Here is a 57007-nt window from a genome sequence, read left to right as displayed (position 1 = left end):
TAAAGAAAAACCCGAGGATGTAGCTCGTAACCATTTCCCGCCCGCGGGCGCGGTTCAGCACCGAACCGGCGACAATGCCGAGCAAGATGGATATCGGCATTCCGATACAGGCTGCGAACACCAATCCGTAGATACCGCCGATGCTCCAGTCCATTGCAAAAATAAGACCGATCTGCCCGGCCATCGCACCGAGCACCATCCCGAAGTTAATCCCCATCCCTGCCATAATCGGAAGGATGAGCGCAAACACCAAAAATGAGTTTCTGCCGATCCGCGTTAAAATTTCGGCGATAATATGGTGCGCCGATAAGCCTGACACGGGAATGGCAAGAAACGAAATAACCAAAAATATGATGGATACCAAATTATCCAGAATAAAATCAACCGCGGAAAATTTTTCCCACTTCTTTTTAAGCATATTAGACGATACCATAATCTACCTCGCCGCCTGCGTCTTCCGTGTCAGTGCATACAAAATCATACCGTTTGACAGGACAATACGGATAACCTCCGACATATCGGTTTGCAGCACACTGTTAATAACGGAGGGGGTCATTGTCAAAATACCTTGAAACAGAAATGTCCCCAGCATTACGTTTAAAATCGACGCCTTATTGACCGAGGCGCCGCCGATCAGAATAGCCGCTACGGCAGGGAAAGCCATAAAGAGCGGAGCTTGATACAGCTGGATAAAGCCGAAACTTTGCTGATACAGCAAAATCCCGACACCGCCGATAACGGTGGACAACACCGTACTGATAATCCGCGCTCGGTCGATATTCACACCGCTCGCCCGCGCAAATTCGGGATTTGAACCAACAGCCGTTAGTGCCGTTCCCGTCCGTGTCTTCATAAATACCTTCATAATAAAAAAGCAGACAAAGACAAAGAGAATAAGCCCGGTCGGAAACACGAAAGCGTCGATTTGAAACGCCCATAAATTGTTCAATATTTTCAGCCAGTATCCTTCGAGCGTGATGGTCGTACGCAAACCTTTTCCCGCATACCCCCACACCATCGTCGGATTGGTGTACGGCAACAGCAGCCACAAAATCGACATGAACATAACCGAAGCAAATCCGACATACAGAGCGATCGTCATTTCTTCGCCTTTAATCAGATTCAAGAGTTTGCCGTAAGCGTAGCCGATTACTGCGCAGATCAGTACCGTAAAAAACACAGCCGAGAAAAAGCCTGCCCATCCGACTAAGTTCAGCTCCATCGCAATTGTCGCGCCGAGCAACCCGCCGATAACGCCGAGTGATAACCCGAAGTTAAGACCGCAGCCTGCCTGCACCATCGGCACCATCGCAAGCACCAAGAGGGCATTCATCCCAAAGCGGTTTATCGTATCCGACAGGGAAGCGCCGATACTGACATTCACAAAGGGCGCTGCAATAAACAGCGATAATAGGAATAAGAAAATAATAATACGCGGCCAACCGAACACCGCAATTTGCTTTTTTAACTGTTCCATCTATTTTACTCCTGCCATATAAAGCGCAAACTCAGCCGGATCTTCGGACGGCTGCAGTATATGCGCAACCTTGCCCTGGAATACAACGGCAATACGGTCACACACAGAGCGCAGCTCTTCAAGTTCACTCGAAATCATCACAACGGTAACGCCTTTTTCTTTATTTAACGTGCGGATTGCGTCCAATACCAACGCCTTGGCGCCTACATCAATACCCCGCGTCGGCTCTGCGACAAAGAGTAAATCGGGTTCCAGACAGAAAGCCTTTGCCAAGCATATTTTTTGCTGATTGCCGCCGGAAAGCTCCCGCGCCTTTTGTTGGGAACCGGTACATTTAATTTGCAGCATCTTGATATACTCGTCGGCAAGCGCCTTCATCGCCTTTTCGTCGCGGACGGTGATTAACCCGCCGAGATATTTTTTTAAGTATTTATGCTTTGCCTGCATAGCGGTAAAGGCGATATTCCAGTCAAGGCTTTCGTCCAGCAAAAGACCGACGCCGCGCCGGTCTTCGGACACAAAGGCAAGCCCCTCCGAAAGTACTTTGGCGGTTTTGGTAATATCGAGCGGTTTCCCCTTAAAGATAACTTCACCACCCGCATGGAACAGCCCCATAATACCGTTGGGAATACCGATTTTTCCCTGCCCGGCCAAACCGCCGATGCCGAATATCTCTCCCTTTTTAACGGAGAAAGTCGCATCGTTAACCAGCTCGCCCGGCATATCTACCCACAGATGTTTTACCTCGAGGATGGTTTCGTCAAACTGGCGCACCGTCCTTTCGGCGGTCTGCCCCTCAACCTTTCTTCCGACCATCGCGGCTGCAATCGCCTGTATATTCGTCTTTGAGGTTTCCGTGTCTTGTATTGAAACGCCGTCGCGCAGCACGACAACCCGGTCGCAAATTTCCATAACCTCATGCAGACGGTGGGAAATAAAGATAACCGCGATGCCCTTCTCCGCTAATGCTTTGATAGATTTCAGCAGTACCTCCGCCTCCGATTCGGTGAGGACGGCGGTCGGTTCATCCAATACTAAAAGCCGCACATTATCGCGGTCTATTTCGCGGGCAATTTCGGTAAACTGCTTGTGCCCAACCGGCATTTCGGAGATGAGCGTTTGTGCGCTGATAGACACTCCAAGTTGATTAAGCGTACTCTGTGCCCGTTCGTGCATTGCTTTACGGTTTAATGTCGTAAGCCGCCGCCCGAAGAGGTCGGAAATAATACTTTCCTGCTCAAGCTCACGGTTCAGCATAATATTTTCACCGGAGGAAAAACCCGGAATCAGCGAAAACTCTTGATGCACCATTCCGACGCCTGCACCGAGGGCATCAAACGGCGTTTTGAAAACGACTTCTTTCCCCTGCAGCCGAATAGTTCCGCCGTAGCCGCCCGTTTCGGCAATCACCGGCATACCGAACAGAATACTCATCAATGTCGTTTTTCCGGCTCCGTTTTCTCCTACCAGCCCGATCACCTCTCCCGCATGGACATCAAAACTCACACCCTGCAAAACGGGCGTTCCTGAAAATTCCTTCGTAATATGATCGATGGATAAGATAACTTCATCATTATTCATAAATTCCTACAATCCTTCACCATTAGCAAAAATTCAGCAAAAAAAACGGGTACACTTCAAAACTTTCCATGTACCCGTTCTGCTGAGGAGGCTTTTTTTTAAATAGTTTCCATTCTCTACTATTTATTAAACTTCATATTTAAGTATTTTTGCGGTACCTCTTGCTCGGTTGTAGACAAGAAGCCTTTTCCGAGAATATAGGTATCCATAAATACTAATGCCTGGTTCTTTGCGCGAACACCGGTATTTGCATCCGTGTAGTAGGCGCTCTTCCATCGTGCGTTGGGAGTAAAGACACCCAGCGCTTTTGACAAATCACTGAGGCTTCCTTTCTCCGCTTCTCCGTCGATAATGCGACGAGCATATTCACCCAAACCTGCGCTGACCGTAAAGCCGTAGGAGTAAGCCCACGTACCGAAGCGACCCGCGCCGCCCTTGTCGATAACTGACTGTTCAACCTTCTTTAAGATAGCTGCAAAGTCCCCGGCCTGTTCGGTAAGGTCGATACCAAGTGCTCCCGGATATCCCATTAATGGGGAAGGAAGGTCTGCTTCAACAAAGATACCGCCGTACTGTAACAACTGCTTTAAGAGCGGCTCCGTATGGGCATCGTTCGTACAGAAGAATGCGGTTTCTTTGCCGTATTTTTCTACCCACTGCGGAACTTTTTCAAGGATAAACTGCTGCGCACCGGCAACACCGACATCACTGGTGGGGTCGGGAGCGGTTTCAAATACAAATTTTACCCCAAGGTCATTACAGGTAGCTTCCATAATCTGGCGGCGGAGACCGAGTGTTTCATAAGACATATGCCGCGGGAAAGAAATATGCACAAATGTCTTTGCGCCGAGTTCTTTTGCAGCCCAAATAATCGTATAGCCGCGGGACACAAAGTCATTGCTTATTGCCATATCGGCAGATGCTTGGATAACAAGCGGGTCTTCATGCGGTTCACCGGCAAAGAGCAATATGTCGGGGCGCTTTTCCCGAACGCGCTTAAACGCCTCCGCCGTACCCGGAATTCCCTGGTTTACGATAATGGCCTTCATCATCGGATCGTCCGCAAGAGCGGCAATCTGTGTGATGGTTGTTTCCTGCTGAGACATAAAGTCATCAGGATAGGTGATATGCTGAATCATGCCACCGGTTTTAGCGGAACCGTACATTTCGATCAATTTTTCTGCACCACGAAGGTCATCTTCCGATTGAGAAACGGTTCCCGTTGCAATACCGATATGGTACGAGGCGGTCTTTTTTCCGTTAGATGCCGATTCTGTTTGTTCCTGTTTTGTTTCCGCCTTTTTACTGCACCCTGTAACGAATACGCTCAAGAGCGCTGCAGCCAATAAAACAAATACGGCATGCATGTTTTTTTTCATGTTTAACTCCTTTTGATAGTGTAAGGATATCATAGCTTGATACCTCCTACATTCGGCAGCTTTTAAACTATATATTAAAAACAACCGTTAATTTGATACTAAAACCTTCTATAAAAAATGTCAAGCATAAATATGCATAAATATGCATAAAAAGAGAAAAAATATTAAAAAAACAGTATTTTTATGCATAAGCACTTATTTTGCTAACATATTCTCTTATTTTGAAGGAATATTAAAAAAGCTCTGATGCATTTTTCCTGTTCCCCTAATGCGTTTACCTCGCGTATTCATTTCTGCTATACTTTACCGGTATTATGAGTATTCGATTGACATCCGCACAAAAAGGGATCTTGTGCATCATTTGTTCGGCTTTCTTTTTTACTATAATGAATTTATGCGCAAAGCTTTCAGGCGATTTACCGTCTATCCAAAAAGCATTTTTTAGGAACAGTATTGCCTGTTGTACATCACTCTTTGTTTTGATAAAGAACCGTCAATTTGTACTACCGCAGAAAAAAAATATTCCCTTCCTTATATTGCGGGCGGTATTGGGCACTGCCGGTTTAGTTTCCAATTTTTATGCGGTCAGTCACTTAGCGCTTGCCGATGCTTCTATCTTGGCAAAGCTTGCACCGTTTTTTACCATTTTTTTCTCGTTTCTGTTTTTAAAAGAGCGCATACGTTTTACCCGGCTTCTTGCAGCCGTCTGTGCATTTGCCGCAAGCCTTTTAATTATCAAGCCTGCTTTTGCCGGATCGGGTCATATCTTTGCAGCCTCAGTGGCATGTTTCGGCGGCCTCTGTGCAGGCGGTGCATATACCTGTGTGCGCTATCTGTTAACGCATAAAGAATCCGGTACATTTGTAGTGTTCTTCTTTTCGGTTGCTTCCATGCTGATGCTATTGCCTTTTTTCCTCTACAGTTTTGCGCCGATGAGCTTACAGCAGCTTTTCTGGCTGATTGCAACCGGTGCAGCAGGCGCAGGAGGGCAATTTACCGTTACCGCGGCGTATTCTTATGCACCGGCAAAAAATATCGCGGTTTTCGACTACACTCAAATCCTCTTTGCCGCAGCGTTCGGTTTTTTACTATTCCATGAAGTTCCCGACCGTTACAGCATTGCCGGATATGTCATTATCTGCACGATTGCCCTTGTGCTATTTTTGAAAAAAGACTAATTACCGGATTGCGGTTACAAGCGGCAGCAGCTCCAACGGCTTTGCGATAATATGCATTGCACCGGCGCCTTCCAGTTCGGCACGGTCGCGGAAGCCCCACAGGACACCGACGGTTGTCAAGCCTGCGTTTTTTCCAGTGTTTATATCCACGGCAGTGTCCCCGATGTAGAGGCATTCCTGTTTTTGGCGGTGTAAAAGACCTAAAATCTCAAATACGCCGGCAGGATCCGGTTTGAGCGGAACCCCTTCCCGCTGTCCAAAAACAACAGAAAAAGTTCCCGCATCAAAAAAAGCTTTGATGATCTTTTGCGTAGTCGGCTGCGGTTTGTTCGAAAGAACCGCGAGTTGAATCCCCCTGCCATGCAGCTCTTGTATCATATCGGCGACGCCGTCGTACAAAGAGCAGAGGTGTAAAAAATCGGCATCATAGGCTGCGTTGTAATCCTGTAAAATACTGTTTTCTAGCGCAGCATCCGTAACGCCGTGATATGCCAAAACTCTATGAATAAGCGTCCGAGCCCCGTTTCCCGCAAAATACTTAAACTGTTCCACCGGCGCAGGCGGTAATCCGTGCTTTGCCGTTTCGGTATTGACAAAATAAGCGAGTGTCCGGACGGTATCGGTCAATGTTCCATCCAAATCAAAAATACATGCTTTAATCATACTATAGAGTATACAAAATCGAGCAGTAAAAATAAAGATTCCGATTGACATATCAGGATTTTTCCGGTATAGTGGCTTCATATTTTTTGCGGATGTCGTATAACGGCTATTACCCCAGCCTTCCAAGCTGGAGACGAGGGTTCGACTCCCTTCATCCGCTGTAGCACACAACAACAATTCTTTCCCGCTCATATTTCCATCTCAACTACTTTCTCTTTGATTAATATACCGGATACCGGTTGTCACATTGACACTATTCGTATAAAGTTCACATAATAGTCTTTCAAAGGAGACCACCACAGTATGATCAAAAACAACGCTCATTTTCAAAGACTGCATTTCAGTAAAAAACAGGTTCGGTCCATCGGTACGAAACTGCTCATTGTTACTATCATGCTGCTACTGCTTCAGTATGGGATTATTGCCTATAAGGATTGGCGGAGCATCACACAGTTTTCGGAAAATCAAATTAAAGCAACCGCAGATCTTAAATATTCTGCGTTTTATAACGAATTAAATAGTTATTCGCTTGTCGGCCGCATCCTTTTAGACGATATCGCTCGGGATCAAAATATTGTTCAAGCCTTTGCTTCACGGGACAGAGCAAAGCTGCTGGAGTTAACGCAGCCGATTTTTACCGATATAAAGCAAAAATATAGAGTGCAGCAATTCCATTTTCATACGCCGTCGGCAGTCTCTTTTCTTCGCGTTCAGAATCCTGCAAAATTCGGCGACAACCTTTCTTCTTTTAGAGCTACCATCGTAGCCGCCCAAACGCAGAAAAAAGAAATTTACGGCCTTGAAGTTGGGGTAAACGATCTGGGTTTTAGAGTCGTACGGCCGCTTTTCGATACGGCAAGACGAATGCTCGGAACCGTAGAATACGGCGGTGCGGTAAATACGGCATTTATCGACCAATTCGTTCTAACGACAACACCGGAAGTATTAAAAGACGGCTTAAAAGTAACGGTCGTTGCGCGGACATTGGATAATACCTATCAGCTCATCGGTTCCAATTTTGAAAGCAAAGTTGATTCGGATGCTGCACAAATCACGGAAACATTGCCCGATGACGGAATGATCCGCACTGAAAAAAACGATGCCTTTGCTTATTATCCGCTAAAAGACTTTTCCGGACAAAGAATCGGATATGCAAAATTCTGTTTTTCAATCGAACATACTTTAACAAGAAGAACGGATTTCTTCCTTAAAACAGCGATTATTCTCATTGTAATCCTTTGCCTTTTTGTAGTAACAATTACCGGATTTACCCGAAAATTTATTATAAAGCCGGTCAAAAAAGTTATCCATGCGCTCATGTCCATAGCGGAGGGCGATTTAACCGTTCATCTTTCGGTCGAAGGGAACGACGAAATAGCCGAACTCTCCCAATACTTTGAACAAACCATTGAAAGAATCGGTTCGGTTATAGAAGCGGTTTCACACAACGCCGGCACTATGCAAACGGTCGGCAAAAAACTTGCCGGAAATATGGCAGAAACTGAAACGGCGGCTCAAGAAATAGAAAAAAGCGTTGCCTTAGTACAAAATCAAACAGTAGACCAAAGCGCGAGCGTAACCGAAACGGCTGCAACAATTGAAGAGGTCATTAAAAGACTCAAGCAGCTGGATCAAAGTATAGAAAGACAAGCGGAAAGCGTTGCACAATCATCAGCTGCCATAGAAGAAATGGTCGCCAATATCGGTGCCGTTTCAGACCGCCTCGGAAAGAATAATACGGTTATCAAAACGGTTTATGATCAAACAAAGAACGGTAAACATCGAGTAAGGTATGCTAATGAGGTTGTCGGGCAAATCGCTGAAAAAACCGAAGCGCTTTTGGAGGCAAGCCAGGTTATCCAAAATATTGCCAGCCAAACAAACTTATTGGCTATGAATGCGGCAATCGAAGCGGCTCATGCGGGAGAAACAGGTAAAGGCTTTGCAGTTGTTGCCGACGAAATCCGCAAACTTGCGGAAGAATCAAATACACAAGGAAAACAGATCGGTACCGTTATAAAGGATGCAATACAAATAATCAGCAACTTAACCACCGCCGGAGCAGGAGCGGAAAAAAGCTTTGTTGAAGTATATGAATCGGTCAACCAAATTTCTCAACAAGAAGAACAAATTGTTACCGCAATGGCCGAACAGGAGAATACAAGCCGCGAAGTGTTGGCGGCAATTCGGAATATTAACGAAGTTACCGGCGGTGTCCGCGATGCTTCCGCCGAGATGCTGCGCGGCGGAGAGCAGGTCGCACAAGAAATGCAGCGGTTAAATCAAATAACACTGAGCATCAGCGAACATATGCACGGCATGGTTGCCGCTTCCGAACGGATCGGTGATGCTGTACAAGCAGTTAACGGTATTGCGCAAGAAAACACAGTAAGCATCGAAAATCTTGCCGCTGAGGTTAGAAAGTTTAAGATATAGGGGGCGTTTCTAAAAGCTGCGATATTTGGGGCTTCCCATAAAGGAATGCGAAAGATTTTTCACGGAGGGACTCAACAGACCGTTTCTTTTGCCGATAAGATAGAAGGAACACGCGATCGCATGGGGGATTAAAAATGAGTTATAACAGTCAAGCCTTAACGGCATATAAAGAGACACGTGTAAAAACGGCAAGTCCGGGATCTCTGATCATTATGCTGTATGATGAGGGTATTAAAAATATTACCCTTGCCATTGAAGGCATGCCTGATGGAAAAATTGAAGCGGAAAATATTGAACGCATTCACCAGTACATTTTAAAAGCGCAGGATGTTATTACCGAGCTGATGGCATCCTTAAATATGGATGAGGGAGGAGAAATTGCCGAAAATCTCTTATCGCTTTACTCCTTCTTTAACCAACAGCTTTTTCAAGCCAATATGCAAAAGGATCCGCAGCCGCTTATTACGGTACGCGGCATGATGGAAGAACTTCGCGAAGCATGGCATCATGTTGTCAATTCAACTGCCGCCGCTGCAACAGAAATAAAACCGGTTGCTTCCGGTGTAAACATAGCAGGATAAGGCCATGCATACAGCTACGCTTAATGATTCCGAAATTGCCGAACGGGTTGCAGTCCTCAAGCGGTTCAGGTCGCTGTTAGAGCAGCAGCGGCTTAAATTCCGCGAATACTTGACAGTATTGGAAAAGCAAGAAAAAAGTATTTCCGACGAAAACACCGATGCTGTCCTACAGCACACGGAATTGGAAGAGTCCATTATTGCCGAAATATTTACTATTCAAAAAGTAATCGATCCGCTGGAATATATGTATACCAATATCTGCAAGAATACGGATCATTCGGATATTCCTCATCTTAAAACGGATTTGGATGACTTACAAAAAAGGGTTTTGGCTCAAAATAAAAAGAATCGTGAGCTTCTGCAAACACATATTACCGGTTTACGGCAGCAAGTTGCATCGCTGAAGCGGCCTTATGCACACAAAGAAAGTATCTATGCCGGTACGGCGCGCACTGCGGCTCTCGTCGATCTCAGTTTATAATCGATAAGATTCGAACCTTATGCTCTGCATTTTTTACGCTGCACATACCGCATGAACCTCCCATTACCGCCGCAATATCAGGCGAAAGAAAAGGAACCGTCTGCATATACGCGAAAAATCGGCAGCTGCATGACCTACCGCTCCGATATTGTATGGATTGATATTACGGATAAGAGTCAGGATATTCTTACACTGATAAAGACGCACAAAAATTTTGACTATTTTCCGGTATGTGCAAGTAAAATCGATGCAGTTATCGGTATTGTCAGCGCACGGGATTATTTGCAAAGCAGGTTCGAAACGCCGCCGCCGAATCTGCAAAAAGTTTTAACAAAACCGCTGTTCATTCCCGAATCACAAACCATCAGACATACCCTTGAATTACTGAACGAGCATAACACACATAGCGCCTGCGTTATTGACGAATATGGCGGCATCGAAGGATTTATCACTAAAGACGGTCTATTGGAAAGCTTGTTTAATAGAAGCATTCAGTCTGCAAGCCGTACAGGCCAGCAACCCGCTCGGCAAGCGGACGGAAGTATTATTGTCAGTGCACAGATGAGCCTTGACGAAATACAGGCGATCGGGCTTTTAAATGATATTGAACGCCATCCAACCGAAGAATACTACACCCTTGCCGGCTACCTGCTTGCCCATCTTGATGCCATTCCCCGCCCCGGCGACAGCATCGATACCGGTTCTTATATCTGCACGGTACTCGGTATGCATGGACAGCGAATCGATCAGGTCGCAATAAAGAAAAAAGAAGCTTAACCGCCCCATACATTTAGGCCCCTCTTTATACTATCCCGCAATCTGTACAATTAAAATACAAAATACGCTATGGTCTTGCACAAAAATATGTTTATGAATATAATCGCATCTTGTTAAGTATCGATACAGACGATATTTATTCGAAGAAACCGATACTTTGACATTTTATAGGTGGGAGACCGACAAAACATGAAGGACACAATCAGTATTCGCAGCCCCCGAAAATATTTTTCAATTCAACGTAAGCTTATCTGTGTATTCGGGTTACTCATGCTGCTTGCAATTGCCGTTTTAGGAATTACGGCGATAACGATTTCAAAAAATGCAATGATAAAAAAAGTGCATCTTCAACTAACCGAAAAAGCGAAAGGCACCGCATCGCTGATAGATGAACGCATCAATACTTTTTTTGCCAGCCTTACCGCTATCGCACGCCAAGAAACTCTGAGAAAAGACATCCCGTATGAACAAAAAATTGCTATTCTTGCACATGAACTCGCATTCAGTAATTCAAAAATAAATGCATTCGGAATTTGCGATCGAGAAGGAAATGCATGGCTTACCGATGGGAGACAATCCAATGTTGCTGATCGGGAATATTATCAATCCGCGCTCAACGGAAAATCATTTGTAACGGAGCCGATGATTTCACGTGCAACTAATGAACTTTTCACATTTTTCTCGGTTCCGATTTATAACGACGAAAAGGACATCATCGGTGTCTTATATGCACGGGTAGACGCGTCCGGTCTTTCCCAAATGATATCCGATATTGTAATTGGGGAAACGGGGGACTGCTATGTTATAGGGCTCTCAGGCAATACCATCGGAGACCCTGATATTGAGGTGGTAAAATCCCAAGAAAACAGCATGGAAGAAGCAAAAAGAGATACCGCCTTTGTCGAAATAGCAGCATTTGAAAAAAGAGCATTGCAATCTACAGCGCCCGATACAGGATACTTTCATTGGCAAGGCGAAGAGCAAATAGCAGCCTTCGGAATAATTGCAAGTACCGGATGGCGAGTTATTCTTTCCGCCCCCATACATGAATTTCTAGGCAGTATAGCGGTTATGCAAAAATCGCTCTCTGTCATTACAGTCGTCATCTTGCTGGTTGCAATTATGGCTGTCTATATCACTGCGTATAAAATAGTAAAACCAATAAAGGCCGCGGTTGAGGCGTTAAAAGATATTGCACAAGGAGAAGGTGATTTAACGGTACGCTTACCGGTTGTAGGCAAAGATGAGATAACAGATCTTTCCAATTACTTTAATCAGACACTAGAGAAAATCGGCACATCGGTTAAAGCAGTCGGAGCCAGTTCGGACGTTATGCAGGGTGTCGGCGAAGAACTTGCAAGCAATATGACCGAAACTGCCAGCGCTATACACCAAATAAATGCAAATATCGAAAGCGTTAAGCAACAAGCGCTTACCCAAGCGGCAAGCGTTACCGAAACAGCGGCTACTATCGAAGAGATTGTACGCACTATTCGGCAACTTAACGGTAGTATCGAAATGCAAGCTGCAAGCGTTGCCCAATCTTCTTCATCAATAGAACAAATGGTTGCCAACATCACATCCATTGGCCAAACGCTCGGTAAAACCGATGAGGCGATTAGAAGCCTGACCGGTGCTACGGGAGACGGAAAAGATACATTGGTAACCTCCAATGCGGTTACCAAAAAGATTGCCGAAGAGTCGGGGTCTCTGATAGAAGCCTCAAGCGTTATTCAACATATTGCATCGCAAACGAACCTGCTGGCAATGAATGCTGCAATAGAAGCCGCACACGCAGGAGAAGCAGGCAAGGGCTTTGCCGTCGTCGCAGATGAAATCCGAAAACTTGCCGAAGATTCGGCCGCTCAAGGAAAAACGATAACAACGACGCTTAAAACGCTATCGGGTGAAATTGAAACGCTTGCAAATTCTTCCAGAATCGTCGAAGGAAAATTCAATACAATCTTTACCCTTGCCGAACAGGTTAAAGAGATGAGTAACAGCCTTACCGAGGCAATGCGCGAACAAGAACACGGCAGTAGAGAAGTGCTTACCGCGATCAAAAACATCAATATGGTAACATTGGAGGTACAAGCAGGTTCCGCTGAAATGTTGAAGGGCAGTGAAGGTGTTGCGGAAGAAATGCGAAAACTGGATAACCTCACCCGTGTTATTACCGACAGTATGAATGAAATGGCTTCCGGCGCCGTACAAATCAATAACGCAGTACAGGAAGTTAACGGTATTACGCAGCAGAATAAGCAGAGTATTGAGAATTTAGTTGTAGAAGTTTCTAAATTCAAAACCTAGACTTTTGAAAATATACGGCGCATCTACTTCGTTGCTGCGCACAAATTAATCCTCAACGTATCAAAGATACGCCTGCGGTTAATTTGTGCTCGCGCCTCGTATCTGCATCGTCTATTTTCAAAAGCATTAGAAATAGTTTTTCCGATAAAAAGAAAAATGCCCCCTACGACCCCTAAAAAGAAAAATAACGGCTTAGGGTTCTACCCTAAGAACCCGCCGTAATTCTAGGGGTTAGTTCTGGAACGGAAGTTTAGCAGGTATGATTTTTACGTACGCGCTATTTTAAGCATTGCGACGCTCAAGAGCGTGAAAATTAAAAGAGGGAGAAATGCACCGGCAAGCGGAGAAATATATTCCCATTTTGCAGAAACCATGGTCATCATCTCGGTAACATAATAGAGAACTGCAAGGGCTAAACTGAAGAGTAAACTCATCAGCAGGATATTTTTTTTAAACCGGCCGCCGATGGAAACCGAAAAAAATAAAACAATGAATGTCGTAAACGGAAATGAAAAGCGGCGATAATATTGAGAAAGATATTCATGATAGGGCAACCCCATCTTTTTTAGGTTATCGATAAAAACTTTTGCTTGTGCAACAGTCATTTCATCAATAGAGGTAATATTCCGCTGGAAGGTTTCGGGAGGTTCGGAAAAAAGAGTTTCATCGATGGTATCTTGATAGAGGACATCATTGTCGGCAGCAAAGGTGTAAATAGATTTATCAGACACTTCCCAGTGATCGGTTTGCCAATGAGCCGAACTTCCTTTTACAACGGAAGAAATATCTCCCGATTCGGTACGCATGACAATCAGTACATTGCTCAATTCTTTTTGATTATCATCGTAGTAATCGGCAAAATATACAATCTTTCCCGACTCGGATAAAATAACCACATCACTGCTGTTCAAATTCTGTTGAGGTTCCAAGATGGAATTTACCAGCGCAATTTTTTGCCGCTGAAAATGAATTAAGATATGGTCTTCAAAATAAAACATCCCAAGCGATAACAAAAATCCGCACAGTACAAGTGGAGCTACCAATACGGCGAGCGGCATACCGGAGGCAAAAATCGATGTCAGCTCATTTTTTGCATACATATTTCCCATTGTATACGAACTTGCAAACAATACCGAAAGCGGCATTGCAAATGATATACATTTTGGCAAATACAAATACATTACCCGAAGCAGCGTAACAAAGTGTACTTGATTTTGTAAATACTGCGCCAGATTAAGAAAGAGATCGCCGAGCTGCAACAGCAAAATAAAAAATAACAGTGTTAGCACAAAGACGGGGAAAAAAAGTTGCAGCAAATATCGTTGAAGAATTTTCATTTGAATAATTTTTTCCCCAACAGTGCAATAGAGGCGGCAAATACCATAATATTGGGTACCCACATAGCGATAGTCCCATTCCAATCAAGCCGTAAGCAGAGCGTCTGCCCACCCATAAACAGCGCCCAATAAGCGACGGCAATTAAAAGCCCCAACACAAAACCTACACCCTGATTATGTACCTTACCGGCGCTGCTGATGGCAAAGGCAAGCAGCACAAAAAAGAAGGCACCGAAAGGAATGGAAAACTTCTTATGAAATTCCATCCAATACAAATTGAGTATCCGGTTGTCTTCGTTTTGTATTTGTTTTTCCTTTATATCCTTATAGAGGTCAAATGAGGACATTTCGGACGGACCGATTGTATTAAAATAAGAGGACTTAATGCTCTTTGCAAGCACGTTGTAGGTTACTGCGTCGCCGTTTACTGCATCATATTTTTGTTTATCGGAAGGATCTAAAATAAGAAGATGTGGCAGAGCCATTTTAAGCGACATCACGATTGAAGGATCATCGGATTTTTCAATTTCCGCAGTCTGCGTACCGAGTATACGGAATGCTTTATCAGCATTTTTATCGACAATCAAAAGATTATGGATTTTTCCATCCTGTATTAATCCCGTTACAACAACCGCATTACGATTGCGCTTTATGGAATAAGAGGAAAGTTCCAGTGCAGGAGTTGAGGTTGCAATATCCCAATAGACTCGTCTAAAATTGACGGCACTGGCAGGCAGCAATACATCGTTGGTAAAAAAGGAAACTATCGAAACAACTAAACCGACCAGCAGTACCGGCAGCATCAGAAAACGAGGCGAAACGCCAAGCGCATTCATAGAAAGGAATTCCAAATCGCTGACAAACCGGCCAATCCCCATTAATATACCGATTAAGGCGGCAAAGGGAGCAGCATTTGCGATAACTGCAGGCAGCGAATACAGCATCAACAATGCGACATCCTTAAAGGGAGCCTGTTTTGATAAGACATCTTCTGCCAGCAGCAGAATATTATTAACAAAAAAGATAAAGAACAAAAACAAAAAACAGACAAAAAAGTACAGCAGCATTTCTTTTATAATATATAAAAAAAGCAGCCTTTGTCTTATGCCCATCATCTTCTTCTTTTAATCTCCGAAACGCAAAAATGCCGATAACTCCAAATACAGTAGCAGGGGTATTTTTCTTTTTATAACGGCTCCATTGCGTTCAGTTACGCGATTCCGGTGGAGCCGTAGCCGCCGGTGCCCCGTCCTGTTTTTGAAAGTGCATCAGTTTGTACAAAGCTCACCTGAACCGCCTGAGCAACCACGGCTTGTGCAATCCTATCGCCATTTTGTACGGTAAAAGGTTCGCTGCCGAAGTTTACCAACAGCACACACAGCTCTCCGCGGTAATCGGAATCAACCGTACCGGGAGTATTGAGCACCGTAATACCGTATTTTAGCGCAAGCCCCGACCGAGGGCGTACTTGCAGCTCATACCCCACAGGCAATTCAACAAAAAGCCCCGTTGGGATGAGCTTACGCTCCATCGGATTCAGCGTTATCGGTTCCGCCAGGTATGCATATAAGTCCGCTCCTGCGGAACCGGGTGTTTGATATTCAGGCAGCAAGGCTCCTTCCTTGAGTACGGAAAAAACCTTTACTGCCCCATCAGCAATACTCACCGTTTTTTTCCTCAATGAGCGGCTTAACGGTTTTTTTCCTGCTCTTCACAGGCATCGATATACGAAAGATTTAAGCGGCCGAGCTTATCGATTTCCAAAAGCTTGACGGGTACTTTTTGTCCTTCCTGCAGCACATCGGACACTTTTTCGATGCGGCTGCGTGAAAGCTTGGAAATATGACAGAGGCCTTCCTTGCCGGGCAGAATTTCGATAAAGGCGCCAAAATCCTTGATGCACTTAACGGTTCCTTCATAAATTCTGCCCACCTCAGGATCTTCTACGATGCCGATAACCGCAGCTTTGGCGCCGAGCGCGGACGAAGAATCCCGCCCGTAGATGGTAACCGTACCGTCGTTTTCGGTATTGATTGTTACATGGTATTGTTCGGACAGCGCCTTAATAATCTTTCCGCCCGGCCCGATGAGCGCTCCGATCTTATCAACCGGAATCTTGAGTGTTTCAATCCGCGGCGCATACTTAGACACCTGCTCGGAGGGTTTGGAAATAGTCTGATTCATAATGCCGAGAATATGGAGCCGGCCTTTTTTTGCCTGCTCGAGCGCTTTTTGCATAATCTCAGCGGAAACGCCGGCGATTTTAATATCCATCTGGAAGCCGGTAATACCTTCTGCGGTACCGGCAACTTTAAAGTCCATATCGCCGAGGTGGTCTTCTTCGCCCAGAATATCGGAGAGTACCGCAAAGCGGCTTCCGTCGGTAATAAGTCCCATCGCAATACCGGCTACCGGCTTTTTCATCGGAACGCCGGCGTGCAGCAGTGAAAGCGTACCGCCGCACACGGTTGCCATTGACGAAGAACCGTTGGATTCCAGAATTTCGGAAACCACGCGGATGGTATACGGGAACGCTTCTCTGGACGGAATCATTGGCATAAGCGAGCGGTGCGCAAGGTGCCCGTGCCCGATTTCGCGGCGTCCGGTTCCAAGCCGTCCTACTTCACCGACCGAATAGGGCGGGAAGTTATAATGCAGGATAAAATTCTCTCGGCGGTCGCCTTCGATATCATCATAAACTTGTTCGTCAAACACGGTACCGAGCGTAACAACGGCAAGCGACTGTGTTTCCCCGCGGGTAAACACCGCAGAACCGTGCGGACGCGGCAGCACTCCAATCTCGCAGGTGATGGGACGGATATCTTCCAAGCCGCGCCCGTCAACCCGCAAGCCTTTTTCCAGTATGTTTTCGCGCAAAATATGGTATTCCATATCGTCGAATAAAGCGGCAAAGAGCTTCGCCTGTGTTTCATCGGTAAGCTGCTCCGCATATTCTTCGGCGAGCGCCTTTCTGATAACATCGCAGGCTTCGCGGCGCTCTACCTTGCCCTTTGTATATAAGGCTTTAGAAAGTTCGGGGTAAGCCTTTGCGTAAATGGCATCTTTATTTGCAAGCGTTGCGTTAACCGGTGCAAGCGGCAGTTTTTCCTTGCCACACGCCGCGCGGAGCTCATTTTGCAACGCACAGATCGCTTTGATAAATTCATGCGCTTTTTCCAAGGCCTTGAGCATAACCTCTTCCGAAACCTCGTGAGCGCCGCCTTCTACCATCGTAATGCCTTCGGCAGTACCCGCAACAACGATTTCCATATCAGCCTTTTCAATCTGGCTGAAGGTCGGGTTTATTATAAACTCACCGTCGAGGTATGCCACGCGAGCGCCCGCAACCGGCCCGTTAAACGGAATGTCGGAAATAACAACCGCAGCCGAACTTGCAATAACCGCTAAAATATCCGGCGGATTGATCATATCCGAGGAAATACAAGTCGGTACAATTTGAATTTCCCGCCCGAATGCTTTTTCAAACAACGGCCGCATCGGACGATCGATCAGCCGCGAAACTAAAATCTCTTTATCCTTAGGACGGCCTTCACGCTTGATAAAACCGCCCGGTATCTTTCCTGCTGCATAGTATTTTTCATTATAATCGACGGTTACCGGTACATAATCGAGTCCCTCAACTGCCGTAGATGACGCACACACCGTCGCCAACACTGCGGTTCCGCCGAATTGCGCATAAATAGCGCCGTTTGCCTGTTTTGCCAGATGACCTGTCTCTAAAATTAACTCTTCATTTCCGATCTTATACGTTACTCTTTGTCTCATAAGCTTTCCTTCTATTAATTACAATTTCTCAAACTACTTATAAAAAACGGCTACCTACCTGTTCCCGATAGGTAACCGTTTTATGCCGCTTAAAACAATCTAAAGAAAATTACTAAAACGTTCGCTATTAGCAATTTCCGGTACATTAAGCAGCGTGTATCTTACTTGCGCAAGCCTAACTCTTTAATAAGGGCACGGTAGCCTTCGAGGTTGGTACGCTTGTAGTACTTCAGCAAGCGCCGACGCTGTCCTACCAATACCAAAAGCCCCCGCTGGCTGCTCTTATCCTTTTTATTGATTCTGCAGTGCTCGGTGAGCTGTCGGATCCTATCGGTCAACAACGCAATCTGAACTTTGGTATTGCCCGTATCTTTTTCGTTTGCACCGAATTTCATAACAACCGATGCAGTGTGTTCTTTTGTAAGTGCCATTTCTTACTCCTTCCGTATAAATTCCAATTTATGTATTAATGTTTCCGCGGCAAACGGAACCGGCGCTGCGGTCTCTCCGGAAACTTCAAGCAAAGTATCCGTAACTTTCACCTGTACGGGAATAATCACCCCCGACCGTAAATACGCGCAGGCTGAATACTGTCCGCTCTGTGGGAGAATCTGTGTTACAGCCGACTTTTCGATAGACCATACAGTGTTCTCTCTCCGCTGGACTATTTTTTCGACATCTAAGAAAAAAGGATACCCGAGAAGGTCTTTTGCAAGGGTGAAATCAGCTTGTTCAACAGCCTGCCGTATTGCGCTTGAGCTGATACGCACCTGCCGTGCCGAATAAAGCTGTTCAATGGAATCAAAACAAAAGCCCCTTTCACGAGCAAGGCGCTGTAAGTCCCCTACTCCCGTATCGTGGCGATACCCGCAGGTAAAATCACTGCCAACGGCAAGATATTTTATGCAGATAGTTTTTATTAGTATGTCAAAAAAAACAGTACCTTTTATTTTAGCGAAATCAGCGGAAAAGTCAATCAGCACCGTAAAGCTAAATCCTTGCTCGGCAAATTTTTGCAGTCGCATTTCCAGTGTAGAAACATCGCCTGCATAAGTATTTCCCGCCTTAACCGACCGAGGAGACCGGAAAAAAGTGATGATTCCAGCGGGAATGCCCTTATGTCGTGCAGCCTTTAACACCGCCGACAAGATACGCTCGTGCCCGCGGTGAGGCCCGTCAAACCCACCTATCGAAATAGCGGAACCTTGCGGATACAAGTTTTTTCCTTTTATTAAATCATCCCAATAGATAATCTTCATCACTCCAGCCAGCCTATCAGGGCAAACGCCTCAGATTCTTTGTAATATACGCTGCACAAATCAATTTACGCATCTGATGCGTTTACAGTACCCCTGTTAAATACTATTTGATAATGAAACCGGTTACCGTTTTTTATGATCAGACCTACACAACGTTTTTCGTAAAACACCGCGATAGTTCCGCCGTCAGAAAGCGGTTGCGTACCTGTAAACCAGTGCCCGTTGATGGGCTTTCCATTCATAAACGCAGCATAATATTTCTCTTGAAGCACCGCTATTTGAAAATGCATGGCACCGGCGATTTCTTCATTTAAAGGCAGCGCCGCCCGTTTTATCTCTTCTTCGGTAACCGAATACGGTGCACCTTCCGTACTCACTGCAGCGCTTCCGAAAGGCTGCAGCGCCGAAAAACAGGCCGCCTGTTCAAGGGTAAATGGCCCAACTGCCGTTCTGCGGAGCGCATAGACATACGCGGCAGAACCGCATCGATGGGCAATATCCCGCACCAATGAACGGATATACGTTCCCTTGGAGCAGCGCACACACAGCACCGCGCCCAGCACTTTTTGAGCTGCGCCTGCTTCGGATTTTTCGGCATCCGTATCAACTTTCGGTGCATAAAAAATTTCTTCGATATCGATATTATAGATGGTAACGGTTCGAGGCGGTACGGTTACCGTTTCTCCGCGCCGTATTTTATCGGAAAGCCGCTCCCCCGCCTGCTTTACCGCCGAATAAACAGGCGGCACTTGCTCGATGGTTCCGGTCAGCTGCTTGATCGCCGCAACGAAGTCGGCATACACCGGAAGCGGCTTTTCGGCGATGACGGTGCCTTCGGGATCGAGCGTATCGGTTTCCTTCCCGAAATAGAACAGCACGCGATAGGTTTTATCAAAATCCGTGATATACGGTACAAGTTTGGTCAGTTTCCCGGAAAGCAATACAAGTAAACCGTCAGCAAAGCTGTCGAGCGTACCGGTATGCCCCACTTTTTTAGTACCGAGCGCATGTTTTACCTGCCAAAGAGAGGTAAAGCTGGTTATACCGGACGGTTTTGCAAAAGGGATAATAAATTGGGGTTCACTTTTGGGCATTGTTCCCGGAATCCGAGGCGGCTTCTAAGGCTTCAAGTTTTTTCACCATATTAAAGCCCTCTTCGATACTTTCGTCATAGATAAAGGTAAACTGAGGACACTGATGGATATGCAGCTTTTTTGCCAAGCTTGTGCGGATAAATCCCGCCGCGTTTTCCAAACCCCGAACGCCCTGCTTTGTCTTATGCGTATCCATAAAGCTGGAAACATACACCTTTGCGTACGCAAGGTCGCCGGACACTTCTACTCTGTTTATCGAAAGAAAGTTGGAAACGCGCGGATCTTTTATCTTCCCTGAAAAAATCAACTGAGAAATTTCCTCGCGGATTTGCTCCGCGAGTTTATCCAAACGGAACTCACTCATTCAGCTGCTTCTCCGTTACCGGTATGAGCTTCGGGGGCTTCATAATGCTGTGTATCAGTCAGCTTACGGGCAACCTCGACGGTTTCGATAATCTCCAGCTGGTCGCCGACCTTTATATCGTTGAAGTTCTCGAGCGCAATACCGCATTCGTAACCTGCAGCCACTTCCTTGACATCATCCTTAAATCGGCGCAAGGACGCAAGCTTACCGGAGAACACCACAATGCCGTCGCGGATAAGGTGAACCGTACTGCTCCGTTTTACCGTACCTTCAAGTATATATGAACCGGCGATATTGCCAATCTTAGGTACTTTAATGACGCTGCGGATTTCAGCCATACCGATAACGTTCTCTTTAATGTCGGGGCTGAGCATTCCTTCCATAGCCTGCTGAATTTCTTCAACGGCTTTATAGATAACATTATACTTACGAATATCGACCTTTTCCTGTTCGGCAAGCGCCTTTGCCTGCGATGTGGGACGAACATTAAAGCCGATAATGATTGCATTGGAATCCGCTGCAGCGAGCATAACATCGGAGTCATTGATAGCACCGGCAGACGCATGGATAACATTCAAGCGTATTTCTTTTGTAGACAGTTTTTCAAGCGATTGCTTCAAGGCTTCTACCGATCCCTGTACGTCGCCCTTAATAATTACTTTGAGTTCAAGGACTTCACCATCGGTGATCGTTTCATACAGGTTATCGAGCGTTACCTTCTTCACATTACGTGAATCTTCAAACCGCTTGAGTTCTTGCCGTTTTAACGAAATTTGGCGAGCCATGCGTTCGGATTCGGTTACTTGGAAGGGATCGCCCGCATTCGGCATTCCTTCAAGTCCTAAAATCTCTACCGGCATACTCGGCGTTGCTTCGTCGATCTTTTCACCTTTGTCGTTAAAGATAGCACGAACACGTCCGGAATAAACACCTGCGACATAGGGATCGCCCGTTCGGAGGGTTCCACGCTGTACGATAATCGTTGCGACAACGCCGCGTCCGTGATCGATCTTAGATTCAACAACCTTTCCTTCCGCACGGCAGCTATAGTTTGCCTTCAGTTCCAATACTTCCGCTTGTAACAGGATTGCATCGAGCAGGTCATCGATACCTTTTTTCTGCAAGGCTGAAATGGGAACGTATATCGTGTCTCCACCCCATTCTTCGGCAACAAGACCGAGTTCACCGAGGCGGGTTTTTATTTTATCGGGGTTTGCTTCCGGCTTATCGATTTTATTGATTGCAACGATTATCGGAACCTTTGCATCCTTCGCGTGGTTCAGCGCTTCAATCGTCTGAGGCATAACACCGTCATCGGCCGCAACTACCAATACGACAATATCGGTAACCTCGGCGCCGCGCGCGCGCATCATTGTAAATGCTTCGTGGCCGGGCGTATCAAGGAAGGTGATATTTCCCTTGGGGGTAGATACCATATAGGCGCCGATATGCTGGGTAATACCGCCGAACTCATGGGCGGTAACATTGGTACTGCGGATAGCATCAAGCGTCTTGGTTTTACCGTGGTCAACATGTCCCATGATGGTAACAACCGGCGGCCGGGTAAGCAACTCTGCATCTTCATCGTTGACAGTTTCGATAATGGTTTCATCATAGAGGCTGACGATTTTAACATCACACTCATATTCCGAAGCAAGGATGGTTGCAGTATCCGCATCGATGGATTGATTCATCGTTACCATCATGCCCATTTCCATCAATTTACCGATAAGCTCCGATGCTTTGAGGTTCATCTTTCGAGCTAATTCTGCAACGGAAATGGATTCCATCATCTCGATGCTCTTAGGAACGGCGCTTACCTTTTCTTTAGCCTTTTTCTTCTGCTGCAGCAGTTTCTCTTCAAAGAACTCGCTTTCCTGATCCTTTCGTGAATAAGTCTTTTTGCCCTTAAACGCCTTTTTGGTATTCTGCTTATTGGTTTCAAGCGGCATCGGGCTTGACATCGGACGACCGCCGGCACCACCTCTATTCTGTCCGCCTTGGAAACCGGGCTTATTAAAGCCGCCTGTCCGCGGTCTATCCGATGAATAGCCGCCCGGACGTCCTCCGCGGTTGTTCTGATCGCCGCGTCCATCCTGTTGCTGCTGGGTTCGTCCCTGTCCGCCGGTAAAGCCGGGCTTATTATGCCGGTTACCTTGGTTACCGAACCGGTTCATCGGCTTGGATCCACCCGCAAGGTTTCCCGCACGGCGGTCTGGCCGTTTGCTGCTTAAATCCAGTGAACGGATTTGATTCTTATTATCCGATTGCGATTGTGTCTGTTGAGTTTGAGATTGAGTTTCGGTATTTTCTCTCCGCATCGGCTTTTCAGATCGATTCCTATCATAGCGTTCCGTGCGTTCGCCGCTATGCTTTTGTACGCGGCGGTTTTCTTCCCCCTGCGTATAAGCAGAACTTTTTCGTTCCGACGGCTGCGCCGAATGCTCCGGTGTTTTTTTCACCTGAGGGGAAGAATCCGCAGGAGTTGAAGATACAACAGGACGCCGCTTCTGCTCGCCGGCAGGACGATTTCCTGCTGCGCCGGCTGGAGCTGCGTTCGCCGTAGGATGCGCTACCGGTTTCAGTTTACGTTTTATTGTCCGTACCGGTTTCTGTTCTACGGCCTGCTGTACTTGAGGCTGGGCTGCCGCTACCGATGCAGAATCGGGCTTTGCCTTTTTGAGAATAACTTTTTGTTCCTGAGTATTTTCGATACCTTCTGCCATACAACTCCTATTCTTCGTCCTCATATTCAAAACTTAAACCGACACCACAGTTAGGACAGACTGTCATATCGATCGTAATCGGTGCCCCACATTCGGGACATTCGTATACTTCTTCTTCCGCATCCTCAGCAGGTGCAGACATTGTTTGATTTTCAGGCTGGGCTTCCTGTTCCGGTTCCTGATTCTCATTGACGATCTCAAATGATTCGTTGATCAATGCCTCAAGAGTCTTAACTTTTTCTTCCGACATACCGGGAAGCGCACAGAGTTCTTGATGCGAAGTATCCAAGAACTGCTCAACCGTTTCAATATGATTCTCATGCAAGAGCGCTAACACATCAGGGTCAATACCTTCAACCTCGGTCAGTAAAACAGCCTCATCATTAAACAGCTCTTCCGCAGCCTTACGGGTTTCGGCATGGATATCCATCTCTTGGAACTGTTTTTCGGTTTTTACATCGATACTCCAATCTGCCAGCCGGTTGGCCAACCGAACATTCAAGCCCTGCTTTCCAATGGCAATTGAAAGCTGACTTTCCGCGACAACGGCAAGCGCCGTACGCTTTTCCGCATCAAGGATAACAACATCCAATACTTCAGCCGGTGAGAGGGCATTGGCAATAAATACTGCCGGATCGCTCGAATATTCAAGCACATCGATTTTTTCTCCCTCCAACTCGGTAATAATCGTCTGAATACGGGTACCTTTCGGACCGACACAAGCACCGACGGGATCCACATCCTCTCTATGAGAGATAACGGCAACCTTTGTCCGGTAGCCGGGTTCGCGGACGATTTTGTACAATTCAACAATATTATCGTAAATTTCAGGAACTTCAAGTTCCATTAACCGGCGCACAAAATCGGGATCGGTACGAGAAAGGATGAGCTGTACCACATTTGATTGCCGGTGTTTTTTTACTTCTTTTATAAGGGCTTTTATTCTATCGTTCGGATGATATATTTCCTGTGGAAGTTGAAATTTCCGCGGTAAAAGCCCTTCAACTTTTCCGAGATCGACATAAATATTATCGTTTTTCTTCCGTTGATAATAGCCGATGATAATCTCACCCTCTTTCGCCTTATACTCGGAATAAATGCTGTCTTTTTGGATTTCTCTCGTCGATTGATGCACGCGCTGCACACCCGCTTGAATTGAGCCGCGCTTAAAATCCTTAGGATCCAGCTCAAAAAGAAGTTCATCGCCGAGTTCGCAGTCAGGCGCAAGTTTTGTTGCCTCTTCTATATCTACCTCAAGCACAGGGTTCACAACATCATCAACAATCTTTTTACGTGCATAAATGCTTACTGCATCATCACCGGTAATAACTACCGCATTAACATCGGTCTTAAAAGCCGTTTTGTATGCAGCTTTCAATGTTTGTTCAACAATTTTAAATGCAAGATCTTCATCCAGTTCTTTTTCTAACGCGAATTTTCGGACATCTTCAATACTTACCCCAGCCATCACGACTCCTTAGATCTTATTCAATTTCGCTTTTTTTATATCCGCATACCGGATATCCCTTTGCCCGCCGGAAATATTTAAACAGATACCCGTCGAATCCGCAGCCAGCAATTCACCCTCAAGCCAATCGGGGCAGGAAACTTCCAACACCTTTATATTTTCTCCGATAAAGGCTTGAAATTCCGCTGCATTTTTTATTACTCTGTTAAGCCCCGGAGAGCTTACTTCCATTTGAATATCTTGAGAATTGAGCAGAACTTCTGCACGCGATAATAACGCCCGATGTACCTTTGAGCAATCGTCTATCCCGACTCCATTTTTACTGTAGATAACGGCCTTTACCAGCCACATTGTTTTTTGATGAACAATCTGTAAATCAACCAATTTATATCCAAGACCGGTAACCAGTTGTTCATAATCGGTAAAATACGGAACGGTTTCTTTTTGCACATATTCCATTGCATCAACTCCCGTAAACAAAAAAAGAGCCGTTTGAACGACTCCTGCCTAGATTTATAAGGATAATAAAGTTCTATATAGAGAATACCATAAAGAAAAAGTTTATGCAAGCCGTAGATTGCCGCCTATCGATGTCGGCAGCAGGTTCATCGGGGGAGGCTCATGCTGCCAAGATATGCCGTACACCAAGGCAGCAAGAATACCGTTTACCCGTTATTCCAGCAATCGCCGGGCGCGGCGCTGCAGTGCACCTTGTTTTTCGTCTTGCGCGATAGCTTCCACTAAGGCACGGGCATCCGCCGGAGCGTTCGTCTTAAACATATCAAGCCCGATACTCTTGGTTAATACATCATCACTCTGTAAAAAAGCTTTGCAAATTTCTGCCGTTGCAGTATTTTCGATTTTTGCAATTTCCTTACCGAACTCATACCGTAGTTTCTTTTGCTTGTTATCCGTTACGGTTGCCAGCACCACCGTATCCAAATCAGCTGCAAGCGCCGCAGAATTGTGCTTCAACACCGAACTCAGAATAGTAACTCGCAGTTTTTCGCTCTTTTTAGAATCACGGAATGTTTCGGCAAGCCATGTATTGCCTTCTGCCGTATTCAATACCGCCAGCGTTTCTACCGCTGCAAAGCGAACCGCATCCGTCGGGTCATACTTCGCACGGTATAATACATACGGCGCTGCTTCCGCCATCTTTGTCTTTTGTGCGGTTTTTAAGGATTCGAGCCGAACCTTATAATAGCTGTCTTTAAATCCCTGCAAGATGAGCTTTCGGGTTTCATCCGTATCGAAAGAGGCGGCACCCCGTATTGCGGCTTCCCGCAGCTGCGGTTCCGGTTGTTCAAAAAACTCCGCCAGCAGCGGCACAATATCGGGATTCCCCATTTGAGCAAGTCCGGCAATAGCACTGGAACGAACGTAAATATTTTCGTTTTCATCCTGCGCCCGCTCCGATAAAAACGCACGGGTATCTTCGCTGTGCAGCTTTTCGAGCGCAGCCATAATCGTCTGTTTTAAAATAAGTTCCTGCTTTGCATCGTCAATTGTCAAGCTATCAAAATAGTCTGCTAAAAAGGCAGCCTCTTCATCGCTGCCGATTTCGCCTAATACGGAAACCGTTTCCGCACCATACTCCGCCGTATCTTGAGTCAGCATTTTTTGCAGAGCCTCGTTTAAGGCGGGAGTGAGTTCCGGTTTTACCGTTGCAAGGTAAGACAACACCGCCTTTACCAACGTCCGCTGTTGGGCTTCATAGTCTGCCAATACTGCAACCGCAGCTTCCGTCAGTTGAGTGTTTTTATATTTTTGGTATAAACCGAAAAGACCTTCTCGCACGGCAGGACTCTTTGTCTCCATAAACAGGCGGTTAAAATCGTCCTGCATCGTTTCAAAATCACGCTTCTCAACCTTATTGACTACCTCAAGTATTTCCGATTCCAATCCGTACTGCAATGCTTGCCGGGCTTTTTCAATCTCATCAAGCTCTTGTTTTTTCTCTTCCGGTTCTTCCATTCCGCTCTTTTGGGCATCCTGTTCCGCTTGCTGTTTTACTTGCGGTACGGTTTTATCGGCAGTTGTTTTTGATGGAGCTGTATCCGCAGCCGCATACGTCCGTGCCATGAGTACCGACAGTGCGGTCAATATCATAAAAATGAGTTTTTTCATTACAATACTCCTGCAATCATTATCGGAATTCCAAGATTTTATTTTTAAGAAGCGCCGATACTTTATACCTTATGTTAACAGATTAGGGCTGTCATACCACAAGCGTTCAAGGTCGTAGAATTTCCGTGCGGTAGGACTCATTAAATGCACAACGATGGAGCCGAAATCGAGCAGTTTCCATTCGTCGCCATCCGGACTTTTTCTGATAGTCCGGTATTCTTCAATCTGCATTTCTTTCGCCGCTTCCATAATTTTGCCTTCAAGACCGCCGGCCTGTTTACCGCTCGCTATAGTCGCAATCACAAAAAAATCCGTCCAAATATGCGCCTCTCGTAAATCGAGCACTACAACCGATTCCGCTTTAAGATCACGCAAAATAGTTCCAAATGTTAAAGCTGCCTGTTCAAAATTAACTTCCATATATCCTCTCTTCTATTTTTTTTGCCGTACCGAATAACCGTTAAAATCTTTACCGAGTATCAACGTAAAGTCAACATTCGTTTCGCTACCGGAATGATCATCACCGATTTGGGCAGATTCGATATTTTCACAACGGACAACCTGTCCGACAATCTTTGCTACCGCCTCGTTCCCGATTCTATCGATTAAAACCGTATGCTCCACTCCCGTTTGCGCCGCATTTCCAACACGGATAACATCATACCCGAAACTTTGATAGAGCTCGGAGGCGGTTCGTGCAAGTCCGTTAATATCAGTGCCGTTTAAGACTTCCAACGCGTACACCCGCTCCAGCGTTGTACCTTCTTTTGAAGCAAGCGCGGCAAGCGTCTGTCCAATAATTTCCTTTATCTGCTGACCGTCGCGGAACGGAAAGAGTAATTCCTTTGAATCGACGATACGCACGGCGCCCGTTAAACGCTGAGGTACTAACCGCTCCGAATCGATTTTGCAAAGGTATTCCAAAAGCTGTTTTAAATTTCCGCCGGTAACATTGCTGTGCAGCAGCGGGCTGAACACCTTAAACTGTTCTTTTTCGAGCATTTCGGGATGCTCATATAAACTGCGGAGAAAGGCCAATACCGCTTTTTGCTTGCGGGTTACCGCCTCACCTTCGGCATCCGCCTCATCTTCATACAACAAATAGTCGCGAACCTTATCGCCGTCCAACAGTACCGAACCGGAGGGGAGCAAAATCTTTCCATATTGTTCGGAATCGATATCGACGGAAGAAGGAATAAAAACCGAAATACCGCCGAGCAAATCGGTTAAATACATAAAGTCGGTCAGCGAACACACAATATAAAACGGAATGTCAACACCGGTCAGTTTTTCAATTTCTTTCTTATAAACAGCCGCGTCCTTTTCCGTATAAAGCGAGCCGATACCGCCGGTACGTCCAAGTTGAGGCAAAATCAATCCGATATTCGCAGGGATATCGAACATTGCCGCGCGCCGTGTTTGCGAATAGTGTGCAATAACATTCGTAGAAATAGGCACATTGTCGTGTTCGATGATAAACAGCACCTTGAGCACATTATCCTCGGAAAGGGACGTGCTGATAGGGTCAACATTGAGATTCCGTGCCACAATCACCCCCGAAGGAATGAGCATCGCTAAGATGAGCAATAAAAAGATGATGTTTTTTCCCTCTTTCAATTCCTTGCCTCCCGATGGCTTGTTTGCATCCGCCTCTCTTTTAGAAACCGATATGTTTTATACGTACACGCCTGCACTGTTTGTCCTTTTGACTCCACAAAGCCGATAACCTCTTTCAGCACTTCAAGAAAAAGCTCATCGAGCGTCAGCTGCTCAACCTTTTCCCGTAAGTAATCGCAATTTTTCCGGCCGGGTTCGATTTTATCCGCAATATAGATGATCCGCCCCAACGCATCAAACTTGGTAGAAGCGGATGTATGATAGCGTACCGCATTTAAAAGCGATTTTTTATGAATGCCGTAATGCTCCTGCAATAAAACCGCTGCTGCCCGCCCGTGCAGTAACTCGGAATTCGCTGCTTCATCGGGCGTAACAGGCTGCCCGTCTGTCCGTACCGTACGGAGTAGAAAGCCGATGGGCTTTTCTTTGCACATATCGTGGGAAATACCGGCGAGATAACAAAGCCGCTGAAGCCTGTGTCCGTAACCATACCGGCGGGCAAGTTCTTCCGCATAAGAGGCAACCCTGCATGAATGTTCATAGCGGTGATCGGAAAGATTGCGGCGTGCATACCGATCCAATACTGTGATGAGTTTTTCAATACGGATATCATTCATAGAGTTTATGTTCTTTAATATACGAGTATACGCCTGAAGGTACAAGATAGCGCCAGCTCTTTTTTTCTTTTATAGCTGCCCGTATTCCGCTTGAAGACACCGGCAGCAAGGCATTATCTACCCTTAAATGAGGAACCTTGCCCGCAGAAGCGGCTTGTTCCGTCGAATACCGGTCTATAATACGGTTTCCTACTATTATATCGGCATAATCGGGTATGCGCTCTGCTTCACGCCAGCCAGCAAAGCCTTCCAGTAAATCATCGCCGATAATCAGCCCGATTTTTCCTTCACATTGAGGAAATTTTTTCTTTAGGAATTGTAACGTATCGATGGTATACGAAACACCTTGCCGCTGTATCTCGCAGGGTTCACAGTAGAAAGCCGGATTATCGGCGATTGCGAGTTTGACCATTGCGAGTCTGTCCTCGGCGGTGCAGCCGGAGTGTCCGTCTTTAAAGGGTGATAAGAATGCGGGGACAAAGGCTATGGTGTCGTATCCGTAACGGAGAGCAACCGCATCAGCAAGCATCAAATGGCCGATATGAATAGGATTGTAAGATCCGCCCAATACGGCGAGCCTCATTTTTTCCCCTTCCGCTTGCGGCTTAAACTCACCGTTGCGCCGAAACCTTCCTGCTGCACATACACAGGATCTTCCAGCTCTGCATGCATAAAGTTATTGTCTGCCGCAGCCGGTACGATAGTCTTTTGCATACCGCCGACGGCATTAAAATGATTGCTTCCTGCAGCACTATCGTTAAAACCGCCGCCGGCAGCGCTATCGAAATCGAACACACCACCCGCAGCCATATCTGCCGATAAACCGGCCGCCGTCCAGTCATCACCGGATGCGGTGCCGTGTACGCATTCGCCGGCGACACTCTCTGCCGAAGCTTCAGCGCTCTTATCCGCATCCGCAGCGGCAAGCTCTTCTACCAGCGCAACAAACGCATCGCGGACTTCGTCCAATCCCCAGCGGTTAAACACCGAAATACCGAGTACGGGCACATCGGAAAGCTTTTCCCGCAGGGTTTTGAGCCGCTCTTTTGTTCCCTCAAGGTCGAGTTTAGTAGCGATAATAACCCGTTTTTTTGCAGCTAATTCTTCCGAATAGGCTGCAAGCTCTCCGCAGAGGGTATCGTATGCGGTTAAATAATTCTCATCGGAAAGGTCAATCAAAAAGGCCAGCCCCGCCGTCCGCGAAATATGCTTTAAGAACCGGATACCGAGGCCGACTCCCTCCGAAGCGCCCTCCAATATCCCCGGTATATCCGCGATGATAATATCCTGTTCCTCATCGATGCGGAGTACGCCGAGGTTCGGTATTTTGGTGGTAAACGGATAGGGCGCAATCTTAGGGCGGGCATTGGTAAAGTAATCCAGCAGAGAGGATTTACCGGCATTCGGAAAACCGACAAGTCCGATATCGGCGATGATATTCAGCTCAATTTTAAGACGGCGGGTCTTGCCCTCCTGTCCCGGCAAAGCGGTGCGCGGCGCTTGATTGGTGGAAGTTTTAAAATGACAATTCCCCCAGCCTCCGTTACCGCCGGTCAAGAAAGGAATAAGCCCCTCGGTCCGGTCGCCGAAATCGTAGACAAGCTCACCGGTATCGGCATCTTTAATAATGCAGCCCGGCGGGAGCGGAATAACACAATCGACGCCCTTCGCACCGAATCGTTTTGAGCCTTGCCCATCCAAGCCGTTTTTTGCCCGGAATACCCGCTTATGGCGTAAATGCACAAGCGTGCGCATATTCCGTTTAATCTCAAACAGCACATCGCCGCCGCGCCCGCCGTCGCCGCCTGCCGGGCCGCCCTTAGGTACGTATTTTTCCCGCCGGAACGCAATACATCCGTTCCCGCCTTTTCCCGATGAAACTTCGATTAAAGCTTCATCCGCAAATTGAATCATCGCCTCGTTTCCTTCTCGAAAAAAAAGCCGGCATTAGAGCCGGCTTACAACAGGTACCCTCTAAAAATTCAATTTTTAGGGGGTCTCAATATCATTGCGGAATTAACCGCTCGTCCATCCCTACGCTTGCGTTACAGATGCTAAATGTCTGCCATTGCGGTGATGATACACAACCGTACCGTCTACAGTTGCAAATAAGGTATCATCCTTGCCGCGGCCGACATTGTCGCCCGGATGGATGGGAGTTCCGCGCTGACGGACTAGAATGGAACCGGCTTTTACCGTCTGTCCGCCGTATACCTTAACGCCCAAATATTTAGGGTTTGAATCTCGTCCGTTTTTTGCACCGCTTCCGCCTCGTTTCCGTGCCATAGTAGCCTCCTCGTATCAGATAAGCATCTGTGTGCTTACCGCTGTATCTTTTTGCATTGAACCGCTTGCGGATATTCTTCCTGTAAAGAAGCTATCCCAAGCCATAAAAACTCCGCTGCATACCGTAATTTTTCACTTTGCGTTTCGTCATAGTTAAGAACCCGAAAAGAAAGCGAACCGCGCCGTTCCGCACTGACATCAGCTTGCACGGAACCGAGCGCCTGTACAGTCGTCCTTAAAAGGATCGTTACGGCTGCACACACAATATCATGTCCTTTCACGCCGTTATTCGCATGACCGGAAGCTTCAACGGAAAGGAGATGCTCCTTTTTATCAAGCTCCAAAAGGACTTGTATCATTCCGCGCTTACACCCCGGTAATCGAATTAACCGTTAAATAGGTGTAGTGCTGGCGATGCCCGATTGTGCGGTGATAGTCTTTCTTGCTCTTGTACTTGTATACGATCACCTTCTTATCACGCATACTCTCTTCAACCGTTGCCGAAATTTTTGCGCCCGCAACGTAGGGAGCTCCAACAGACACTTTACCGTCATTGTTAACCAGTAAAACGGTATCGATATCGATAGCCGTTCCCTGCGGTTCGTTGATCTTATCTACCAGAATCTTGGAACCTTGTTCAGCCTTATACTGTTTGCCTTTATATTCAAAAAGTGCGTACATAAAAACCTCTGTTTACATTTCTGCGGAAGTATCTATCATTAAACATGATACATAACTCCGCGTATTTTATAGATTTTTGTATGATGATATATGAACGGGTGCATACCATCAAAACTAAACGGTTGATTTCAAAATATAGCATAAACGGCCTATAGAGGTCAAGATGTGGATTCAGAGCTAACGCATTTCGAGTTTTTGCCTTGCCTGAACGTAGGAAAATCGGTATCATATTCAGCATGAAAATTGCAGACGATTGTTTGGTTACCCTTGAGTATACCTTAAAAGATGATAACCAAGAGATTTTGGATTCATCGGAACAGATGGGACCGCTGGACTATGTTCACGGTTATCGCCAGCTTATTCCCGGCTTGGAAAAAGCCCTTGCAGGACGCGAGGAGGGCGAAAGTTTTTCGCTTACGGTAGCGCCGCAGCAGGCTTACGGTGAAATCGACCCGCGTGCGGTCTTTGAGGTAAGCCGTGCCCAATTTCCGCCCGACACCCAGCTGGAAGTCGGTATGGAATTTGAAACGAGCGGCCATCATGTGGTTATAACCGCCATTGACGGCGATATTATCACACTGGATGCAAACCATCCGCTTGCCGGAAAGACACTACACTTCGATATAAAGATTGCCGGTGTGCGGGATGCTACACCCGAAGAGCTTGAAGAAGTTCAGCAATCCTTCGCAGGCGGTTGCGGAAGCAGCTGCGGTACAGGTGAAGGCGGCTGCGGCGGGTGCTCAGGCTGTCATTAAACCGGCTATACTATGAACAAAAAACAGGATGCGCTGGTGCCGGTTTTCGGCGCCTTGTGTTTCTTCCTTTCGGCTATTGAATTTGTTATTCCCAAGCCGCTGCCGTTTTTGCGGATAGGTCTTGCGAATGTTCCGTTGATGCTCGCACTTGATGTGTTATCGTTTCCGGCGTTTTTATTGCTGACGATGATAAAAATTCTCGGGCAGGCGTTTATCAGCGGAACGCTCTTTTCTTATCTCGTCCTGTTTTCGGCAGCAGGGACAATCGGTGCCGCGCTTATGATGTATGCCTTGCATAAAATTCCCCGTAAAGCGCTCTCGCTTGCGGGGATCAGCATGGCAGGTGCCTTTGTATCAAACTGCATACAGCTTTTTATCGGGCGATTCTTTATTTTCGGAGAAGGTATCCGCTATATGGTGCCGCCCTTTCTCTTTATCGGTGCGGTAACGTCTTTAATCCTCGGTATTTTTTGCGAAAGCTTTGAAGCGGAATCCGAATGGTATGCCCATATACGGGACACAGATTCCCCGTTATACGTTCGGCTACCGGACAATACGAATCCTGCCGCTCATCCGCGGCTCCGATTGATAACAGGCTTCACCTTGTTGATTGCACTCCTTTTTATACCGGGCTTACCGGCAAAGGCTGTCATTTTTACTGCGGGCTTTTTGCTCTGTATTGCAGAAAAACAAAAAATATATTGGGTGCCGCTTTGTATTTCGACGGTAGGAATAGTAGCGTGTCATATCTTTATTCCGGTAGGAAGAGAACTGTTTTCGATAGGAAGTTTCTCGCTCACAAGCGGAGCCTTGATGAACGGTTTGGAAAAAGCAGTTGTTCTGCAAGCAATGATTTTTATTTCACGATGGACGCTGCAAGTACGAATCAGGATCCCGGGATTGATCGGCAAGGTGCTTGATGAATCTCTCTACATATTTAAGCAATTGCTTGAGTTTAAAGACAAGATACGTCCGCGGCATCTTATCACAAGCATCGACGAGCTGCTGCTCGGGCTTCCCTTCATAATCAACAACCCCGACGCAAAACGGCAGAGGGATGTTCTCATAAGGTGAGAGCAATCGTGCACGATAAGTGCATATAATCCGCAAGTTTGCGTAAGTAAGTTCAGCCGTTTTCAGCCGCTCAGTTTTTCAGCGGCTGAAAACAAACATTAGACTTTTACAGTCCTAATTCACTCAACTTAGCGGTAAAAATTCCTGCACGGCCGATTTCATAGAATATCGATTCTTCCCACGCGGCAGTAATGGCCGTATCCGAGATAGAAAACGCAGTATAGCTAAAGTTTTCCGGTAAAGACGGCAGCTGCACTTTTCGGATACCGCGCCTGCTCGCATTAAGCATCAACGTTCCGTCAGGTAAAAGAAGAGCAGCACTTCGGCTAGCGTCACTTAGGGAATACTGAACTGCATAAACGGTTACCGGAACCCTCTCTTCCATAGTATCAGTTGTTTGATTCCGTGCAGGTTTAAAGAAAACGCTACCATCCGCCGAATCTTCGGTGAATACTTTCAAGTACAAATCTCTATTACTTTCGATTGTGTCCGCTAATTCTTTGAGCATATCCGGCATCCGGTTATAAAGCGGGGGCTCACAGGCTGCTCTAAATTCTTCTGCAGACAGTTGTTCGATATGTTTATAGGCATCCTTCTGCATAAAGGAAGCAAAGTTACTGCATTTTACATACGAGAAGGAAATATCCGTTCCGTTATCAGCCTTAAAACTCGCATACCATTGACCGCCAACCTGTTCAAGCGATTTACACTGTGCTCCTTTCGGTAAATGCAGATACGTTACATCAGCCACGGGTGTATACGATGAGAATCCGGAATCGGCACGCAATAAAAAGAGCGTATTTTCAGATGTATCGCGCGATAAAAAGATAGAATTTTGGTAAATGCGGATAAAAAACTGCCCGTCAACCGTATACAGATCTCCGGCGGTAGCCTGTGAAAAAAGCTCATGTCCAACCGGAAGCTTCGCGCTGGATTGTAAAGAACGAATCGGATACAGTCCGCATTTATTGATTAAAAAAACGGCATTCCCGTTATTTAAACCGAAATCGGCAACTTGAACCGCCTCCGTCCACGGTTTAAACACTGCGGCAGGTATTTCGGAAACAGCATCGGTATTTTTTAATTCCACGGAACCGTTATCGGCAACGGAGAAATATTTCCAATGATTGGCGGACGGAACTTCAACCGGCGCTGCCGATGCACTTTTTTGTGCCGGCGACGTTTCGGTTTCTGTCTTTTGTTTTGTACAAGCGAAAAAAACAAGCGCTGCCGCAAGCGGCAGCGCTAAAATCAACTTACGCAAGAGCGATTGCCTCAATTTCGACCAGTCCGTCTTTCGGCAGACGGGCAACTTCTACAGCTGAGCGCCCCGGATAATTTCCGGTACCGAATACCTCGCTGTACACTTTGTTCATTTCCGCAAAGTTGTTCATATCGCTTAAAAACACGGTTGTTTTAAGCACCTTGTCCAAACTGCTGCCGCCTGCTTCGAGTACCGCTTTCAGGTTCATCAGCGATTGGCGGGTTTGTTCGGCAATACCGCCCGGAACAAAAGCACCCGTAGCGGGATCGATCGGCAGCTGGCCGGAGGTAAAGATAAAGCCGTTTGCGGCTGTCCCTTGCGAATACGGCCCGATTGCGGCCGGCGCCTTGTCTGTTGCAATAATCTGTTTCATAAATAAATCCTTTATCTAATTGATATTAAAACCCGTACCGTGCGAAGGTTGCGGCGCCTGCATAGCGGGCTTGGCAGCCGAGTTCTTCTTCGATGCGGATCAGCTGGTTGTACTTTGCAATACGGTCGCTGCGGCTCATCGAACCGGTCTTGATCTGTCCTGCTTCCAGCGCAACAGCGAGATCGGCGATAAACGCATCCTCGGTTTCGCCTGAGCGGTGAGAAATAACGGCGGTATAGCCTGCGTTCTGCGCCATACGTACCGCATCGATGGTTTCGGTAACCGTGCCGATTTGATTGAGCTTAATCAAAATGGAGTTACAGGCCTTTTCCTTAATACCGCGCTGCAGCCGTTCGGTGTTGGTAACAAAGAAGTCGTCGCCGACAATCTGAATTTTGCTGCCGAGTTCTTTGGTCAGGCGGGCATAGCCTTCCCAATCATTTTGATCGAGCGGATCTTCGATAGAAACGATCGGATAGGTGTTAATCCACTTTTTGTAGATTTCGATCATCTCATCCGCAGTGAACAGCTTATCCGGATTAGACTTCCAGAATTTATAGCCCTTGCGTCCGCCCTCGTCGAACAATTCGGAAGAAGCGCAGTCCAGCGCGATGGCAATATCGGTGCGCGGCTTATAGCCTGCCTTATCGATCGCCTTCATAATATACTCCAGCGCCGCTTCGTTATCGATATCCGGAGCGAAACCGCCTTCATCACCGACAGAGGTAGCTTTGCCGTCTGCTTTCAAAAGGCTCTTCAAAGCATGGAACACTTCCGCCGTCATGCGCACCGCTTCGTGAATGGATTCGGCGCCGATCGGCATCACCATGTATTCCTGAAAGTCGATTTTGTTGTCGGAATGCTTGCCGCCGTTGATGATATTTGCCATCGGCACGGGCATTTGCAGTGTATGTGCGCCGCCCAAGTAACGGTACAGCGGTAAACCGACATAGTCGGCAGCAGCGCGTGCAACCGCCATCGAAACGCCGAGCATCGCATTGGCGCCGAGTTTTGACTTATTCGGTGTTCCATCCAGGTTGAGCATAGTCTGATCGATTTCAGCCTGTTCCAAGGCATCCATTCCCTCAAGCTCTTCCGCAATAATGGTATTCACATTATCAACAGCCTTTAACACACCCTTGCCGCCGTAGCGTTTTGCATCACCGTCGCGCATTTCCAACGCTTCAAACTCGCCGGTAGATGCTCCCGACGGAACGCAGGCACGTCCGAAACTGCCGTCGCTCAATGCAACATCAACTTCAACAGTAGGATTTCCGCGAGAATCGAGAATCTCACGTCCTTCAATATACACAATATCGCTCATATACGACCTCCCATCTTTCAGAGGGAACTTCTAAAAAGCTAACCGAGTTTTTAGAGATGCCCTAGAGATAATCCGCTACATATTACACTTATTTTATGATATAATCAAATGGTATGACATTTATTTTATCCCCCGAAATGCTCAACGATATTATCTTTTCTATGGAAAATCAAACGGAAATTCTTTTATTCGATGCACTTGAAGGTGTCTGTGTTGCTGCAGATACCATTGGCGATAATTATGAAACGGTTATCGACGAACAGCGCTATTACAATCTTCCTAAATGGACTTCCGCGCATGGTTTCCATGTGATGGAGCAGTTTACTGCACTGGTGCATAATCCGCTACTGCGGGAGGCATTGCTCAATGCGCTCGGACAGCGGAAAGGCGTCTTTCGCCGGTATAAAGAAGCGCTGAAAACCGCACCTGCTGTTGAACGCGAATGGTACCGCTTCAAGGATCAGCAGATGAATGCTGCCGTGTACGAATGGTATAATGATCTGCGAAAACTCTGGGGACTGGAAAAAATCAGTTTTGAAGATGAAACGGACAGTCAGCTTTTACAGGAAGATTTTACGTTTCAGATTGAAAAATACGATGCGTTGAATACCGAACTTTTGCGAAATTTTATCCGTAAAACGGAAACAACATCCGACGACAGTGATAAGATAATATCCTTTGACGACTTTGACGAAAAGGCAGCATTTGAAGCGGGTAGCCTACTTGGATACACAGCATTTTTTGATGCGAATGTTTGCGCCGCAGCCGGACAGAAGTACGGTACAACTCAGCATAATGCTGTGTATATCACTGCATACAATGAAAACGGGTTGTGCGGGGTTTGCTCCGTCATTGCCTTCCCGTTTAATGAAAGTTTTTGTATTCCGTTCTTGCGGGTATTGCCTGAGTATCGGGGGCTTGGACTCGGTAAAGAGCTTCTACAGCGAGCCTGTACGTATGCCAAACCTTTGGCTGATGTACTGATATTTGCCGACTTTTGCGCACCGGCTCATGTGATTGCGCTACTTGAACGGGAAGGGTTTGAGCAGAAAGGACTCTTGTATGTAAAAGATTTATCCAGTGATGAGTAACGGGATTTGTAAAAAATATGAATGGGTAAAAAACGTGCGCCCGACACGGCTCGAACGTGCGACCTACGGATTCGAAGTCCGTTGCTCTATCCAACTGAGCTACAGGCGCATTTTTCGCTCATGCCCAAAACAGACTAATTTATGTGCATCACTAAAAACTCAGTTAGCTTTTAGTGATGCACAACGAGCATAAACGTAAAAGGGTGGGTGATGGGGTTCGAACCCACGACAACCAGATCCACAATCTGGCGCTCTACCACTGAACTACACCCACCGTGAATACAGGCGATAATGCCAAATAACCCCAAAAAAGTCAAGTAGCTGATAGATGCGGGACAGAGATTTCCGGTACGTTCACTTTGTAAACACATTGACCGCACGGCATAAATTTTGTACTATAATGCGCGATGAAGGTACTGTATTTAGGTGAAGAAACGCTCCGGCAGCCCTCAAAGCCGGTAGAGCATATTGATGAAGCCTTGCATGAACTGATACGGGAAATGTTTATAACGATGGATGAGGATAAAGGTATCGGTTTGGCGGCGCCTCAGATAGGAAAAAATGTAAGACTTTTTATCGTAAAAATCGATGACGGCGTGGAACGAGTATTCATTAATCCGCTCATTGTCGGCACTTCGGAAAAACAATGCAGCTATGAAGAAGGCTGTTTAAGCATCCCTAAAATGTATGCGGACGTTGTTCGCCCCGAAGCCGTTACCGTGCAATATCAGGATATGAACGGACGGCGCAGGACGATAGAAGCAACCGGTTTACTCGCGCGGGTCATCCAGCATGAGTATGATCACCTTGAAGGAGTCCTTTTCATTGACCGGCTATCCGAAAAAGAACGAGATAACCTCATTGCAAAGTTTACTCAACAACAAGAGCGCAAAAAACAGCGCGAAGCAAAAAAGCGGGCGCGTGCATAATGAACGTTTTTTTTGCCGGAACTCCCGATTGTGCAATCCCGGCCTTGCGAGCAATAGCAAAGACCTATCCTCTTGCCGGCGTGTTAACGGCTCCGCCCGCCCGTGTCGGACGCGGCAAAAAATATGCAGACTCTGCGGTAGCGCAGGCGGTTGCCGAACTAAAAGAACGCGGCGTCATCGCTCAAGAGGTACCGGTCTTTACACCGGAAAAATTAAATGCGGATTTTCGCGAAGCAGTAGCGGCGCTCCGACCTGATATAATGGTATGTTTTGCGTATGGAAAGATTTTCGGCCCGAAGACGCTGGCATTATTTCCACACGGAGCGCTCAATATTCATCCGTCCCTGCTGCCCCGATGGAGGGGACCGAGTCCGGTACCGGCAGCAATCCTTGCAGGAGATAGCACAACAGGTGTAACCGTTCAGTATATGGCGCAGGAAATGGATGCGGGAGACATCGTTATTCAAAAAGAGCTGCCGGTTGAACCGTCCGATACGACCGAAACGCTCTTAACCCGCTGTGCAGAACTCGGCGCTTCGCTCATCGTGCAAGCGCTTAAAACGGTAGAAACGGGTTCTGTCACCGCAACACAGCAAAATCATGCAGCAGCAACCTATTGTACGCTGTTGGAAAAAGATAGCGGATTACTGTGCTGGCAAGATGATGCCGGCGCAATAGATCGAAAAATACGCGCCTACACCCCGTGGCCGGGAGCCTTTACCTATTGGATGGGTTCAAAACTTTCTATTATACAGGCTCATCCGTATACGGGGAACGCAGCGGCGGAATCTCCCGAAACACCCGGACTGGTACTCGGCATTGATAAACGGGAAGGCGTATTGGTACAAACAGGCAAGAGTATTTTGGCAGTTCAGATACTCCAGAAGGAAACAAAAAAAGCAATGCAATGGAAGGATTTTTTAAACGGGGCAGCCGGCTTTATCGGAACGACGCTCCGATCTCTTCCGGAAACATAAATCTAAGGATTAAGTATGAGTATAGGTGATATTGCTGATGATATCAGCGGAAACGGAAAAACAATTGTTATTACATCGTTGGTGATGCTCATCGTTTTTGTTGCGGTTTCGACGCTGGTCTTTTTTATTTCGTTAAAAAGTGCCGAGCAAGTGATGGTACCGAATGTTGTCGGTAAAGATTTACCCGAAGCGCTGCTCGATTTGCAGGCGCGTGAGCTCTATCCGCGCATTCAGCTCCGCTATTCTCAAAAAGCAGATGAGAAGGGGCTTATCCTTGAGCAGGATCCCAGCCCGGGGGCTATCGTCAAAGGCGGCAAACGGATCGAGCTGGTGGTAAGCCAAGGGACTGTCATCGATACGGTACAGAACTATATCGGAGAGAACATCGAAGATGTACAAAATCGGATACGGGAGTTGTTTACCTCCGGCAGCCGCCAATACCTCCAGATTAAACAGCCGTATTTGACAAAATACAGCGCCGAACCCGCAGGAACCATCCTTGAGCAGGAACCCGCAGCGGGAACTCCGATTGCGAATAATATGGAGCTGACCTTTGTGGTAAGCAAGGGAACGCAAGCAGAAACAACCCAAGTTCCCAATATGGCCGGCGCCGATCTAAAAAAAATATATCAGGTAATGCAGAGAGCTGCGGTAACTTTTGCCTTTACAGCAGGCAGCACAACGGGAACGGATATTACCGTACAACAGCAAAGCGCCGCAGCACAGAGCGAAGTTCCGGTATTTTCTCCGGTAACACTGACCGTTTCCCTGCCGGAACCGGCAGACGGCATGGTGTCCGGTATCCTCAAAACAACACTGGCAGAGTTCCCCTACCCCTTTACCGTTTCGCTCTATGCGGCGTATCCCAACGGGGATAAGGATCTCCTTACCTCATTCCGGCATCCGGGCGGCGCATATTCCGTACCGTACACCGTTCCGGAAGGAACAAAGCTGTCGCTGGAAGTGCTCAACAAAGAGGTCTACACCGAAACGGTAGGCGCAAATACGGCGGAATAAACGGGAGTGAGGCTTTGAGTTGAACACTAAGCATTAGACCGCTGCCGATTTTACGCCCGCGTTGCAGATATAGCCCAGTTCGTACTTGTGTCCGTTAAAGTAACGGTACATCTTGGAGAACATTACTCTGTTTTCTTTCTTGAGTGCACACCGGATAATATGCAGCGTATTCCACAAGCCTTCATCTCGGAGCAAACCGCGGGGGCTGAGCAGGGTCATCATTCCGCATTTCTGTGTTACGGTAAATCCGTTCCGGAAAAAAAGGCTCTTCCACCCCTCGGCATCGAGCGGCTCGACGTTTACGTTAATAGTCTTGCTTAGACCCATTCTGAGTTCCTTTTGCTGTGCCGCGTCTTTAACGGTAAAAAAACATCCTGTGTTACTACTCTACCGCCCGGTTTAAGCACACGGAAATACTCTTTGAGAGCTTTGTCTTTGCGGTCGCCCACCAGCATGGTCAGCATTGCTTCATTGATAATAACATCAAAACTATTATCTTCAAACGGTAATGCCGTTGCATCTCCGTGTATCAGCGTAAGTTTCTCTTGTAGATTATTTTTTTCGATATTGGCTTTCGCATTTTGTAAGGCATTTTCATCAAGATCGACACCTGTAACGGCACATCCGAATCTCTGTGCCAACTGAATCATGGTGCGCCCTCTATTGCACGCAACCTCAAGAACCTTTGTCTCCTGTGTTATTGCAGCCTGATCAATCAGCCATTCGGTAGCTTCAATACCGCCCGGACGGAGCGTCGTTTTACCGATTCTTGCTAAAAAAACATGTCCAGCTTCGTACATCATAATCTCCTACAGAAAGTTTTATAGAGAAGGACACCTCTACACCTCGATTGTTAATTGAGAGATGCCCTTTTCCTTTTGTACGATCTTACTATTCGCGAATCAGCAGCAACGCCATTTTAAATTTACCCACTGCTTTTACATAGTGTCTGCCGTCTTTATCGAACTTGAAGTTTTCACCTTCATGTATGCGGTATTCCTTGCCTTCATAACCGATGATAGCTTCACCGTCAAGCCCGAATACAATTGCTTCCCCGGGAGCTGCATGGGGCTGCAGCTCCGTACCCGCATCAAACGACATCAGCACAAATTTTGTTTTTTTGTCATCAACAAGATCCATGCTGACGATATTTGCTTCCTTGTATGGAAGCAATTCTTTTAAGACAAAAAGCTCTCCGCCTTTCAAAATTTTGTTCATAGAACACTCCTTATTGAATATGATTTCCGAATATATACATCCGCCGCTGCTCTGTATGCCGACCGGAATATTTTCCGGCACCACAAACAGCTCGCCGTACTGCAGCGGCTGAGTATGCTCACTAAGATAGATAACATCTGCACTCCCCTGCTCTATCTTCCAAAGCTTAGGATAGTTATAAGTTTCGGGGCTGATATTCGTCTCCGCTGCAATAGAAAATACCGACATACTGCACATACTGCCTTGCAATAATGCCTCTGACGTTGTACACCCCACTATCGGTTTATGCTCTTCTGCAATGGAAAATATTCGTTTTTCTTTCATCTTATCTCCGTTCAAGTTCATAAATATCCATGTAGTCAAATTCACGGTATGTCTGCTCTGCGCCGAGGGCAGTCTTCAAATACGTTTCCTTATCCCTAACCGAGGTACTGAACATATAGTTATACCCTTGTTCAAAAAAGTAGTCGGGACAGAGCTCACAGCTCGGTCCGTACAAGCCTACAATTTCCGCATTGGATCCCGCTTGCCGCAATGCCATGTATGAATTATTCACAATAGTGCTGCCTGACATAATGATAATATCAAGCGTACTGAGTATATCGCAAAAATCAGCGGCATTGTGTCCAAGGTGCCACTGTATGCCTTCCGGAAACCGCTGCAGCCCGTTTTTATAACGATAACTCAGAATTGCTTCCGGTTTTCGTAAATCAAATACATGAAATTCTTTACAGCGGTTCAAAAAACGGTTGATATAAACACCGAACCCGATAAGCCCGATCTTTTTTCCTTCCGTTTGATACCGGAATTGCAGACCTTCCGTCCTCACAATGCCGCGCTGAGCCAGAAGCTCCGCCGTATTGAGCGGCTTACTCATCAAACTGCTTAAACTTACGATGAGATTCCGTAGATGAGGATCATGCTGTTTAAGCAGCAGTTCGATACATACGTCTACCGGTTTACCGTAAAGCTCCGCTGCAATTTTCGCATATTGTTCAGGGCTTATATTTTCTTCAACACGCAGTGCAAGGCTTATATGTGAATCGGTATCAGCCGTCATAATCCAGCGGAAGCCTGTAATAAGCTCATCAAAAATCGGCAGCGGTAAGCCGAATCTTTTATACAACGCACGGTTTATATCCAAAATAGCCTTTAAATCTTCCATACATTACTTATACCGGATTTATCCGTTTACCGTCTGTTGCCGGTGCAACACAAACTTGATCTGTTTCCCCTCAATTGTGATAATACCTTCGCGCTGCATACGGCTCAACTCCCGCGATACCGCACTTCTATCAGCGCAAATAAACTGCGCCAGTTTTTCCCGCGTAAAAGGGATTGTAAAAACATGAGAGTGCTGCGAGTCATGCATTACATTCAGATAAAACAGCAGTTTATCACGGAGTGTCGGCTGCGAAAGAAGCTGAATTTTCAGATTCAGATATACTGCATCACGTGCAACTTCCCTGAGGATATTCTCTAAAACAGTCATCTTATACGGACAGGTTCGGCACGTCTTATTTTGTGCAGACGGCACTTTGATAAACAGCACCTTTGATTTTTGAGCACTTACCATACGTAAAAACGGATTTGTCAACCCTAAACAACTGAGTTCTGCGCCGAACAGGTCTCCCCTTTGCACTTGCTTAAGCAGTATGATCTTCCCATCAACACCGATTTGTTCTACATGAATGCAGCCGGTAATCACAATGCCTGCGTAAGGGATAGTATCAGCTATCGGATGTACTTCCTGTCCGCTTTCAAGTAACCGGTAAAATCCGTGAAGGCAGGAAACAGCTTTATCAATTTCTTGAGCGGGGATACCTTTAAATACCGCAGAATGCGCTAAAAAAGCTGTGCAAAAATTAAGCATTTTTTCCTTCTTTGTTGCAACGGCAACAGAATACATGGTTAGTTTATGCTAACTTTTTTTCAATGTCAACAATGATCAAAAAAGAGAACCGACGGCAGTATCCTGTTTTATTTGGATGTCTCTTATTTTTAGCACCGCTTATTGCAATGATGATCAGCCTCTCTATCGGACGGTATTCGGTGCCGGCAAGCAGTACTATTCGCGCAATTATACAGTTCATTACACACAATAATATCGCATTGGCAAAAGATAATGTTGAAGCCCACATTATTATCGGCATCAGACTGCCCCGCATCCTGTTAGGGCTGCTCTGCGGCTGTGCATTGGCAAGTGCCGGAGCAGGGTTACAAGCGCTGCTTTCCAACCCGCTTGTGTCCCCCGATACGCTTGGAGTTGCCTCAGGTGCAAGTTTCGGCGCCGCACTGGCACTGCTGGCAGATCAACGCCTGCTGATTGTACAGCTCAGTGCCCTTGTTTTCGGTATCCTTGCCCTATACCTCACCTACCAAGCAGGAAAAATAAAGCAGCAGAACACCATTGTTATGCTGGTGTTAGCAGGCGTTGTGGTATCTGCGCTATTCCAGGCAATGGTATCGCTCATTAAATACACGGCAGATTCTGAAGAAAAACTCCCGACAATTACCTATTGGCTGCTTGGAAGTCTGAATAATGCCACATGGAAAGGTTTAGCCGTAGGAGCGCCGATTATTGTAACAGGAACGGTAATCTTAATCCTTGCACGGTGGAAATGCAATATTCTCACCTTATCTGATGATGAAGCAAAGTCTATGGGGATCGATCTCCGGAAAATACGCTTACTGATCATTATCGCATCGGCGGCGGTTATTGCTTCCAGTGTTTCTATGTGCGGACAAATCGGCTGGGTAGGGCTCGTGGTGCCTCATGTATGCCGGATGCTCTTCGGAAGTGATAACCGGCGGGTTATTCCTGCAAGTGCCAGCATCGGTGCTGTGTTCATGCTGCTGTTAGATACAGTCGCCCGCAGTGCAACGCAGTCGGAAATTCCCCTTTCCATTCTGACAGCCCTTGTAGGAGCTCCTTTCTTTATCATACTGCTAAAACGGACGGGAGGCGGCTGGAAGTGATATTCGCGGTTCATAATGGGACATTTGCATTTAAAGGCGGCGCACCGGTTTTACGGGATGTTTCTTTTTCGATAGAGAGCGGGCAGATATTATCCATCCTTGGCCCCAACGGTATCGGAAAAACAACGTTGCTCCGCTGCATGATGGGGATGCTGCAATGGAATTCCGGTACCAGTACGGTTGACGGACAGAATATTGTAGAAATTCCTACACAACAGCTGTGGAGGCGTATTGCCTATGTTCCGCAGGCAAAATATCTCCCCTTTGCTTTTACCGTAGAGGAGATGATTCTATTGGGACGCAGTGTACACATCGGATTGTTCGGCGTGCCGGGCGAAAAGGATAGACAATACTGTGAAGAAGCGATGGAAGCAGTAGGCATTTCCCATTTACGCGGCAAGTATTGCAACCGTTTAAGCGGCGGGGAGCTGCAAATGGTATTGATCGCCCGGGCGCTGTGCAGCAAGCCGGAAATGCTGGTACTGGATGAGCCTGAATCAAACTTGGATTTCCGCAACCAGCTTATCATTTTGGAAACGGTTCACCGGCTTGCAAAAGTTGACGGCTTATGCTGCGTATTCAACACCCATTACCCCGCCCATGCCCTGCGTATTTCCGACAAGTCGCTCATTCTCTCCCGCAACGGAGAAAGTATATTCGGGCAATCGGAGGCGGTTATTAACGCGGAGATAATGGAAGATGTTTTTCAGGTGCACGTTGATATTCTTCAGGCTTCGCATAAAGGGATACCGTACAGCGCTGTAACGGCGGTATCTTTAGCGAAATAAAACAATTACTTACCAGAAGGAGTGTAAGGTATGAAAAAACTACTAATAACGGTATTGTTTTTTTCTATTGTGTTGGGCGGCGTCTACGGCGCCGGTAAAAAAGATGAACCGGCAAAGACAGCCGGAACCGCGGCGGTAAGTGCTGCAGAAGGAACTCATACGGTTGTGGACTTTAAGGGAAATTCGGTAGAGGTTCCCAATAAGATCGAACGGATCGTGGTATTAGGTCCGCTGCCTGCACCGACCGTTCTAACCGTATTTCAACAGGGTAAGACCGACAATATTGTCGGAGTCTCTCCCGATTCCGTCAACGGAGCAAAGTACAGCATATTTTCAAAATATGCCCCGGACTTCCAAAATATTTCCTCTGCGTTTTATACCGGCGGAAAGCTCAACTTGGAAGAATTGATAAAGCTCAAGCCGGATGTTGTCTTTTATATGGATGCATCGGTTGCGGCTCCTCTCCGGCAAGCCGGGATTGCTGCTGTAGCCTTAGCACATCCGAGTACCGGATGGGATGCAAGCCCGCTTGTAACCCTCAAGTCGTGGATGGATACGATGGCTCAAACGCTGCAAATGGAAAGCCCTGCTCAACAGATTATTGCCTACGGCGAACAAGTTGAAAAGGAAATTAAAGCTCGAATTGAAAAGCATCCGCTTCCCTCTCCGAATAAGATTCTGTTTATCAGTAAGTATTCGGACACAACCATCGCCTCTGCCGGAAAGAAATCGTTCGGTCAATACTGGGCAAACTTGCTGGGCGGAATAAACCTTGGAGGGAAGGCAACTCAGGGGGCTATCAATATGGAACAAATATATGAATGGCAGCCTGATCAGATATTTATCTTAACCTTTTCCGATAAGACACCGGATAATTTATACAACAACACGGCGGCTCCCGGTCATGATTGGAGCGGTATAAATGCCGTTAAAAACCGGCAAGTCTTTAAGTTTCCGTTTGGAATGCACCGTTGGTGGCCGCCCACAACCGATACTCCGCTTGCTATGTGGTGGTTTGCAAAAACAGCCCGTCCCGACCTTTTCGGCGATATCGATATGAATCAAAAAATAAAAGAATATTATAAACAATTCTATAATATGACGCTTACCGATGCCGATGTAGAATGGATTTTGCATCCCCGTGCAGAGGCAAAACGGCAGTATTTTTAATTCAGTAGTACGGATCGTTTAATCCCCCTGCATTCCGTGTCGGGGGATATTGAGGTCTACACCGAAACGGTGAGCGCAGGGGAATAAACCTTTACTTCAAACACCGCAAGTCTATTATTCAGCTGCTTGAACTTAGGCAGATTACCGAATAGCCAGCCGCGGAACGTGTATTTGCTCATTTCCAGATTAAAACTTTCTTCTTTAAGCAGCCGCAGCTTTGGACACAGCTCTTCAACTTCGGTACCGTTATCGATTCCCCATCGGAATACCGCACCGGTATGTTTAACGGTATCATGGTGTTTCGAAAATCCTGTTGCGGCTCTACACATCAATTCAGTGATAATCCGTGCACCGGGAAAAGAGTCTGCAATAATGGCAAAGGTCTGTTTAACCTCGGCTTCCGTCAGATACATGAGGAGCCCTTCTATTATGATCAATACACAAGAAGAGTCCTTGTAGTTACCGGAACTCTTTACTGCGGTAACCCATGCAGTATCAAGTATGGATCCGGTGAGCATTTTTCTCCGGTCGGTATCGGAGAAAAACTGCCGCCGTACCGCCATGCTGTCGGCAAGGTCAAGATCGAACCAGCGGATAGTTCCGTTATCGACACGGGAGAATCGGTCATCAAGTCCGCATGCAAGATTCAGTACAGTACAATCAGGATGCGCTGCAATAAAAGAGGCTGCTTCCCGGTCAAACATAATCGTGCGCGCAATAACTCCCTCATGGCTCATAAATTTGTCGTATTTTGAAGTATCGCACTGCAAGGTCTCAAGAATTTTTACAGCGGTATAATCTTTAATCCTCGCATTTTTCCGCTGAGTCTCAGTTGCTTTTATCGTATAACCGGTATCAGCATCGTCTCTTGTATAGCACCTAATTGCAGAGGCGGAGTATGGTTTTGTTCATTCATCATCATATCCTTTTATAGTTTTGAGAGATGTCCTATAGATAGGCATTCGTGTATCTAAAAATAACAGTTATCCTACGCTAACTTTTTATCAATGTCAAGAATAAAAAAATGCCGATTAATTCGTTTCTGAATTAACCGGCGTTTCAAGGCTTTAACAAGAATTGCTGGGACAGAGATTCCTTACGCTTGCCCGTTCAGCTGTAAGTATATTTGATCGGCAAGACCGAGCCCTGCGTTTTTGGTCATCGTGCGGGACAGCTCTTCGTACATCATGTCGTCGTACATTTGGCCGGCAAAGCTTTCTTTTCCGGCAAGAGTATTTTTGCCTAAGGTACTCCGCATGGAATCGAGCATGATTTTGACAAAGTACGATTCAAGCTCAAGGGCTTGCTGATACAGTTCGGAGGTTTTATCGATAGTGGCCTTTGTACCGGAGTGCTGTGCCGCAGAAACGGCGCCCATACCTTTAGGTTGTGCCGCGCGGTCTGCATCGGTAGGATTGACGATTTCAAATGAGCTTAGATACTCACCCGGCAGCCGCGTCGAGAGGTTTGAATGAGCGGATTCCTTCGCTGTAGAAAAGCGTGCGGATTCGGTCTTTAAGGAATCAAGCAACTGAGAAAAGCTCTGCGTGTTTTTTGCAGCATGTTTGTTTGCTGGATGCTGTGATGAGATATGGTTATTGTGCTGCACTGCGCTGATCATAGTTGTGCTCCTTTCAATCAGGGCAACCGTACCAGACTGTTTTTTTTAACAGCCCGCAGAATAATAGAGGCTGTTCAACCAGAGTTGAACCTCGCGGTTCAAATGCTTGCCCAACCTCTATTATTCTGCGATTTTTATTTACTCGGTCTGATGCGGTTGCCCGTTTTCTACAATAAAAAAATATGCAAAATTTCAGAAAAATTTCGCACAAAAGGAATACTACCGCTTTAAGCCGACTGCGGTGCCGAGCATATTATCGCTGGTTTGGATGGCTTTTGAGTTAAATTCATAAGCACGCTGTGCGACAATCATGTTGACCATTTCGCTGACGGTAGAGACGTTCGACATTTCCAAAAATTTATGCTCGGTTTTGCCGAAGCCATTAAAGCCGGGTCGCCCTGCGATGGCCTGACCCGATGCCGGAGTTTGCCGGAACAGATTGCTTCCTTGAGCGGAAAGCCCGACCGGATTCTGGAAGCGGTACAGCTCAATCTGACCTACTTCTACCGGATCATCCTGCTCCCCTACCCGCACCGATACCCGGCCGTCTTGGCTGATTGCGATTGTGTGCGGAAGATAGTTTTCCGGGAAAATAATTTCCGGCAAACAGCGGAGTCCGTTTGAGGTTACCAACTGCCGGTCGGCATCGATTTTAAAGGAACCGTCCCGTGTATATGCATAGGTGCCGTCATATTGCAGCACACGGAAAAAGCCCTCTCCTGCGATAGCCACATCGGTAGAAACACCTGTGTTCTGCAGCGACCCTTGTTCAAAATTCCGCTGCGTTGCGGCGAGCTTTGCACCGTGCCCCATCTCAACGCCGACGGGTGTAATCGTATCTTCGGTTGCAGGCGTTCCCGCTGCCCGAATGGTCTGATACAGCAGATCTTCAAACTCCGCCCGCTGCTTTTTAAAACCGCTGGTATTCACGTTTGCAAGGTTGTTTGCAACGGTATCGATATTTGCTTGCTGACTATTCATGCCGGTTGCGGCTGTCCATAAACTTCTTACCATCTTATTCTCCTACTTCTCCTACGCTATTTTACTTTCGCAACCTCGTTCCAAAGTTTACTCATCATCGTATCTTCGGATTGAATTGTCTTTTGATTTGCTTCATACGCACGGTTAACTTCGATCATGCGTACCATCTCGTTGACTACCTTAATATTTGAAGCTTCGACAAAGCCCTGCACCACAACGGGACGGTCGCCGCCCTCCGCAGCAATAGCAGGCCCCGACACGGGTGTGTCAAGATAAAAACTGGAACCGTGCTTTTTCAGATACCGATCATTTTCAAAGGTAACGATTTTAAGCCGGTCGGTAAGCGTCGCATCCGAATCAGGTTCGGTCATCGGCCGCGCATGAACCTCCCCATTTTGATTCACTTTGTATTCTTTATCCTGTAAAAAGATGCGGCCGTTTTCCCCAAGGACGGGATAGCCTTCTTTGGTCATCAAATAGCCTTCAACGCCGACAGTAAAGTTCCCGTTGCGGGTATACCGTTCGCCATACGGGGTTTCCACGCAGAAAAAGCCTTTGCCTTCAAGCGCGAGATCGGAGGCGGCATTAGTCTGCTTTAAGGAACCCTGCTCAAACTCGGTAAAGATTTCATTCAGCTCCACCCCAAGGCCGAGCTTTCCGATAATGGGCGCAATGTCTGAGGAACCGAAAGGATTTTTAACAACGCCGTCATCATTTAAGCGCCGTATCAGTAATTCGGGAAAATTTTTATGGGTCGCAACGTCCCGTTTATAGCTTGTCGTATCGGCATTTGCTAAATTCTGAGCGATAACGTCCAACTGTTTTTGCTGAGCGTTCATACCGCTTGCCGCAGTGTACCAACCTCTAATCATAAGAACCTCTCTACTCAATATCGGCACAAGGGAAAAAATATGAAGAGGTTTTTATTGAAGCAATTATAATTGGAAGTTTAGTGATTCCATTGTACTATCGTATGCATGCACCGGAGGCGAAATCCGCATCGGTGATGAGCGAGTAGGCATAGCCCTGTTCCGCAAGGAACTTTTGGCGATGATCGGCGCATTCTTCTTCGACGGAATGGCGGGTTACCAGCGTGTAAAAAAATGAATCCCGCTCTTTAGGACGGAGAATACGCCCGAGACGCTGGGCTTCCTCCTGCCGGCTGCCGAAGGTGCCGGAAATTTGGATTGCCACGGAAGCGTCCGGCAAATCGATTGCGAAATTCGCTACTTTGGAAACCACCAGTACGGAAATATCGCCCGCTCTGAATGAGTCGTACAACACTTCCCGTTCGGTATTCGGCGTTTTTCCGGTAATGAGCGGCGCATGCACCGCTTCGGCTATTTTTTTCAGCTGTGTAATGTATTGCCCGATAATCAAAATCTGATCATCCGTGTGCCGTGCAAGCAGCTGCCGGACAATTTCGTTTTTTGCTTCGTTCTCGCTCGCAATTCGGTGCTTTTCGCGCAAGGGGGCGGCGGCATACTCAATCTCTTTAGAGACCGGCAAGGGGATGCGTATTTCCGTACAATAGGCATGGGCAATCCAGCCCTTTTCTTCAAGCTCCTTCCACGGCACATCATAGCGCTTCGGACCGACAAGACTGAATACATCCCCTTCGCAGCCGTCCTCCCTGATCAGCGTTGCCGTTAAGCCGAGCCGTCTGATTACTTGCAGCTCCGCGGTAATGCGGAACACCGGAGCCGGAAGCAGATGCACCTCGTCATAGATAATCAAGCCCCAGTTCCGTTCGCGAAATAGTTTAAAATGCGGAAACTCCGATTCGGTGTCCGGCCGCCATGTTAAAATTTGATAGGTTGCTACGGTAACCGGCTTAATCTCTTTGGTGTCACTTGAATAAATACCGATGCTGTCGGGTTCCAGTCCGGTTTTATCGATTAACTCGCGCTTCCACTGATGCACCGCGGCGGTGTTGGTAGTTAGAATCAGCGTATCAGTGTTCAGCATCGACATAACCAGCATACCGACAATCGTCTTACCTGCACCGCACGGCAGCACAATCGTACCGAAGCCTGTTCCCGGCCCCTTATCGCCGGTAAATGCTTCCGCCGCTTCCCGCTGATAGTCGCGGATGATAAAATCCTTTTCTTTTTTTGTCTGCGTACGTAAATCAACCGCAAGCGGCGCACCGTCTTTCAACGGTACCTCATCGCGCACCGGCCAGCCCATTTTCAGCAGCGCCTGTTTTACCGTACCGCGGTTCAAAAGCGCAATTAAAAACGAACGCGGTTTTTCCGCCGCAACCAGATACTTTGCAAGCTTCGGCGAAGCTTTTAATTCTTGATATATCCGATCGCTTTCGGCCGTTAAATACAAAAACGAATCATCTTCACACTCGGTCAGTTTGATCTTGCCATACCTGCTGAATGTTTCTTCCACCCAACCGAGTACGGCAGGGGGAATATCAAAACGAGAAAACCGCCGGAGCGTTTCCATAATTTTTTCAGTGGTAAAGCCTGCGCTTGCGGCGTTCCATAACGACAAGCCGGTCAAGCGGTAGGTATGCAAATGTTCGGGAGATTTTTCAAGTTCTGCAAAGGGGATAAGTGCAAAGCGCGCATCCGTTGCTTCCGGCGCATGAACGTCGAGCAATATAGAGCGGTCGCCTTGAATGATAAGCGGTTTTAATGAAGCGGACATAACGGATAATTTTACGCTATCCTTGGTGTTTAGTCAAATCGGTCTTTTGAAAATATACGGCGTATCTACTTCGTTGCTGCGCACAAATTAATCCTCAACGTATCAAAGATACGCCTGCGGTTAATTTGTGCTCGCGCCTCGTATCTACGCCGTCTATTTTCAAAAGCGTTGGATATAGCACATCTGCGTTGTCGCTACACCGAAATAAATGCTCAACGTATCAAAGATACGCATCCGCTTTATTTCGGCTAGGCTCCTAGCATCTGCGCCGTCTATTTTCAAAAGGCTTACGGAAAGGGTTTCTACTGCATCGCTCGTTCAGTGAAGTACGTCCGTGTACTTCGCTGAACATAAGGGAACCTCTAAAAACTTCAGTTTTTTAGAGGTTTTCCTTGATTTTAATTTGCGATGTTTTTAATAAGTCATTTATATTTATAGACTTATTAAAAACTCGACGGGTACCTCTAAAAATCTAACCGAGTTTTTAGAGGTACCCATAAGTTTGACCGGTGTCAAATGGATTATCTTCGCTGTGCTGCTTGTTTTTCCGCTGCCATTGCATTGCGTAAAATGGTATTTATTCGGCTTTGATACCCCTTACCGTATGATTTAAGCCATACAATAATGTCCGAATCAAGACGGATTGAAAGCGGTTTTTTTATTGGACGATACATTTTAAAAAACTCTTCTTGTGTTAGCTCCGGAATATCAGATGTATCAATCGGTTGTTCAGCAAGTGTTTTTAACTGTTCTATCCGCTGTTGTGTAAGCATACTTTTAGCTTCCGAAAGTGTCATTGACTGCATCATAATATAACCCCTTTTCTTTTTTTGTTGCAGGACGTGCCGATATAATTCTTATCCTTTGATTTCTTTCCGTATAAACAACCAACACAACAAGAACATTTAAAACCGTGCCGATAGCTAAAAATCTATCCTCTTTATCGGAATGAGCGGCATCATATAACTCTATATGAAAAGGATCATCAAAAACCAAAAGAGCCTCTTCAAAACCTATTCCATGTTTTTGCCTATTGATGGTATTTTTTTCATTATCCCATTCAAACAACCCATCATCCATACTTAATGGTATATACATTTTAGTCATTTGTCAAGTGTATATTTTTTAGAGATTTTCCTTAGATTTAATTTGCGATGTAAAAAATTTTAAATAGACAGCAGGCTGTAAGTCTGATAAAATGTGTTCTACAAAAGTTTTTATAGGAGATGATATGAACTATTTTGTTCTCATCGGCATTGCGATTATCATCGTCGGTTTTATTTTAAAACTTGACGTTGTCGCAGTCGTATTAATTTCCGGTCTCGTTACCGGATTAATTGCAAAAATGGGACTGGTTGAAGTGCTCAATGCAATTGGAACGGGATTTGTCAATAACCGTTATATGAGCTTATTTTTTATTTCGTTCCCTGTTATCGCCATTATGGAACGCTACGGTTTAAAATTGCGTGCGGCGGAATGTATCAAAAAGATTAAGGGTGCAAGCGCCGGTATGGTTATTTGGCTCTACATTGTAATCAGAACGATCGCCTCCGCTTTTTCGATTCGATTGGGCGGTCATGTTCAGTTTATCCGTCCGCTTATTTTGCCGATGGCTGAGGGAGCCGCACGGAAGAGTATCAAACTGACTGACGAAGATATTGAAAAAATCAAAGGGCTTGCCGGCGCTTCCGAAAATTATGGAAACTTCTTCGGGCAAAACATATTTCCCGTTGCATCCGGTGTTCTGTTGATTACCGGCACCTTGAAGGAACAGGGGCTTGATATCAGCAATATCGATGTCGCAAAGTATTCCATTTTAGCGGGTGTTGCGATGGTGCTCATCTCGCTTGTCCAGTGTTGGCTGTTCGAAAAGCACTTAAGAAAAGGGGAGAAATGCGATGTTTAGTTTTATCCATTCTCACAGCATGATTATCGACGAAATCATATACGGTCTCTGCGGTCTTGTTTCCATTATCACCGCATTCATCTCATTAAAAGATAAAAAGAATCCGATCGGGACATTCTTGTTCTGGAGTATCTTAGGTTTATTGTTCATGTTCGGCAAAGTCATTGTACTGAACATTCCGAACGGCGGAGCCATTATCGGCGGATTATTAATTCTGCTGGGCATCCTCACTTTAACAAAACAAGTAAAGATTGCAGACATCCCGACTGCCGAAAAAGAAGAAGTAGAAAAAAATTCGCAAAAGGTCGGCAATAAGATTTTTATTCCGGCGGTTTTAATCGGCGTTGTAGCAATGCTATTGGCGCAGGTCAAAAGCTTTAACATTTCGCTTGGAACCAATGCTGCCGGTAAGGCAATCATCTTCGGTTTTTCAACCGCTCAGGTCGTCGGCGCTGCATCGATTATCGCCTTGATTTTCGCGGTGTTGTTGGCAAAACCGACATTGAAAAATACCGTCAACGATACTTCAAAGATGCTGATGCAAGTCGGCTCCTCCAGCTTACTCCCACAATTACTCGGCGTTTTAGGAGCGATATTCGCAACTGCCGGTATCGGTAAAATCATCGGTCAATTTGCAAGCGGTATTGTACCGCAAGGAGTACCCATTCTCGGTGTTATCGCATACTGCCTCGGTATGGTAATCTTTACGATGATTATGGGTAACGCATTTGCCGCCTTCACCGTCATTACCATCGGCGTCGGCGTTCCCTTTGTTATTATGCAAGGCGGAAATCCGGCAGTTGTCGGTGCACTCGGTATGACCTGCGGATACTGCGGCACACTTTTAACGCCAATGGCGGCGAACTTCAACATCGTTCCCGCAGCAATTTTGGAAACCGAAAATAAATACACGCTTATTAAAACGCAAGCTTTTATGTCGATTGCCTTGATCATCGTGCACATCATCTTGATGTCAATCTTCGCCTTTTAGGAGCCATGATGAAAATTTTAGTTACCGGATTTGATCCCTTCGGCGGAGAAAAAATCAACCCCGCCCTGGAAACAATTAAGCGATTGCCTGATACCATTTTAGGCGCGCAGATTATCAAACTTGAAATTCCGACTGTTGTAGGAAAATCTTTAGCAAAGATAAAAGAAGCGGTCGAGAAAGAAAATCCCGATGTGGTGTTAAGCATCGGGCAGGCAGGCGGCAGATCCGAAATTACCGTAGAAAGAATCGGTATCAACATCGACGATTGCCGCATCCCCGATAACGAAGGGAATCAGCCGATCGATGAACCGGTGGTAAACGGCGGCCCCGCTGCATATTTTGTTACCGTTCCGATAAAGGCTATCGTTGAAAACATAAAAGCGCATAAGATTCCCGCTTCAATTTCCAACACGGCAGGTACTTTTATCTGCAACCATGTCTGTTACGGTGTCGCGCACCTTGCGGCGCAAAGGACGGCGGCGGGGAAACCGATGAAAAGCGGCTTTATCCATATTCCGTTCCTGCCCGAACAGGTAATCGGGAAACCGGCGCTTACCCCCTCGATGAGCTTGGAAACAATTGTCAGTGGCATTACCCACGCGCTTGAAGCCATCGTCGAACACGGTTCCGACATAAAGGTCTCGGGCGGAAAGATATGCTAGCGGTTCGTACGGCATGAGTATTATCGGGCTGCTGATAACCGCATTTTTACCGGCATCGGCAGCGGTCTGTATTGCAATAAAAAAACACATTCCCGTTTATGCGCTTGCCGCCGTATTCTTTGCAGCGGCAGCGTCACTGCTTCCGGTACTTGCGCTCCAGCATAGTGTGCATACTTTTTTAGATGCCGGTATTGCAAAACAATCGGAAGCGGTGCGGCTCCTGTTTAACAGCTTTATTACGGCAGCCTTGATAGAAGAAACCGTTAAAGCAGCGGTATTCGGTTTAACGGCCGCTATGGTTTTAAAAAAAAGATTCGGGATTACGCAGAGTATGCTGCTTGGCGTATTCTTCGGCTTTGTCTTTAGCGGTTTTGAAAATATCTCGTATAGTTTGCGGTATTCCAACGTGCAGTTTTTCCGGCTTGTTACCGCCGCCCTATTACACGGGACGCTCGGCTGTTTTTATGCATCGATGATATCTACCGAAACAAAGCGGAAAGCTGCCTTCGTCTTTCTCGCAGCGGTTGTTCTTCACGGGCTTTATAACTTTTTTATTTCGCTGGGCGGCGGCTTTATAATTCCTGCCGCAGCAGTGCTTGGAATCACCTGTTTATCTGCGGGAAGATTTTTTAGGTTTTCGCAATCCTGAATATCAACTCCACTTCAAGATCGGAAGCCTTATAATGCCAAAAGATGATATCCGAAGTTTGCTCTACCGATACGGGGCTGAGTTGATAGAGTTTATACAGAAAAGAATTTGCATTCAGCGGTTCTTGGCGTAAATCCATCGTAATCTCGTACTGCTGAGCTTCCGTCTTCCGGCACAGAAAATAAGCCGTCTCATTCAGCTCGGCGCCGTTAGCCGTAAAGCGGCGGTCTGCTCCATACAAGAACGAACCGTTTGCGGCGGGAGCGGAACAAAATGTATAAACCAAATCGTCTTTAATTTCCTTACCGTTTATCCGCAACCGAATAAGCTCCGCCGCAGCCCCTTGTGC

General features: G+C 46.5%; 59 protein-coding genes, 3 tRNA genes and 1 pseudogene (2 of these 63 running past the window's edge). 20 read left to right on the top strand and 43 right to left on the bottom strand.

The features are described from left to right. The 4 genes from QI63_RS08715 to QI63_RS08700 form a co-directional block, all read right to left on the bottom strand. On the bottom strand, positions 1–418 hold the 5' portion of the coding sequence (locus tag QI63_RS08715) for an ABC transporter permease subunit (RefSeq protein WP_235619673.1). The gene continues 695 nt to the left of window position 1, outside the view; the window shows 418 of its 1113 coding nt (coding positions 1–418); it begins with the start codon at positions 416–418; its stop codon lies beyond the left edge, outside the window. 18 nt (positions 419–436) lie between these two features. Next, positions 437–1477, bottom strand: a complete 1041-nt coding sequence (locus QI63_RS08710; protein ID WP_044015591.1) for an ABC transporter permease subunit — start codon at positions 1475–1477, stop codon at positions 437–439. Then, the gene (locus QI63_RS08705) at positions 1478–3058 is read right to left on the bottom strand and encodes a sugar ABC transporter ATP-binding protein (RefSeq protein ID WP_044015589.1); all 1581 of its coding nucleotides are present in this window, start codon (positions 3056–3058) and stop codon (positions 1478–1480) included. Between the two features lie 119 nt (positions 3059–3177). Continuing rightward, complete coding sequence (locus QI63_RS08700) at positions 3178–4437, bottom strand: DUF3798 domain-containing protein (RefSeq protein ID WP_044015587.1); 1260 nt, start codon at positions 4435–4437, stop codon at positions 3178–3180. Between the two features lie 314 nt (positions 4438–4751). On the opposite strand from QI63_RS08700, the gene QI63_RS08695 reads away from it, so the two are divergent. Further along, positions 4752–5615 carry a DMT family transporter gene (locus tag QI63_RS08695; protein WP_044015585.1) on the top strand — a complete coding sequence of 288 codons (864 nt, stop codon included), beginning with the start codon at positions 4752–4754 and terminating at the stop codon, positions 5613–5615. Here QI63_RS08695 and QI63_RS08690 read toward each other — a convergent pair whose 3' ends face one another. Further along, on the bottom strand, positions 5616–6278 hold the full coding sequence (locus QI63_RS08690) for an HAD family hydrolase (RefSeq protein WP_044017241.1): 663 nt from the start codon (positions 6276–6278) through the stop codon (positions 5616–5618). An 88-nt stretch (positions 6279–6366) separates the two neighbouring features. Between QI63_RS08690 and QI63_RS08685 the strand changes: the two genes are divergently transcribed. The 6 genes from QI63_RS08685 to QI63_RS08660 all read left to right on the top strand — a co-directional run bounded on the left by QI63_RS08685 (position 6367) and on the right by QI63_RS08660 (position 12863). Continuing rightward, positions 6367–6438, top strand: a tRNA-Gly gene (locus QI63_RS08685). A gap of 143 nt (positions 6439–6581) precedes the next feature. Next, positions 6582–8714 (top strand): methyl-accepting chemotaxis protein, encoded by a 2133-nt coding sequence (locus tag QI63_RS08680; protein ID WP_044015584.1) that lies wholly within the window; start codon positions 6582–6584, stop codon positions 8712–8714. A 134-nt stretch (positions 8715–8848) separates the two neighbouring features. Next, complete coding sequence (fliS, locus tag QI63_RS08675; protein ID WP_044015581.1) at positions 8849–9295, top strand: flagellar export chaperone FliS; 447 nt, start codon at positions 8849–8851, stop codon at positions 9293–9295. Between the two features lie 4 nt (positions 9296–9299). Then, positions 9300–9776 (top strand): hypothetical protein, encoded by a 477-nt coding sequence (locus QI63_RS08670; protein WP_044015579.1) that lies wholly within the window; start codon positions 9300–9302, stop codon positions 9774–9776. Between the two features lie 51 nt (positions 9777–9827). Continuing rightward, entirely contained in the window at positions 9828–10553 is a 726-nt protein-coding gene (locus QI63_RS08665; RefSeq protein ID WP_044015577.1) for a transporter associated domain-containing protein, read from the top strand. 189 nt (positions 10554–10742) lie between these two features. Beyond that, positions 10743–12863: a methyl-accepting chemotaxis protein gene (locus QI63_RS08660; RefSeq protein ID WP_044015574.1), complete on the top strand. Its 2121-nt coding sequence runs from the start codon at positions 10743–10745 to the stop codon at positions 12861–12863. A 266-nt stretch (positions 12864–13129) separates the two neighbouring features. Here QI63_RS08660 and QI63_RS08655 read toward each other — a convergent pair whose 3' ends face one another. The 20 genes and pseudogenes from QI63_RS08655 to rplU all read right to left on the bottom strand — a co-directional run bounded on the left by QI63_RS08655 (position 13130) and on the right by rplU (position 32228). Beyond that, entirely contained in the window at positions 13130–14200 is a 1071-nt protein-coding gene (locus QI63_RS08655) for an LptF/LptG family permease (protein WP_044015572.1), read from the bottom strand. After that, complete coding sequence (locus tag QI63_RS08650; protein WP_044015570.1) at positions 14197–15315, bottom strand: LptF/LptG family permease; 1119 nt, start codon at positions 15313–15315, stop codon at positions 14197–14199. Before QI63_RS08650 ends, QI63_RS08655 begins: the two co-directional genes overlap by 4 nt. Before the next feature lie 95 nt (positions 15316–15410). After that, positions 15411–15866 (bottom strand): dUTP diphosphatase, encoded by a 456-nt coding sequence (gene dut / locus QI63_RS08645; protein WP_044015568.1) that lies wholly within the window; start codon positions 15864–15866, stop codon positions 15411–15413. 23 nt (positions 15867–15889) lie between these two features. Continuing rightward, positions 15890–17986: a polyribonucleotide nucleotidyltransferase gene (gene pnp, locus QI63_RS08640; protein ID WP_044015566.1), complete on the bottom strand. Its 2097-nt coding sequence runs from the start codon at positions 17984–17986 to the stop codon at positions 15890–15892. A 161-nt stretch (positions 17987–18147) separates the two neighbouring features. Beyond that, positions 18148–18417, bottom strand: coding sequence for a 30S ribosomal protein S15 (gene rpsO, locus QI63_RS08635; protein WP_044015564.1), 270 nt, complete (start codon positions 18415–18417; stop codon positions 18148–18150). A gap of 3 nt (positions 18418–18420) precedes the next feature. Continuing rightward, positions 18421–19245 carry an FAD synthetase family protein gene (locus QI63_RS08630; protein ID WP_044015562.1) on the bottom strand — a complete coding sequence of 275 codons (825 nt, stop codon included), beginning with the start codon at positions 19243–19245 and terminating at the stop codon, positions 18421–18423. 65 nt (positions 19246–19310) lie between these two features. Beyond that, complete coding sequence (gene truB / locus QI63_RS08625) at positions 19311–20339, bottom strand: tRNA pseudouridine(55) synthase TruB (RefSeq protein WP_044015560.1); 1029 nt, start codon at positions 20337–20339, stop codon at positions 19311–19313. Then, entirely contained in the window at positions 20326–20703 is a 378-nt protein-coding gene (gene rbfA, locus QI63_RS08620; protein ID WP_044015558.1) for a 30S ribosome-binding factor RbfA, read from the bottom strand. The genes truB and rbfA overlap by 14 nt, the downstream gene beginning before the upstream one ends. Further along, positions 20700–23429 (bottom strand): translation initiation factor IF-2, encoded by a 2730-nt coding sequence (gene infB, locus QI63_RS08615; RefSeq protein WP_044015556.1) that lies wholly within the window; start codon positions 23427–23429, stop codon positions 20700–20702. Before infB ends, rbfA begins: the two co-directional genes overlap by 4 nt. Before the next feature lie 7 nt (positions 23430–23436). Next, on the bottom strand, positions 23437–24897 hold the full coding sequence (gene nusA, locus QI63_RS08610) for a transcription termination factor NusA (protein ID WP_044015554.1): 1461 nt from the start codon (positions 24895–24897) through the stop codon (positions 23437–23439). A gap of 9 nt (positions 24898–24906) precedes the next feature. Further along, positions 24907–25356, bottom strand: coding sequence for a ribosome maturation factor RimP (gene rimP / locus QI63_RS08605; protein ID WP_016522137.1), 450 nt, complete (start codon positions 25354–25356; stop codon positions 24907–24909). A 213-nt stretch (positions 25357–25569) separates the two neighbouring features. Next, on the bottom strand, positions 25570–27027 hold the full coding sequence (locus QI63_RS08600; protein ID WP_044015552.1) for a HEAT repeat domain-containing protein: 1458 nt from the start codon (positions 27025–27027) through the stop codon (positions 25570–25572). A 69-nt stretch (positions 27028–27096) separates the two neighbouring features. After that, a complete protein-coding gene (rsfS, locus tag QI63_RS08595; RefSeq protein ID WP_044015550.1) occupies positions 27097–27447 on the bottom strand; it encodes a ribosome silencing factor in 351 nt (116 codons plus the stop codon). Positions 27448–27459: 12 nt separating this feature from the next. Beyond that, on the bottom strand, positions 27460–28644 hold the full coding sequence (locus QI63_RS08590; protein ID WP_044015547.1) for an LCP family protein: 1185 nt from the start codon (positions 28642–28644) through the stop codon (positions 27460–27462). Next, positions 28641–29261 (bottom strand): bis(5'-nucleosyl)-tetraphosphatase (symmetrical) YqeK, encoded by a 621-nt coding sequence (yqeK, locus tag QI63_RS08585; RefSeq protein WP_052185530.1) that lies wholly within the window; start codon positions 29259–29261, stop codon positions 28641–28643. Before yqeK ends, QI63_RS08590 begins: the two co-directional genes overlap by 4 nt. After that, positions 29254–29844 carry a nicotinate (nicotinamide) nucleotide adenylyltransferase gene (gene nadD / locus QI63_RS08580; protein WP_044015545.1) on the bottom strand — a complete coding sequence of 197 codons (591 nt, stop codon included), beginning with the start codon at positions 29842–29844 and terminating at the stop codon, positions 29254–29256. Before nadD ends, yqeK begins: the two co-directional genes overlap by 8 nt. Positions 29845–30155: 311 nt before the next feature. Beyond that, positions 30156–31175: pseudogene (obgE, locus tag QI63_RS08575) on the bottom strand (GTPase ObgE); the annotation flags it as partial. Positions 31176–31295: 120 nt separating this feature from the next. Next, positions 31296–31547, bottom strand: a complete 252-nt coding sequence (gene rpmA / locus QI63_RS08570) for a 50S ribosomal protein L27 (protein WP_006187878.1) — start codon at positions 31545–31547, stop codon at positions 31296–31298. 35 nt (positions 31548–31582) lie between these two features. Further along, on the bottom strand, positions 31583–31906 hold the full coding sequence (locus QI63_RS08565; protein ID WP_044015541.1) for a ribosomal-processing cysteine protease Prp: 324 nt from the start codon (positions 31904–31906) through the stop codon (positions 31583–31585). Between the two features lie 7 nt (positions 31907–31913). Next, positions 31914–32228 carry a 50S ribosomal protein L21 gene (rplU, locus tag QI63_RS08560; protein WP_016522145.1) on the bottom strand — a complete coding sequence of 105 codons (315 nt, stop codon included), beginning with the start codon at positions 32226–32228 and terminating at the stop codon, positions 31914–31916. A gap of 236 nt (positions 32229–32464) precedes the next feature. On the opposite strand from rplU, the gene QI63_RS08555 reads away from it, so the two are divergent. After that, entirely contained in the window at positions 32465–32983 is a 519-nt protein-coding gene (locus tag QI63_RS08555) for an FKBP-type peptidyl-prolyl cis-trans isomerase (RefSeq protein ID WP_044015539.1), read from the top strand. Positions 32984–32995: 12 nt separating this feature from the next. Continuing rightward, on the top strand, positions 32996–34057 hold the full coding sequence (locus QI63_RS08550) for a Gx transporter family protein (protein ID WP_044015538.1): 1062 nt from the start codon (positions 32996–32998) through the stop codon (positions 34055–34057). Positions 34058–34163: 106 nt separating this feature from the next. Here the strand turns inward: QI63_RS08550 and QI63_RS08545 are convergent, their stop codons facing one another. The 3 genes from QI63_RS08545 to eno are packed head-to-tail and all read right to left on the bottom strand — an operon-like array spanning position 34164 to position 37018. Further along, positions 34164–35321, bottom strand: coding sequence for a DUF8086 family protein (locus QI63_RS08545; RefSeq protein WP_235619672.1), 1158 nt, complete (start codon positions 35319–35321; stop codon positions 34164–34166). Continuing rightward, entirely contained in the window at positions 35314–35694 is a 381-nt protein-coding gene (locus tag QI63_RS08540; protein ID WP_044015536.1) for a RidA family protein, read from the bottom strand. The genes QI63_RS08545 and QI63_RS08540 overlap by 8 nt, the downstream gene beginning before the upstream one ends. Before the next feature lie 25 nt (positions 35695–35719). Further along, positions 35720–37018 carry a phosphopyruvate hydratase gene (gene eno, locus QI63_RS08535; RefSeq protein ID WP_044015534.1) on the bottom strand — a complete coding sequence of 433 codons (1299 nt, stop codon included), beginning with the start codon at positions 37016–37018 and terminating at the stop codon, positions 35720–35722. A gap of 113 nt (positions 37019–37131) precedes the next feature. Here eno and QI63_RS08530 point away from each other — a divergent pair, with 113 nt between their 5' ends. After that, on the top strand, positions 37132–38109 hold the full coding sequence (locus tag QI63_RS08530) for a GNAT family N-acetyltransferase (protein WP_044015532.1): 978 nt from the start codon (positions 37132–37134) through the stop codon (positions 38107–38109). Between the two features lie 35 nt (positions 38110–38144). Here QI63_RS08530 and QI63_RS08525 read toward each other — a convergent pair. Then, positions 38145–38218, bottom strand: a tRNA-Arg gene (locus QI63_RS08525). Positions 38219–38311: 93 nt separating this feature from the next. Next, positions 38312–38383, bottom strand: a tRNA-His gene (locus tag QI63_RS08520). 133 nt (positions 38384–38516) lie between these two features. Here QI63_RS08520 and def point away from each other — a divergent pair. Genes def through QI63_RS08505 form a run of 3 tightly spaced genes read left to right on the top strand, consistent with a single transcriptional unit; the run spans position 38517 to position 41032 of the window. After that, positions 38517–39038: a peptide deformylase gene (def, locus tag QI63_RS08515; protein WP_044015530.1), complete on the top strand. Its 522-nt coding sequence runs from the start codon at positions 38517–38519 to the stop codon at positions 39036–39038. Further along, positions 39038–40015, top strand: a complete 978-nt coding sequence (gene fmt / locus QI63_RS08510) for a methionyl-tRNA formyltransferase (protein ID WP_044015528.1) — start codon at positions 39038–39040, stop codon at positions 40013–40015. The genes def and fmt overlap by 1 nt, the downstream gene beginning before the upstream one ends. 15 nt (positions 40016–40030) lie before the next feature. After that, positions 40031–41032 (top strand): PASTA domain-containing protein, encoded by a 1002-nt coding sequence (locus tag QI63_RS08505; RefSeq protein ID WP_044015526.1) that lies wholly within the window; start codon positions 40031–40033, stop codon positions 41030–41032. 33 nt (positions 41033–41065) lie between these two features. Here QI63_RS08505 and QI63_RS13335 read toward each other — a convergent pair whose 3' ends face one another. The 5 genes from QI63_RS13335 to QI63_RS08485 all read right to left on the bottom strand — a co-directional run bounded on the left by QI63_RS13335 (position 41066) and on the right by QI63_RS08485 (position 44123). Beyond that, positions 41066–41359 (bottom strand): hypothetical protein, encoded by a 294-nt coding sequence (locus QI63_RS13335; protein ID WP_235619671.1) that lies wholly within the window; start codon positions 41357–41359, stop codon positions 41066–41068. After that, a complete protein-coding gene (locus tag QI63_RS13330) occupies positions 41350–41835 on the bottom strand; it encodes a class I SAM-dependent methyltransferase (protein ID WP_235619670.1) in 486 nt (161 codons plus the stop codon). Before QI63_RS13330 ends, QI63_RS13335 begins: the two co-directional genes overlap by 10 nt. 88 nt (positions 41836–41923) lie before the next feature. Beyond that, a complete protein-coding gene (locus QI63_RS08495; protein ID WP_044015524.1) occupies positions 41924–42574 on the bottom strand; it encodes a cupin domain-containing protein in 651 nt (216 codons plus the stop codon). A 1-nt stretch (position 42575) separates the two neighbouring features. Then, positions 42576–43415, bottom strand: coding sequence for a Rossmann-like domain-containing protein (locus QI63_RS08490; RefSeq protein ID WP_044015522.1), 840 nt, complete (start codon positions 43413–43415; stop codon positions 42576–42578). 18 nt (positions 43416–43433) lie between these two features. After that, complete coding sequence (locus QI63_RS08485) at positions 43434–44123, bottom strand: Crp/Fnr family transcriptional regulator (protein WP_044017235.1); 690 nt, start codon at positions 44121–44123, stop codon at positions 43434–43436. 62 nt (positions 44124–44185) lie between these two features. On the opposite strand from QI63_RS08485, the gene QI63_RS08480 reads away from it, so the two are divergent. From QI63_RS08480 to QI63_RS08470, 3 genes are read left to right on the top strand one after another with little or no spacing between them, the layout of a single operon-like run. After that, positions 44186–45229 carry a FecCD family ABC transporter permease gene (locus QI63_RS08480; protein ID WP_235619669.1) on the top strand — a complete coding sequence of 348 codons (1044 nt, stop codon included), beginning with the start codon at positions 44186–44188 and terminating at the stop codon, positions 45227–45229. After that, positions 45226–46017, top strand: a complete 792-nt coding sequence (locus QI63_RS08475) for an ABC transporter ATP-binding protein (RefSeq protein WP_044015517.1) — start codon at positions 45226–45228, stop codon at positions 46015–46017. The genes QI63_RS08480 and QI63_RS08475 overlap by 4 nt, the downstream gene beginning before the upstream one ends. Positions 46018–46047: 30 nt before the next feature. Continuing rightward, positions 46048–47187, top strand: coding sequence for an ABC transporter substrate-binding protein (locus QI63_RS08470; protein ID WP_044015515.1), 1140 nt, complete (start codon positions 46048–46050; stop codon positions 47185–47187). Between the two features lie 56 nt (positions 47188–47243). On the opposite strand, the gene QI63_RS08465 is transcribed toward QI63_RS08470, so the two are convergent. The 7 genes from QI63_RS08465 to QI63_RS08435 form a co-directional block, all read right to left on the bottom strand. Next, the gene (locus QI63_RS08465; protein ID WP_235619668.1) at positions 47244–47924 is read right to left on the bottom strand and encodes a class I SAM-dependent methyltransferase; all 681 of its coding nucleotides are present in this window, start codon (positions 47922–47924) and stop codon (positions 47244–47246) included. 359 nt (positions 47925–48283) lie between these two features. After that, positions 48284–48808 carry a rod-binding protein gene (locus QI63_RS08460; protein WP_044015513.1) on the bottom strand — a complete coding sequence of 175 codons (525 nt, stop codon included), beginning with the start codon at positions 48806–48808 and terminating at the stop codon, positions 48284–48286. 219 nt (positions 48809–49027) lie between these two features. Next, positions 49028–49822, bottom strand: coding sequence for a flagellar basal-body rod protein FlgG (flgG, locus tag QI63_RS08455; RefSeq protein WP_016524140.1), 795 nt, complete (start codon positions 49820–49822; stop codon positions 49028–49030). Positions 49823–49845: 23 nt separating this feature from the next. Continuing rightward, positions 49846–50661 carry a flagellar basal-body rod protein FlgF gene (flgF, locus tag QI63_RS08450; RefSeq protein WP_044015511.1) on the bottom strand — a complete coding sequence of 272 codons (816 nt, stop codon included), beginning with the start codon at positions 50659–50661 and terminating at the stop codon, positions 49846–49848. 94 nt (positions 50662–50755) lie between these two features. Then, positions 50756–52450, bottom strand: coding sequence for a DNA repair helicase XPB (locus QI63_RS08445; RefSeq protein ID WP_044015508.1), 1695 nt, complete (start codon positions 52448–52450; stop codon positions 50756–50758). 521 nt (positions 52451–52971) lie between these two features. Next, complete coding sequence (locus tag QI63_RS08440; protein ID WP_044015505.1) at positions 52972–53247, bottom strand: BrnA antitoxin family protein; 276 nt, start codon at positions 53245–53247, stop codon at positions 52972–52974. After that, on the bottom strand, positions 53228–53557 hold the full coding sequence (locus tag QI63_RS08435) for a BrnT family toxin (RefSeq protein WP_235619667.1): 330 nt from the start codon (positions 53555–53557) through the stop codon (positions 53228–53230). The genes QI63_RS08440 and QI63_RS08435 overlap by 20 nt, the downstream gene beginning before the upstream one ends. Positions 53558–53681: 124 nt before the next feature. Between QI63_RS08435 and QI63_RS08430 the strand changes: the two genes are divergently transcribed. The 4 genes from QI63_RS08430 to QI63_RS08415 are packed head-to-tail and all read left to right on the top strand — an operon-like array spanning position 53682 to position 56658. Next, positions 53682–54356, top strand: a complete 675-nt coding sequence (locus QI63_RS08430; protein ID WP_044015504.1) for a DUF969 domain-containing protein — start codon at positions 53682–53684, stop codon at positions 54354–54356. Further along, entirely contained in the window at positions 54349–55347 is a 999-nt protein-coding gene (locus QI63_RS08425) for a DUF979 domain-containing protein (RefSeq protein WP_044015502.1), read from the top strand. Before QI63_RS08430 ends, QI63_RS08425 begins: the two co-directional genes overlap by 8 nt. A gap of 8 nt (positions 55348–55355) precedes the next feature. Next, a complete protein-coding gene (pcp, locus tag QI63_RS08420) occupies positions 55356–56009 on the top strand; it encodes a pyroglutamyl-peptidase I (RefSeq protein ID WP_044015500.1) in 654 nt (217 codons plus the stop codon). Positions 56010–56022: 13 nt separating this feature from the next. After that, on the top strand, positions 56023–56658 hold the full coding sequence (locus QI63_RS08415) for a PrsW family glutamic-type intramembrane protease (RefSeq protein ID WP_044015498.1): 636 nt from the start codon (positions 56023–56025) through the stop codon (positions 56656–56658). On the opposite strand, the gene QI63_RS08410 is transcribed toward QI63_RS08415, so the two are convergent. After that, on the bottom strand, positions 56639–57007 hold the end of the coding sequence (locus QI63_RS08410; protein ID WP_044015497.1) for a hypothetical protein. The gene runs 1425 nt beyond the window's last position; the window shows 369 of its 1794 coding nt (coding positions 1426–1794); the start codon falls outside the window, past its right edge; the stop codon is at positions 56639–56641. The genes QI63_RS08415 and QI63_RS08410 overlap by 20 nt on opposite strands.

This window comes from Treponema sp. OMZ 838, assembly GCF_000775995.1.
In the GTDB taxonomy this organism is placed as follows: domain Bacteria; phylum Spirochaetota; class Spirochaetia; order Treponematales; family Treponemataceae; genus Treponema.
Note: the sequence above shows the minus strand (reverse complement) of the source record. Positions and strands in the feature narration are given on the sequence as shown.

What these genes read in the sequence shown, in the direction of transcription:
- QI63_RS08710 (WP_044015591.1), bottom strand. Translation starts at nt 1,477, where the DNA reads ATGGAACAGTTAAAAAAGCAAATTGCGGTGTTCGGTTGGCCGCGTATT.
- QI63_RS08705 (WP_044015589.1), bottom strand. Translation starts at nt 3,058, where the DNA reads ATGAATAATGATGAAGTTATCTTATCCATCGATCATATTACGAAGGAA.
- QI63_RS08700 (WP_044015587.1), bottom strand. Translation starts at nt 4,437, where the DNA reads ATGAAAAAAAACATGCATGCCGTATTTGTTTTATTGGCTGCAGCGCTC.
- QI63_RS08695 (WP_044015585.1), top strand. Translation starts at nt 4,752, where the DNA reads ATGAGTATTCGATTGACATCCGCACAAAAAGGGATCTTGTGCATCATT.
- QI63_RS08690 (WP_044017241.1), bottom strand. Translation starts at nt 6,278, where the DNA reads ATGATTAAAGCATGTATTTTTGATTTGGATGGAACATTGACCGATACC.
- QI63_RS08680 (WP_044015584.1), top strand. Translation starts at nt 6,582, where the DNA reads ATGATCAAAAACAACGCTCATTTTCAAAGACTGCATTTCAGTAAAAAA.
- fliS (WP_044015581.1), top strand. Translation starts at nt 8,849, where the DNA reads ATGAGTTATAACAGTCAAGCCTTAACGGCATATAAAGAGACACGTGTA.
- QI63_RS08670 (WP_044015579.1), top strand. Translation starts at nt 9,300, where the DNA reads ATGCATACAGCTACGCTTAATGATTCCGAAATTGCCGAACGGGTTGCA.
- QI63_RS08665 (WP_044015577.1), top strand. Translation starts at nt 9,828, where the DNA reads ATGAACCTCCCATTACCGCCGCAATATCAGGCGAAAGAAAAGGAACCG.
- QI63_RS08660 (WP_044015574.1), top strand. Translation starts at nt 10,743, where the DNA reads ATGAAGGACACAATCAGTATTCGCAGCCCCCGAAAATATTTTTCAATT.
- QI63_RS08655 (WP_044015572.1), bottom strand. Translation starts at nt 14,200, where the DNA reads ATGAAAATTCTTCAACGATATTTGCTGCAACTTTTTTTCCCCGTCTTT.
- QI63_RS08650 (WP_044015570.1), bottom strand. Translation starts at nt 15,315, where the DNA reads ATGATGGGCATAAGACAAAGGCTGCTTTTTTTATATATTATAAAAGAA.
- pnp (WP_044015566.1), bottom strand. Translation starts at nt 17,986, where the DNA reads ATGAGACAAAGAGTAACGTATAAGATCGGAAATGAAGAGTTAATTTTA.
- rpsO (WP_044015564.1), bottom strand. Translation starts at nt 18,417, where the DNA reads ATGGCACTTACAAAAGAACACACTGCATCGGTTGTTATGAAATTCGGT.
- QI63_RS08630 (WP_044015562.1), bottom strand. Translation starts at nt 19,245, where the DNA reads ATGAAGATTATCTATTGGGATGATTTAATAAAAGGAAAAAACTTGTAT.
- truB (WP_044015560.1), bottom strand. Translation starts at nt 20,339, where the DNA reads ATGCCCAAAAGTGAACCCCAATTTATTATCCCTTTTGCAAAACCGTCC.
- rbfA (WP_044015558.1), bottom strand. Translation starts at nt 20,703, where the DNA reads ATGAGTGAGTTCCGTTTGGATAAACTCGCGGAGCAAATCCGCGAGGAA.
- infB (WP_044015556.1), bottom strand. Translation starts at nt 23,429, where the DNA reads ATGGCAGAAGGTATCGAAAATACTCAGGAACAAAAAGTTATTCTCAAA.
- nusA (WP_044015554.1), bottom strand. Translation starts at nt 24,897, where the DNA reads ATGGCTGGGGTAAGTATTGAAGATGTCCGAAAATTCGCGTTAGAAAAA.
- rimP (WP_016522137.1), bottom strand. Translation starts at nt 25,356, where the DNA reads ATGGAATATGTGCAAAAAGAAACCGTTCCGTATTTTACCGATTATGAA.
- QI63_RS08600 (WP_044015552.1), bottom strand. Translation starts at nt 27,027, where the DNA reads ATGAAAAAACTCATTTTTATGATATTGACCGCACTGTCGGTACTCATG.
- rsfS (WP_044015550.1), bottom strand. Translation starts at nt 27,447, where the DNA reads ATGGAAGTTAATTTTGAACAGGCAGCTTTAACATTTGGAACTATTTTG.
- yqeK (WP_052185530.1), bottom strand. Translation starts at nt 29,261, where the DNA reads ATGAATGATATCCGTATTGAAAAACTCATCACAGTATTGGATCGGTAT.
- nadD (WP_044015545.1), bottom strand. Translation starts at nt 29,844, where the DNA reads ATGAGGCTCGCCGTATTGGGCGGATCTTACAATCCTATTCATATCGGC.
- rpmA (WP_006187878.1), bottom strand. Translation starts at nt 31,547, where the DNA reads ATGGCACGGAAACGAGGCGGAAGCGGTGCAAAAAACGGACGAGATTCA.
- QI63_RS08565 (WP_044015541.1), bottom strand. Translation starts at nt 31,906, where the DNA reads ATGATACAAGTCCTTTTGGAGCTTGATAAAAAGGAGCATCTCCTTTCC.
- rplU (WP_016522145.1), bottom strand. Translation starts at nt 32,228, where the DNA reads ATGTACGCACTTTTTGAATATAAAGGCAAACAGTATAAGGCTGAACAA.
- QI63_RS08555 (WP_044015539.1), top strand. Translation starts at nt 32,465, where the DNA reads ATGAAAATTGCAGACGATTGTTTGGTTACCCTTGAGTATACCTTAAAA.
- QI63_RS08550 (WP_044015538.1), top strand. Translation starts at nt 32,996, where the DNA reads ATGAACAAAAAACAGGATGCGCTGGTGCCGGTTTTCGGCGCCTTGTGT.
- QI63_RS08540 (WP_044015536.1), bottom strand. Translation starts at nt 35,694, where the DNA reads ATGAAACAGATTATTGCAACAGACAAGGCGCCGGCCGCAATCGGGCCG.
- eno (WP_044015534.1), bottom strand. Translation starts at nt 37,018, where the DNA reads ATGAGCGATATTGTGTATATTGAAGGACGTGAGATTCTCGATTCTCGC.
- QI63_RS08530 (WP_044015532.1), top strand. Translation starts at nt 37,132, where the DNA reads ATGACATTTATTTTATCCCCCGAAATGCTCAACGATATTATCTTTTCT.
- def (WP_044015530.1), top strand. Translation starts at nt 38,517, where the DNA reads ATGAAGGTACTGTATTTAGGTGAAGAAACGCTCCGGCAGCCCTCAAAG.
- fmt (WP_044015528.1), top strand. Translation starts at nt 39,038, where the DNA reads ATGAACGTTTTTTTTGCCGGAACTCCCGATTGTGCAATCCCGGCCTTG.
- QI63_RS08505 (WP_044015526.1), top strand. Translation starts at nt 40,031, where the DNA reads ATGAGTATAGGTGATATTGCTGATGATATCAGCGGAAACGGAAAAACA.
- QI63_RS13335 (WP_235619671.1), bottom strand. Translation starts at nt 41,359, where the DNA reads ATGGGTCTAAGCAAGACTATTAACGTAAACGTCGAGCCGCTCGATGCC.
- QI63_RS13330 (WP_235619670.1), bottom strand. Translation starts at nt 41,835, where the DNA reads ATGATGTACGAAGCTGGACATGTTTTTTTAGCAAGAATCGGTAAAACG.
- QI63_RS08495 (WP_044015524.1), bottom strand. Translation starts at nt 42,574, where the DNA reads ATGAAAGAAAAACGAATATTTTCCATTGCAGAAGAGCATAAACCGATA.
- QI63_RS08490 (WP_044015522.1), bottom strand. Translation starts at nt 43,415, where the DNA reads ATGGAAGATTTAAAGGCTATTTTGGATATAAACCGTGCGTTGTATAAA.
- QI63_RS08485 (WP_044017235.1), bottom strand. Translation starts at nt 44,123, where the DNA reads ATGCTTAATTTTTGCACAGCTTTTTTAGCGCATTCTGCGGTATTTAAA.
- QI63_RS08480 (WP_235619669.1), top strand. Translation starts at nt 44,186, where the DNA reads ATGTCAACAATGATCAAAAAAGAGAACCGACGGCAGTATCCTGTTTTA.
- QI63_RS08470 (WP_044015515.1), top strand. Translation starts at nt 46,048, where the DNA reads ATGAAAAAACTACTAATAACGGTATTGTTTTTTTCTATTGTGTTGGGC.
- QI63_RS08465 (WP_235619668.1), bottom strand. Translation starts at nt 47,924, where the DNA reads ATGAGCCATGAGGGAGTTATTGCGCGCACGATTATGTTTGACCGGGAA.
- QI63_RS08460 (WP_044015513.1), bottom strand. Translation starts at nt 48,808, where the DNA reads ATGATCAGCGCAGTGCAGCACAATAACCATATCTCATCACAGCATCCA.
- flgG (WP_016524140.1), bottom strand. Translation starts at nt 49,822, where the DNA reads ATGGTAAGAAGTTTATGGACAGCCGCAACCGGCATGAATAGTCAGCAA.
- flgF (WP_044015511.1), bottom strand. Translation starts at nt 50,661, where the DNA reads ATGATTAGAGGTTGGTACACTGCGGCAAGCGGTATGAACGCTCAGCAA.
- QI63_RS08445 (WP_044015508.1), bottom strand. Translation starts at nt 52,450, where the DNA reads ATGTCCGCTTCATTAAAACCGCTTATCATTCAAGGCGACCGCTCTATA.
- QI63_RS08440 (WP_044015505.1), bottom strand. Translation starts at nt 53,247, where the DNA reads ATGACACTTTCGGAAGCTAAAAGTATGCTTACACAACAGCGGATAGAA.
- QI63_RS08435 (WP_235619667.1), bottom strand. Translation starts at nt 53,557, where the DNA reads ATGACTAAAATGTATATACCATTAAGTATGGATGATGGGTTGTTTGAA.
- QI63_RS08430 (WP_044015504.1), top strand. Translation starts at nt 53,682, where the DNA reads ATGAACTATTTTGTTCTCATCGGCATTGCGATTATCATCGTCGGTTTT.
- QI63_RS08425 (WP_044015502.1), top strand. Translation starts at nt 54,349, where the DNA reads ATGTTTAGTTTTATCCATTCTCACAGCATGATTATCGACGAAATCATA.
- pcp (WP_044015500.1), top strand. Translation starts at nt 55,356, where the DNA reads ATGAAAATTTTAGTTACCGGATTTGATCCCTTCGGCGGAGAAAAAATC.
- QI63_RS08415 (WP_044015498.1), top strand. Translation starts at nt 56,023, where the DNA reads ATGAGTATTATCGGGCTGCTGATAACCGCATTTTTACCGGCATCGGCA.